Annotated in this window: 29 protein-coding genes, 2 tRNA genes, 4 rRNA genes and 2 pseudogenes (1 of these 37 running past the window's edge); 12 read left to right on the top strand and 25 right to left on the bottom strand. The window is 59.5% G+C overall.

The window, feature by feature from the left end:
- The 3 genes in view from ACA049_RS00750 to ACA049_RS00740 are tightly spaced (each overlapping or abutting the next) and all read right to left on the bottom strand, a layout consistent with a single transcriptional unit that may run on beyond the window.
- On the bottom strand, nt 1-1,044 hold the beginning of the coding sequence (locus tag ACA049_RS00750) for a site-2 protease family protein (RefSeq protein ID WP_497332351.1). Its footprint begins 1,053 nt before the window's first position; only the first 1,044 of its 2,097 coding nucleotides appear in the window; the start codon lies at nt 1,042-1,044; its stop codon lies off the left edge, out of view.
- Nucleotides 1,045-2,364: an efflux RND transporter periplasmic adaptor subunit gene (locus tag ACA049_RS00745; protein WP_497332349.1), complete on the bottom strand. Its 1,320-nt coding sequence runs from the start codon at nt 2,362-2,364 to the stop codon at nt 1,045-1,047.
- Nucleotides 2,361-3,143 (bottom strand): efflux RND transporter periplasmic adaptor subunit, encoded by a 783-nt coding sequence (locus ACA049_RS00740; RefSeq protein ID WP_497332347.1) that lies wholly within the window; start codon nt 3,141-3,143, stop codon nt 2,361-2,363. Before ACA049_RS00740 ends, ACA049_RS00745 begins: the two co-directional genes overlap by 4 nt.
- A 177-nt stretch (nt 3,144-3,320) precedes the next feature.
- Here ACA049_RS00740 and ACA049_RS00735 point away from each other — a divergent pair.
- Nucleotides 3,321-3,686: pseudogene (locus ACA049_RS00735) on the top strand (type II toxin-antitoxin system RelE/ParE family toxin).
- On the top strand, nt 3,679-3,984 hold the full coding sequence (locus tag ACA049_RS00730; RefSeq protein ID WP_083375321.1) for an XRE family transcriptional regulator: 306 nt from the start codon (nt 3,679-3,681) through the stop codon (nt 3,982-3,984). The pseudogene ACA049_RS00735 and the gene ACA049_RS00730 overlap by 8 nt, the downstream one beginning before the upstream one ends.
- Before the next feature lie 428 nt (nt 3,985-4,412).
- Here ACA049_RS00730 and ACA049_RS00725 read toward each other — a convergent pair whose 3' ends face one another.
- From ACA049_RS00725 to ACA049_RS00675, 11 genes are all read right to left on the bottom strand, one after another.
- Nucleotides 4,413-5,990 (bottom strand): efflux transporter outer membrane subunit, encoded by a 1,578-nt coding sequence (locus ACA049_RS00725; RefSeq protein ID WP_497332345.1) that lies wholly within the window; start codon nt 5,988-5,990, stop codon nt 4,413-4,415.
- The gene (locus ACA049_RS00720; protein WP_497332343.1) at nt 5,987-7,054 is read right to left on the bottom strand and encodes an HlyD family secretion protein; all 1,068 of its coding nucleotides are present in this window, start codon (nt 7,052-7,054) and stop codon (nt 5,987-5,989) included. The genes ACA049_RS00725 and ACA049_RS00720 overlap by 4 nt, the downstream gene beginning before the upstream one ends.
- Before the next feature lie 26 nt (nt 7,055-7,080).
- Complete coding sequence (locus tag ACA049_RS00715; protein WP_497332341.1) at nt 7,081-8,616, bottom strand: MFS transporter; 1,536 nt, start codon at nt 8,614-8,616, stop codon at nt 7,081-7,083.
- 218 nt (nt 8,617-8,834) lie between these two features.
- Nucleotides 8,835-9,755, bottom strand: a complete 921-nt coding sequence (locus tag ACA049_RS00710; protein ID WP_497332339.1) for a LysR family transcriptional regulator — start codon at nt 9,753-9,755, stop codon at nt 8,835-8,837.
- 184 nt (nt 9,756-9,939) lie between these two features.
- Nucleotides 9,940-10,806, bottom strand: coding sequence for an ABC transporter permease (locus ACA049_RS00705; RefSeq protein ID WP_497332337.1), 867 nt, complete (start codon nt 10,804-10,806; stop codon nt 9,940-9,942).
- A gap of 20 nt (nt 10,807-10,826) precedes the next feature.
- A complete protein-coding gene (locus ACA049_RS00700) occupies nt 10,827-11,687 on the bottom strand; it encodes an ABC transporter ATP-binding protein (RefSeq protein ID WP_497314824.1) in 861 nt (286 codons plus the stop codon).
- 5 nt (nt 11,688-11,692) lie between these two features.
- On the bottom strand, nt 11,693-12,718 hold the full coding sequence (locus ACA049_RS00695; protein ID WP_253401189.1) for an ABC transporter substrate-binding protein: 1,026 nt from the start codon (nt 12,716-12,718) through the stop codon (nt 11,693-11,695).
- A 17-nt stretch (nt 12,719-12,735) separates the two neighbouring features.
- Entirely contained in the window at nt 12,736-13,623 is an 888-nt protein-coding gene (locus ACA049_RS00690) for a TauD/TfdA dioxygenase family protein (RefSeq protein WP_497332334.1), read from the bottom strand.
- A gap of 303 nt (nt 13,624-13,926) precedes the next feature.
- Complete coding sequence (locus ACA049_RS00685) at nt 13,927-15,294, bottom strand: HlyD family type I secretion periplasmic adaptor subunit (protein WP_497332332.1); 1,368 nt, start codon at nt 15,292-15,294, stop codon at nt 13,927-13,929.
- Nucleotides 15,284-17,440: a type I secretion system permease/ATPase gene (locus ACA049_RS00680; RefSeq protein WP_438658306.1), complete on the bottom strand. Its 2,157-nt coding sequence runs from the start codon at nt 17,438-17,440 to the stop codon at nt 15,284-15,286. Before ACA049_RS00680 ends, ACA049_RS00685 begins: the two co-directional genes overlap by 11 nt.
- A 37-nt stretch (nt 17,441-17,477) precedes the next feature.
- Nucleotides 17,478-18,830 (bottom strand): TolC family outer membrane protein, encoded by a 1,353-nt coding sequence (locus ACA049_RS00675; RefSeq protein WP_497332330.1) that lies wholly within the window; start codon nt 18,828-18,830, stop codon nt 17,478-17,480.
- A 359-nt stretch (nt 18,831-19,189) separates the two neighbouring features.
- Between ACA049_RS00675 and ACA049_RS00670 the strand changes: the two genes are divergently transcribed.
- Together ACA049_RS00670 and ACA049_RS00665 are read left to right on the top strand one after the other, a co-directional pair.
- A complete protein-coding gene (locus ACA049_RS00670) occupies nt 19,190-33,331 on the top strand; it encodes a retention module-containing protein (RefSeq protein ID WP_497332328.1) in 14,142 nt (4,713 codons plus the stop codon).
- A 148-nt stretch (nt 33,332-33,479) separates the two neighbouring features.
- Entirely contained in the window at nt 33,480-33,818 is a 339-nt protein-coding gene (locus ACA049_RS00665; RefSeq protein ID WP_497332326.1) for a tryptophan synthase subunit beta, read from the top strand.
- Between the two features lie 138 nt (nt 33,819-33,956).
- Here the strand turns inward: ACA049_RS00665 and lapD are convergent, their stop codons facing one another.
- Together lapD and lapG are read right to left on the bottom strand one after the other, a co-directional pair.
- Complete coding sequence (gene lapD, locus ACA049_RS00660) at nt 33,957-35,903, bottom strand: cyclic di-GMP receptor LapD (protein ID WP_497332324.1); 1,947 nt, start codon at nt 35,901-35,903, stop codon at nt 33,957-33,959.
- Between the two features lie 14 nt (nt 35,904-35,917).
- A complete protein-coding gene (gene lapG, locus ACA049_RS00655) occupies nt 35,918-36,610 on the bottom strand; it encodes a cysteine protease LapG (protein WP_403108201.1) in 693 nt (230 codons plus the stop codon).
- A 220-nt stretch (nt 36,611-36,830) separates the two neighbouring features.
- Here lapG and ACA049_RS00650 point away from each other — a divergent pair, with 220 nt between their 5' ends.
- The 5 genes from ACA049_RS00650 (at nt 36,831) to ACA049_RS00630 (ending at nt 43,879) form a co-directional block, all read left to right on the top strand.
- Nucleotides 36,831-37,541, top strand: coding sequence for a GntR family transcriptional regulator (locus tag ACA049_RS00650; protein ID WP_497332322.1), 711 nt, complete (start codon nt 36,831-36,833; stop codon nt 37,539-37,541).
- Nucleotides 37,542-38,262: 721 nt separating this feature from the next.
- Nucleotides 38,263-39,039 carry a DUF3050 domain-containing protein gene (locus ACA049_RS00645; RefSeq protein WP_497332320.1) on the top strand — a complete coding sequence of 259 codons (777 nt, stop codon included), beginning with the start codon at nt 38,263-38,265 and terminating at the stop codon, nt 39,037-39,039.
- Nucleotides 39,036-39,965: a diiron oxygenase gene (locus ACA049_RS00640; RefSeq protein WP_497332318.1), complete on the top strand. Its 930-nt coding sequence runs from the start codon at nt 39,036-39,038 to the stop codon at nt 39,963-39,965. Before ACA049_RS00645 ends, ACA049_RS00640 begins: the two co-directional genes overlap by 4 nt.
- 13 nt (nt 39,966-39,978) lie before the next feature.
- A complete protein-coding gene (locus ACA049_RS00635) occupies nt 39,979-43,389 on the top strand; it encodes an amino acid adenylation domain-containing protein (protein ID WP_497332316.1) in 3,411 nt (1,136 codons plus the stop codon).
- Between the two features lie 22 nt (nt 43,390-43,411).
- A complete protein-coding gene (locus tag ACA049_RS00630; protein WP_497332314.1) occupies nt 43,412-43,879 on the top strand; it encodes an SRPBCC family protein in 468 nt (155 codons plus the stop codon).
- A gap of 126 nt (nt 43,880-44,005) precedes the next feature.
- On the opposite strand, the gene ACA049_RS00625 is transcribed toward ACA049_RS00630, so the two are convergent.
- The gene (locus tag ACA049_RS00625) at nt 44,006-45,886 is read right to left on the bottom strand and encodes a methyl-accepting chemotaxis protein (protein ID WP_497332312.1); all 1,881 of its coding nucleotides are present in this window, start codon (nt 45,884-45,886) and stop codon (nt 44,006-44,008) included.
- A gap of 324 nt (nt 45,887-46,210) precedes the next feature.
- Between ACA049_RS00625 and ACA049_RS00620 the strand changes: the two are divergent.
- Together ACA049_RS00620 and ACA049_RS00615 are read left to right on the top strand one after the other, a co-directional pair.
- Nucleotides 46,211-46,342, top strand: a pseudogene (locus tag ACA049_RS00620) (sigma factor-like helix-turn-helix DNA-binding protein); the annotation flags it as partial.
- Between the two features lie 47 nt (nt 46,343-46,389).
- Nucleotides 46,390-47,403 (top strand): FecR domain-containing protein, encoded by a 1,014-nt coding sequence (locus ACA049_RS00615; protein WP_497332310.1) that lies wholly within the window; start codon nt 46,390-46,392, stop codon nt 47,401-47,403.
- Nucleotides 47,404-47,705: 302 nt separating this feature from the next.
- Here ACA049_RS00615 and rrf (ACA049_RS00610) read toward each other — a convergent pair.
- The 8 genes from rrf (ACA049_RS00610) to ACA049_RS00575 all read right to left on the bottom strand — a co-directional run bounded on the left by rrf (ACA049_RS00610) (nt 47,706) and on the right by ACA049_RS00575 (nt 56,218).
- A 5S ribosomal RNA gene (gene rrf, locus ACA049_RS00610) occupies nt 47,706-47,821 on the bottom strand.
- Between the two features lie 107 nt (nt 47,822-47,928).
- Nucleotides 47,929-48,044 (bottom strand): 5S ribosomal RNA (gene rrf, locus ACA049_RS00605).
- Nucleotides 48,045-48,217: 173 nt separating this feature from the next.
- A 23S ribosomal RNA gene (locus ACA049_RS00600) occupies nt 48,218-51,109 on the bottom strand.
- A gap of 249 nt (nt 51,110-51,358) precedes the next feature.
- Nucleotides 51,359-51,434 (bottom strand) — tRNA-Ala (locus tag ACA049_RS00595).
- Nucleotides 51,435-51,462: 28 nt separating this feature from the next.
- Nucleotides 51,463-51,539, bottom strand: a tRNA-Ile gene (locus tag ACA049_RS00590).
- Between the two features lie 82 nt (nt 51,540-51,621).
- A 16S ribosomal RNA gene (locus ACA049_RS00585) occupies nt 51,622-53,160 on the bottom strand.
- The 16S, 23S and 5S rRNA genes sit together here with 2 tRNA genes alongside, the layout of an rRNA operon.
- Nucleotides 53,161-53,802: 642 nt before the next feature.
- On the bottom strand, nt 53,803-55,023 hold the full coding sequence (locus ACA049_RS00580; protein ID WP_497332308.1) for a CaiB/BaiF CoA transferase family protein: 1,221 nt from the start codon (nt 55,021-55,023) through the stop codon (nt 53,803-53,805).
- A 13-nt stretch (nt 55,024-55,036) separates the two neighbouring features.
- Entirely contained in the window at nt 55,037-56,218 is a 1,182-nt protein-coding gene (locus tag ACA049_RS00575) for an acyl-CoA dehydrogenase (RefSeq protein WP_010465741.1), read from the bottom strand.
- A 157-nt stretch (nt 56,219-56,375) separates the two neighbouring features.
- Here ACA049_RS00575 and ACA049_RS00570 point away from each other — a divergent pair, with 157 nt between their 5' ends.
- Entirely contained in the window at nt 56,376-57,275 is a 900-nt protein-coding gene (locus ACA049_RS00570) for a LysR family transcriptional regulator (RefSeq protein ID WP_497332306.1), read from the top strand.
- Nucleotides 57,276-57,671: the final 396 nt, after the last annotated feature.

Here is a 57,671-nt window from a genome sequence, read left to right as displayed (position 1 = left end):
GATCAGCAATCGGCGCTGCATCTTCGGCGACCAGGGCTCCGGTGCCGCCGCGCCATAACCGAACAAAAACTCGCGCAACCGCCAACGGCACAAGGCAAAGGCTCGCCCTTGAAGGTTGTCCACTTCCCAGAAATCGCTGAGCAAAAAGTAACCGTCAAAACGCATGAACGGGTTGAGGTTGATCACCAGCGTGGTGATCCAGGTGGCACTGGCGAGCATGAACGCCGCCGTGCGTCCGGGACCGTCCGGCAGCAGTGACCAGACCAGCAGCGCGATGCTCGCCAGAAGCAATTCCGCCAGCACGCCACCGGCACCAATCAGCAGCCGCGCGCGGCGATCATTGACCCGCCAGGCATCGCTGACGTCGGTGTAAAACATCGGCAGCAACACCATGAACGCCACGCCCATGCTCTGTACCCGACAGCCCGCGCGTTTGGCCATGAAGGCGTGGCCGAACTCGTGACAGAGCTTGGCAAAGAACAACGCCACACCGAACGCCAGCGCGCCGCCGAGGCTGAACAGATGCGGGAAAGTGGCGATAAACCGCTGCCAGTCCCGAGACACCAGAAACACCCCAAGCCCCAACGTCGCGGGCAATCCATAGCGCAGCGCGCGTGGGCCGAAGCGTTCCAGCCACGGCCATGCGCGATTGAGAAACGCGTCCGGACGCCACAACGGAATGCGAAAAAACAGGTATTGGTGCAGCAGAATCTGCCACAGCGTCTGACGCTGGGCGGCCGCCTTCAGGCTGTAGCTGGCGCGCTGTTGCGGATCGAGCGCGCTGATCAGATCGTGGCCACGCAAAAAGCCCAGCAATTGCTCAAGCTCAGCGCCATCCAGTGGCAACCCGGGCTCGCGGTTGGCGGCGCGCAGCACCTGTTCGGGATCACCCAACGACCAATGACGCAGCAAACGCATCGCGGCGGCGCCCAGTTTGAAATAGCGCCCGCGCACCGGGTCAGCCAGGGTCCAGCGCGGCGAACCATCGAGGGCCGGAGCCGCCACGGACAGTTGCAAATCGGCCCGAAGGCTCGGCAGGCTCATCTAAAAACCCACACTCTGGCGCAAACCGGCCAGCGGTCGACGCAACAGGTACAACGCCAGCGGTGCACGGTCGCCGAAAATTTTCGCCGTTCCGCGCAGACCGATGCGCGGCGGTGTGCCCTCGAAATTCGCATCCAGACGATAAGCCAGTTGCCCGGCAGCGGTGGGTTGCGCCTCATAGGCCGAGCGTTCGAGTTTCGCCAGGTGCCGTTGCAACGGATCACTGTCGAGAAACAGCGCGACCTGCGCGTCCGGCTCAAGGGCAATAGCATCGCCGACCGCCAGTTCGATGCGCAACTCGGCCTGCGTCGGGTCAGCAATTTCCATCAGCCGCTCGCCGGTCTGCACCGGTTTACCGGTCCAGCGCTCCGCGTCGGCGAACACCGCGATACCGCCACGCTCGGTGCGGACTTCACTGCGTTTGAGCAGTTCGCGGGCGTAATCCCGTTCGGCGCGTTTTTGCTCGACTCGCGCAGCCAACAGATCGATTTTCGAGCTGGATTCAGCATCAGCGAACGAGCGTTGGGAATTGGCTTTCAACTCAGCTTCGGCCACGCCCAAGGCGCGCTCGGCCACATCGGCCTGGGCCTTGAGCGTGGTGCTTTCAAAGCGCAGCAACAGGTCGCCGGCTTTCACCGTTTGATTGGGTTTGACCAGGAACTCGGCAATCACTCCGTCCAGTGGCGCCGCCACCACGCGGCCACCCAATGGCACCACTTCTGCCGGCGCCAGCACCGATTGGCGCACCGGAATCAGCAGCGCGAGCAACAGCACGGCGACCAGTGCCACCCGACGTTTGCGTGTCCAGCGCAGCCGCCACGGTTTGCGCGGTTGCAGCGCCAGCCAGGCGTGGCTGTAGGTGTCGCCCAGTTGCGACAGCAGCACTTGCTCGGAAGGATTCCACGGCAGGTCCCGCGCCAGCCACAGGCCACCAAACACCTCACCCTGGTGATCGATCAGCGGCAACCAGAACACCTGAGCCGCCGAAAGGCTTTGCCAATCGGCCTGGATCGATTCGCTGAGCCCATTCGCCGGGATCACCCGTGCCTGCTTCAGCACACCGGCCTTGAACAACTGCGCCACCGCCTGCTCGACGAACGCCACGAACGGCGCATTCGGGTCCACGGCACTGACGCCCGTCACCGCCTGCACCTTGCCAGCGATCAACAGCGCCGCGTGACGAAAACCAAACAACGCCTGCCCCTCATTGACCAGGCTGTAGGCCAGTTGCGCAGGCGTGCGCGCAGCGCGGGTCAGGCGTTCGAGATCAAGAAACCTGGCAAAGACCTGTTCGGCAGCGCCGGCAACGGGCGCGTTCATTTAAGCTCCGCGAAACGCGCCGTGCCGCTCATGCCGGCCAGCAAACCGTTGGCATTGGGCAGCGTCGCGACCAGCAACAAGGTCTGGCTGCCTTCGTCAATTCGAGCGCCGAGGCGCTTGACCGTGGCATCCAGCGGCTGACCGGTTTCATCGGGGACAAAGCTGAAGGTCTGACCGGGTTTGAGCCGTGCCATCCAGCGTGACGGCACCAGCAGATGGATTTCCAGGGTGCGGTTGTCGACCACATCCAGCAGCGGCGTACCGGCCGCCACGCTTTCATAGCGTTTGACCTTACGCTCGACCACTTGGCCATCGAACGGCGCCAGCACGCTGCAGCGTTTGACCTGAACCTGATAAACCTGAGACTGCGCCTGCGTTTCGCTGACCTTGGCCTCGGCCCGCGCCACTTCAAAACGCCCGACCGAATTCAACGCCGCCAGCTGTTTGTTGTGGGACAGCTCTTCACCCGCGCCACGGCTGGCGGCCTGCGCCGCATTGAGCTGGGCCTGATAAGCCGAGCAATCAAAACGCGCCAGCGTATCGCCCTTCTTGAACGACTCGCCCTCACTGAACGGCAACTCGACAATGCGCCCGGACAACTCACTGGCAAGCACCGCCTGATCCCGGGCCCGCAACACGCCACGGGCCTCGCTGCTGGCTGGCGCATTGCTGCCAGCGGCGCTGTTTTCCAACAGCGGATCGTCTGGCGCGGGGGTTTGCGCCTCGACGGCGCAGGTAACCAAGGTCAATCCAATAACCCAAACACGAACACGCCGCATAACCGTATCTCCCTGACGGATGAGCGGAGTCTATGACAGGGTGGGTGGGCGTCAAGTGGATAGCCGACACTTGTTGGAAAAGCGAAGTATCGGAAAAGGTCTCGTTGGCTAAAAGGGCCTCAACCTATCGAAAATATAACCTTGATGGAATATTCCACAAGGTGCATATTTCGCCCCATGAATTGGGATATTGAATACACCGACGAGTTCGGTGACTGGTGGACGGATCTGAGCGAAAGCGAGCAGAGCTCTGTGGCTGCAAGCGTCAAGCTGCTCGGTCAATTCGGCCCGGGCTGAGGTTTCCCCACAGCTCAGGCATAAATGGCTCACGCCACGGCCATCTCAGAGAGTTACGGGTTCAGCATGCAGGGCGTCCTTTTCGCATCCTGTATGCATTCGATCCCAGGCGGTGTGCCTTGCTGTTGATTGGCGGTGATAAAACCGGTCAGGATCGATGGTATGAAGTCCAATGTACCGCTGGCCGATCAGCTGTACGATGAGCATCTCGACACATTGCGCAAAGAGGGTCACAACGATGGCTAAGAAATTTGCCGAACTCGAAGCGCGGATGACACCCGAATCCCGGGCACGCGCCGAGTCGATTTATGAACAACATATAAAGGAAATGCCGTTGCACGAATTGCGTCAGGCCAAAGCACTCAGCCAGGCCACGCTTGCAGAAACCCTGCATATCAATCAGGCAGCGATTTCCAAGATGGAACGTCGCACTGATATGTATATCAGCACATTACGTAACTACATCCGCGCGATGGGCGGCGAACTTGAAATCATCGCTACTTTTCCGGATGGTCAGGTAAAGATCGAGAATTTCGCTGGTTGAGCAGCCAACTGTCTGCTTTATCGTAGCCGCTCGTTAGTTTTTCCAGTTTCGATACATGAAGTACAAACCGAAGGTCGCGCCAAACAGGACTGCGAGCTTGCGTTTAGACACGACATAGAAAGCACATAACAGATCGTTGCCCATGGCGCGGTCTGCAGCAGGTGGCGAGTAAGAGTTGGGAAGCATGAGATGACGGCGCTTGTTAGGCATATGGGCCGCAATATTAACGCCGGTTCAGGTAGACCAAATCCCACATAAAAAAATCAGGACATTTCCTACGAGACAGTCCTTTGGTCAATCATTGCTTTCAAAACCATTTGCCCCTAACTTTGGCACACCACTGAACCTTGTACGCAGTGATTAAGTTCGCTGGCGGTTAGGGTGAGAAAACCGGCCTCGGCCGGTTTTTTCGATTTACCCCCACGAAATTAACGCTGTACCGTCTCTGCCAACGGATACACCGACTCCCACCCCCCACCCAACGCCTTATACAAACCCACCATCGCCAGCGACACTCCGGTCGAGCTCTCCACAAGCTGCTCCTGAGTCGCCAACAGCGCGCCTTGCACCGTGAGGACGTTGACGAAATCCACCACCCCTTCCACATATTGCTGCTGCGCGGTGCGCAGGGCGATCTGGTTTTGTCGGACGGCTTCGGCGAGGCTGTCGCGGCGCAGTTGGCTGGCGTTGTAGGCGCTCAGTTGATCGTCGATTTCATGCCATGCGCGCAGTACGGTTTGCTGGTAGGCGATGGCGGCTTCCTGTTGCTGGGCCTCGCGTAAATTCAGGACCCCGCGCAGGCGGCCACCGTCGAAAAGCGGCAGGCTGAATTGCGGGCCGATGCCGAACGCGCGCGAGCCCCAGGAGCCGAAATTGCTCAGCTGCATGGCCTGCGAACCGATGTTGCCCGACAGGGTGATCCGCGGATAGAAGTCACCCTTGGCCACGCCGATGCTCGCGGTGGCGGCATGCAGGCGGGCTTCGGCCTGACGGATGTCCGGACGGCGTTCGGCCAGTTGCGACGGCAGGCCGATGGCGACCTGACGCGGGGTTGGTGGCACGGGGGCGTCTGTGGATAACTCGGCGTGCAGCGCTTGCGGCGGTTCGCCCATCAACAGGCTGAGCGCATTGATCAGTTGCGACTGGCGCTGCTCCAGTGTCGGCAGGCGCGACTCGATGGCCGCGACTTGGGCGGCCGCTTCGGCGACGTCCAGGTCGGTGGCAACGCCGTCAGCCAGGCGCAGTTGCGAGAGTTTCAGGCTGTGTCGGGCGACCTCGAGGTTTTGCTCGGTAACGGCCCGGGTGCTCTGCACGCCGCGCAGTTGGATGTAGTCCTGAGCCGTTTCGGCGAGTACCGAGAGCAGCACGCCACGACGATCGTTTTCCGCCACTTCCAGGGTCGCGTCGGCGGCTTCGGTTTCGCGGCGCACACGGCCCCAGAAATCCAGTTCCCAAGACGCGGAGAAGCCTGCGTCCCAGAGGTTGAACGCCGAGTCGCCGCTGTTGCCTGATGGGTCGTTCAGGCCTTCGCCGCTGTTGCGTTTGCGCCCGTAACTGCCAGTGGCGGCGGTGTTGGGGTAGCGCTCAGCGGTGATCACCTGGCGCGCGGCGCGACTTTGCTGCAAACGGCTGCTGGCGAGTTTCAGGTCGAGGTTATCGGTCAGGGCGCGTTGGGTCAGAGCGGCGAGTTTCGGGTCGTTGAAGACTTCCCACCAGTGTTCGTTCATGTCGGCGGGGACTGCTTCGCTGGCGGCGGATTTGGACGGCTTCGACCATTCGGTGATTTGTTGTGGTTGAGGTTTTTGAAAGTCGGGGCCGACGGTGCAGGCTGAAAGGCTCATGACCAGCAAGGCGCATAAGGTGAGTTGAGGCCACTGGCCTCTTCGCGAGCAAGCCCGCTCCCACAAGGGATCTCCTTTTGCGCACAAAGCTCGGGCATCACCCAGATCCCCTGTGGGAGCGGGCTTGCTCGCGAAGGCGTCAGCCCAGTCAACAAAGCGCTTCATCGCTGAACCACCTCAGCCGCAGTCACCCCACCGGCCGTATCAATCCTCGCCTCCACCGACATCCCCACCCGCAACCGCTCGGCCAATGCCTGACCCGGTTCCAGCACAATCTTCACCGGAATCCGCTGCACCACCTTGGTGAAGTTGCCGGTGGCATTGTCCGGTTTGATCGACGCAAACGTCACACCCGTGGCCGGCGCGATGCTCTCGACACGCCCCGTCAACACTTCGCCACCGAGGCTATCGACACGCACTTGCACGTCCTGCCCCGGCTTCACGTCGGTCAGCTGGGTTTCCTGAAAATTGGCGACCACGTAAGCCTGTGCCAGCGGCACCACCGCCAGAATCTTGCTGCCCGGCGTCACATAAGCGCCGACCCGCACCGCCCGCTCGCCCACCATGCCGTCCTGCGGGGCCACGATGCGCGTGTAAGACAGCTCGTAGCTGGCCATTTCCAGCGCCGCTTGCGCCCGCTTCAATCCGCCTTCGGCCGCGTCGCGCTGAGCCGTGAGGATCTCCACCTGTTTACGCTCCGCCGCCAGCACCGCCGTGACGTTGGCCAACCGCGCCGAAGCCTGATCGATGCGGGTGCGCGCTTGCTGAGCATTCTGCACCGTGCCGGCACCGACCCCGGCCAGGTGGTTGTAGCGGTTCAGTTCATGCTCGGCGAAGGCCATTTCAGCCTTCGCCGACACCACCGTGGCCTGGGCCTGAGCGATCACCGAAGCCTGGCGTTCAAGGGTTGCCCGAGCATTTTGCAATTGCGCCCTGGCCACCAACGTTTCGGCGTCGGCAGCTTGAGCGGCGGCACGCAGGTCGCGGTCATCGATCAAGGCCAGCAACTGCCCGGCCTTGACCTGCTGGTTATCTTCCACCAGCACTTCCTTGATGAACCCCGCCACGCGAGGCACCACCAGGGTGAAGTCTGCCGAGACAAAGGCATCGTTGGTGTTCTGCTGGGTGCGCTTGCCGAAAAGGCCTGGCGCCAACAGGTAAACCAGCACGCCGACCGCCACCACTGCGGCGACGCCGACAGCCACTTTTTGCTTTGTTTGAGTCGTCATAAAAACCTTCTGTTTCAGTGAAGCGTTCATGTCGGTGCGCGCGGTGGGTAAATCCGCGTCGGCAGCCAGAAAATCAGCAGGATCAGCATCAGCGCGACGCCGGCCATGCACAGATAAAGATCCGACGAGGTCAGCACCACGGCCTGCTCATGCAGTCGATGGGCAAGGCCGGTGCTGTCGCTATTGGCCAGAGGAGAGTTGCCGAGGTTGTCCACCAGCATGGTCGAATGGAAATGCAGCCTTGCCGTGGTCAACGCCTCAATCACTCCGGTAGCGATCACCGCTGACAGGCCTTTCACGGTGTTGAACCAGGCCGAGGCGTACGGGCCTTCCATTGGCGTGATGCTGCCGGTGGAAAGCATCAGCAGCGGCAGCACCGCCATGGGCTGACCGAAGATTTGCAACCATTGCAGCGCGTAGAAATCGTCACGAATCCACACCGATGTCAGCTGCGAACCCCCGATGCACGACAGCGCCAACATGCTCAGACCGAGCCCCAGCACCCAGCGGCAATCGACCCAACGCAAGTTGCACAAGGCCGCCACCAACGGCAGCGCGATCAACTGTGGCAAGGCCGCCAGCAGCATGATCGGGGCGGTTTGAACCGGACGATAACCCTGGACCTGCGCCAGGTAACTGGACGGAATAATGATCACCGCCAGCAGCACCACCAACACGCCGGCCAAGGTCAGCAAGGCGAACGACAGGTTGCGGATGCCGAGCATCTGCATCTTGAAAAACGGGATCGGCTGCGACCATTCGTTGATCAAAAACAGCACCAATAGCAGCAACCCACCGCCGAGCAGTCCGCAGATCAGGCTCGACTCGAACCAGTCCAGACGATTGCCCTGCAGAATACCGATCACCAGCATGCAGATCGCCGCAAACCCCAGCAGCAAGCCGCGCCAGTTGAATTGCTTGAAGCGCTCCAGACGCAGCGGATCCTGCGGCAAGCCGTAGGCCACGGCTGCCATGGCAATCAGGCACGGGGCGATGATTTGCCAGAAGGTCCATTGCCAGCCGACATACTCGGTCCACAAACCGGCCAGAGGCGTACCGAGCCCTGGGCCGAAAGTGGCCGTCAGCGCATAACCCGCCAGACCGTACAGCTTCACGTTGGCCGGCAAAAAGCGTAGCGCGACGGTCATCAGCATCGGCGGCAGCGCACCGCCGGCCAGGCCTTGCAAAGTACGCATCAGCAGCAGGCTTTCGTAATTCGGGGCGAACGGGCACAACACGCCCAGCAGGGTGAAGGCGCTGATGGCGCTGAGGGTGAAGCGCCGCAGCGAGAAGGTCACCGCACACCATGGCGCGAAGGCCATGGCGGCTACCGAAGTCGCGGTGTAGCAGGCGACCAGCCAGGTGCCTTCGTCGTAGCCGATGGCCAATGCGCCGCGAATATCGGCCAGGGCAACCTTAGTCACCATCTCGTTGAGACCCGACACCAGCACCGCTAGCAACACGCCCACCAGACCGATGATGATTCGCGGGCCGAAGACGGGTGGCGTAACGGCGGCCGGAGAGGCCGCGGCGAGAGGTGCCGTGACCGTGAGGGAAGTCATTTGCTGCAAGCTCCGGGGTTGAATACCGGAGCATTTTAAGAAGCGTGGGACGTTACGAAAACTGACTTATCGGCAGGTTATAAGTGCGCCCGATGCAGCAATACAAATCCCCTGTGGGAGCGGGCTTGCTCGCGAAAGCGGTGTGTCATTCAAAGCAGATGTTGAAAGTAACGGCCCCTTCGCGAGCAAGCCCGCTCCCACAGGGATGGGGGTGAACTTCAAGATGGTTGTGCGGCCAGCCACGTCTCGTCGCAGCACGCCTTGAGCGTTTCACGCAGCCAGCGATGTGCCGGATCCTTGTCGAAACGCGGGTGCCAGGCCTGGGTCAGCATCAGGGTGGGCAAGGGAATCGGCAGGGTAAACGAGCGTAGCTTCAATCCCAGGCGCCGCACGCTCAACAACGCTTCCTTGGGCACCGGCAGGATCAAGTCAGAATCCGGCAGCGCAAACATCGCGGCGTGGAAACTCGGCGCAATCACCGCCACCCGTCGCTCCAGACCAAGGGCGTTCAATGCGCTATCGATCGGCCCACGAGCAATGCCGCGACGGGACATGCTGATATGCGAAAACCCGGCGAAACGTTCGGCCGTGATCTCTTCGTCGAACAGCGGATGGTCCTCGCGAACCAGGCCAACGAAATGGGTGGAGAACAGGTTCTGAACCTTCACTTCCGGGGTCAGCGGGCGGGTGTTGCTGATGCTCAGATCGATCCGCCCTTCGCGCAGCGCTTCATCATCACCATCGCCTTCGGGAACGAAGCGCAGCTCGCAATGCGGCGCCTGGCGGTCGAGGGTGTCAAACAGCTTGCCGCCGTAGACGCCAACGAAGAAGTCATTGGCGCGGATGCTGAAACGACGACGCAACGAACCCAACTCCACCGCATCGGCCGAGCGAAACAGCAGCGCGGCCTGCTCCACGACGTCGCGCACCTGCTCGCGAAGCTCCAGCGCCTTGGGCGTCGGGACTAAACCTCGACCGGCGCGCACCAGAATCGGGTCGCCGATGGCCTCGCGGATACGCGTGAGCGTTCGGCTCATGGCCGCCGGGCTGAGGTTCATCCGCCGTGCGGCGCCCACCACACTGCCCTCGTCGAGCAAGGCGTCGAGGGCGACCAACAGGTTCATGTCCGGAAGTTGCATGCTGAGCACTCGTGTCTTGGTTGGGCTGATTCAGACGCAATGCTAGCAAACATCCTTTAGTTGGGTGGTGATTGCACTGACGCCTTCGCGAGCAAGCCCGCTCCCACATTGGATTTGTGTCGATCGCAAAACCAATGTGGGAGCGGGCTTGCTCGCGAAGGGGCCAGACCAGACACCGCAAATCTTAGCGTTGCATCCCCCACCGCTTGACGGTCACCCGCTCCAGCGAATCAAACACCAGATTCTCCACCAGCAACCCAATCAAAATCACCACCGCCAACCCGGCAAACACCTTGTCGGTGTACAGCTCATTACGATTCTGAAAGATGTACCAGCCCAGCCCACCCTTGCCGCTGGTCGCGCCAAACACCAATTCCGCCGCGATCAGCGTTCGCCACGCAAACGCCCAGCCAATCTTCAACCCGGCAAGAATCGACGGCAGCGCCGCCGGGATCAGGATGAACAATACGAAGCGCATACCCTTGAGGCCATAGTTGCGCCCGGCCATGCGCAGGGTTTCCGAGACGCCGAGAAACCCGGCATAAGTATTCAGCGCCAGGGCCCAAAGCACCGAATGCACCAGCACGAAAATCAGGCTGTTCTGCCCCAGGCCAAACCACAGCAGCGCCAACGGCAGCAGCGCAATCGCCGGCAGCGGGTTGAACATCGAGGTCAAGGTACTCAGCAAGTCGCGACCGAACTGCGTCGACACCGCCAACGTGGTCAAGGCAAACGCCAAGACGATGCCGATCAGGTAACCCTTGAGCAACACCACCAGCGAAATCCAGACTTTGCCCAGCAGTTCGCCGCTGAGCAAACCGTCATACAGCGCGCTGCCGGTTTGCAGGAAACTTGGCAGCAGCAGGTCGTTGTTCTGAATGCGCGCAACCACTTCCCACAGCACCGCGAGCAAAATCAGGATCAGGCTTTTACGCAGCCAAGCCTGTTGCCAGAGGCGCTGGCCGAGCGGTAATTCTCGCTCAACCGGCACGCTGGTCAATGGCTGCAAAACGGTTTCGAATTCTTCACGCGCAGATGATAAATGGCTCATCGGGCACTCCTCTCAATGGCTCAATAAGCGATGCGAATGTCGGAAAAATCCAGCTCACGCTCGGTTTCCGGTGACTGACCTTCATCGAATAACAACCGATGAATCCGTCGCGCCGACTCCTGAAACGCCACGCCGCCGAGGCTGTGCAAATCGTATTGATGGCTGTGGACTTCCGCCCGCACTCGCCCCGGATGCGGCGACAGCAGCAGGATTCGATTGCCCACCACCAGCGCTTCTTCGATGGAGTGCGTGACGAACAGCAGCGTGAAACGCACCTCTTCCCAGAGCAGCAGCAATTCTTCCTGCATCTTGCGGCGAGTCAGCGCGTCGAGAGCGGCGAAGGGTTCGTCCATCAGAAGGATTTTCGGCTGCATCGCCAGCGCTCGGGCAATCGCTACGCGCGCCTTCATGCCGCCGGACAAGGTGTGCGGATAGGCATCGGCAAACGCCGCCAGACCGACCTTGTCCAGGTAGTGCAGCGCCCGTTCTTCAGCCTCTTTGCGCTTGAGGGTTTTCGAGGCCAGCAGCGGAAACATCACGTTCTGTTTGACGGTTTTCCACGGCGGCAGTTGATCGAATTCCTGGAACACCACAATCCGGTCCGGCCCCGGCGCATGGACGGTTTGCCCTTGCAGCCGAATCTCGCCTTCGCACGGTTGAATGAACCCGGCAACCGCCTTGAGCAGCGTCGATTTACCGCAACCCGACGGCCCCAGTAGCACAAAGCGGTCCGCCGGATCGATTTCAAAACTCACTTGATGCGTCGCTCGAACCACACGTTGCGGTGTGCGGTATTCGAGGCTGACATGGTCGACGGACAGCAGCGCCTGGGCGGCTGCGATCGGGTTGCTGGCCGTGTGGCCTTGCAAAGGGGCGTTCATCTCGATCAGCTCCCTTGCAGCGGTTTGGCGTCCTGGAAGAAGTAATCCTTCCACGAATCCGGTTTGTTTTTGATCGCGCCGACGCGGTACAGGAATTCGGCCAACGGGTAAGTGTTTTTCGGCGTGACACTGAATTCGAACTGCGGGTTGTCGATGATTTTCAGCAACGCGGCACGGTCGATTTTGGCTTTGGTGACACGGATGTAAGTGTCCGCGGCGGCGCCTTTATCGTTTTGTGCAAACTGCGCGGCTTCGGTCAGTGCTTCAACGAAGGCTTTGTAGGTTTTCGGGTTTTCGTTGCGGAATTTCTCGGTAGCGAACAGCACCGTTGGCGAGTTCGGGCCGAGCAGGTCGTAGGTGTTCAGCACCACATGAACGTTGGGATTGGCCAGCGCCTGATCCTGGAACGGCGGGTTGGAGAAGTGCCCGGTCAACTCGGTGCCGCCGGCGATAAGCGCAGCCGTGGCGTCCGGGTGCGGTACAGCAATGGTGTACTTGTCGAGGCGATTGAATTCCTTGTCACCCCACTGCTTGGCGGCCGCGTATTGCAGGAAGCGCGACTGCACCGAAACGCCCACCGCCGGCACCGCGATGCGGTCCTTTTCGGTGAAGTCGGCGATGGTTTTGACCTTGGGATTGTTGCTCACCAGGTAGTACGGGAAGTTGCCGAGGGAGGCCACGGCCTTGACGTTCTGCTTGCCGTGGGTGCGATCCCAGATGGTCAGCAGCGGGCCGACGCCCGCCCCGGCAATATCAATCGAGCCTGAGAGCAACGCATCGTTGACCGCTGCGCCACCGGACAACTGGGTCCAGTCGACTTTGATGTCGATGCCTTCCTGCTTGCCGTACTTCTCGATCAGATTCTGATCGCGCACCACGTTGAGCAACAGATAGACGATGCCGAACTGCTCGGCGATGCGGATTTCACCTTCGGCGTGGGCCACGGTCGGCGCCACCAGGCTGCCGGCGATCAGGCTGAATCCCAAACCGATGGCAGCGGCCAGCGGCGCGAATGGAAGACGTTTGGACATGGGAGTTCTCCGACAAATCAGAAAGGCGCGTCGCCCTGGATGGTGGTGCGATACAGCTTGCGGCGCAGATGGCTTGGGCATCCGGCGGCGAGGTGGATCAGCGAACGGTTGTCCCAGAACACCAGGTCGTGGGCTTGCCATTGATGGCGGTAGATGTTTTGCGGCAGCACGCTGTGGGCATAGAGTTCGTCGAGCAGTTGCCTGCTCTCGTCTTCCGGCAAACCGACGATGCGGGTGGTGAAACCCTCACTGACGAACAACGCCTTGCGGCCGTTTTCCGGATGCGTGCGCACGATCGGGTGGACCACTTCGGCCACTTGGGCCAGTTGCTCCGGGGTCAGGGTCGGGCGCCAGTTGCCTTCGAATTTGGTCTCGCTGTAACGCGCGGTGTAGGAGTGCGCAGCCGAGCGGCCCTCGACGGCTTTGCGCAGTGCCTCGGGCAGGTTGTCCCAGGCTTTGTGCATGTCGGCGAACAAGGTGTCGCCGCCTTCGGACGGCAATTCCTGGGCATGCAGCATTGAGCCCAGGCTTGGCAATTCTTTATAGGAAAGGTCGGAGTGCCAGAACTTGCCGGCATCGCCGAGGCCGATGGATTGGCCGTTTTCGATGATGTTGGAAACGATGAGGATTTCCGGGTGACCGGCCAGCAGGAACTGCTTGAGCACATGGATCTGCAACACACCGAAGCGGCGGCTGAAGGCGATTTGCTGCTCGGGTGTGATGCGCTGGTCGCGGAATACCACGACGTGATGATCGAGATGCGCGCGGTGGATGCGGGCGAAATCCTGATCATTGATCGGGCGGGACAGGTCCAGGCCGATGACTTCGGCACCGACAGCGCCGCTGAACGGGCGAATGTCGAAGGTTTGTGGCGCGATTGCAGGTGACGCAGAGACGGCTGACATAAAATCACTCCCACGCACGGCACGCTCAAGGGCGCGCGCGTCGATCAAGAAACTCACGGAGGTCCCGTGTTGGTTCGTGTCGTGCGGCGCGCCGATTGGTCGGCAGGTACGCAGGAGGGTGACTTTATAGATATAAGAATTGAAATTTAAATACCGTTAGTGAATAACGATATGGCTTTTGATTTTTATCGCTCTTGAGGCCGCCTTCGCGGGCAAGCCTCGCTCCTACAAGGGATGGTGCGTTCACAAAGCCCTGTAGGAGCGAGGCTTGCCCGCGAAGAGGCCATAAGCCGCAAAGAAGATTTACCGTTCGTGCAAAGCCTCTGCCCGAGCCCGGATAATCGGTTTCAGCAGATAGCTGAGAACAGTCTTTTTGCCGGTAATGATATCCACCGAAGCCACCATCCCCGGAATGATCAGCAACGGCTTTTCATCCGTCCCCAGGTGACTGCGATCTGTACGCAGTTTGATGATGTAGTACGTGGTCTTCTTGTCTTCATCGGTAATGGTGTCAGCACCGATCTGCTCAAGTTTGGCCTTCAGCCCACCATAAATGGTGTAGTCATACGCCGTGAACTTCACCGTTGCTTCCTGGCCCGGATGCAGGAAAGCGATGTCTTGCGGGCGGATCTTCGCTTCCACCAGCAAGGTGTCGTCCAGCGGTACGATTTCCACCAGGTCGCTGCCCGGCTGGATCACGCCGCCGATGGTGTTCACCAGCAACTTGTTGACGATACCGCGCACTGGCGATGTCACCAGCGTCCGGCTGACCCGGTCTTCGAGCGCCTTGCCGGTGGCCTGGGCCTTGTTCAGGTCGGTGCGGGCTTCGTTAAGTTGGGTCAGGGCTTCGCTGCGGAACTTGCCGCGGGTCTCGTCGATCTTGCGCTGCACTTCCTTGATCGCCGATTCGGCGCGCGGGATTGCCAGCGTGGTGGCGTCCAGTTGCCCACGGGTTTCGACCTCGGCACGCTTGAGCCGCAACACCTCGACCGGCGACACCGCGCCCTGGGCCACCAGCGGCTCGGACATGTTGATTTCCTGACGCTGCAACGAAAGTCCATTGCGGTACTGCGACTGCTTGGAGGTGAATTCGCGCAGCTCTTGCTGACGCTGGATCAACTGCTCCTGCAACCCACCGATCTCATCGTGCAGCTGCTGACGACGGCTGATGTACAGCGACTCTTCGCTCGCCGCCTGACCGGGAACAGCCTTCAACACATCAGCCGGGAAGTTCAGCGGACGGTCATCGACCTCAGCGCTCAAGCGCTCCACGCGCAGCAGCATCGACAGCCGATCGGCTTCGGTTTCGCCGACGTTGGAGGCAAACCGTGTGTCGTCCAGGCGAATCAGCGGCGCACCGGCGTCGACGATCTGCCCTTCGGTGACGAACAGCTCAGAGACGATGCCGCCCTCAAGGTTCTGGATTTTCTGGATCTTCGACGACGGAATGGCTTTGCCGTCGCCCTTGGTGACTTCGTCGATCACCGCGTAATTGGCCCAGAGCATCAGAAACACGAAGAAGCCGATGATCGCCCAGATCGTCAGCCGCACCACACGCGGGGCGTCTTCGATGAGGGCTTTATTGACCTCGGGAAGTGGCTGGCCATGCAGCGACTCGGAGCCTTTGAAGTAACGGCGGATCGAATCCTTGAAACCCGACTTAAGCAACACTGATCTGCCCCTTTTTCAACGCTTCCATCACGGCGGCTTTCGGGCCATCGGCGAGAATTTGTCCACGGTCGATGACGATCAGGCGATCGACCAGCGACAACAGCGATGCCCGGTGCGTGACCAACACCACGGTTTTGTTTTCGACTACCGCAGCGAGGCGCTGCTTGAGGCGTTCTTCGCCGGTGTTGTCCATGGCGCTGGTCGGTTCGTCGAGCAGCAGGATCGGCGGGTTGAGCAGCAACGCACGGGCCAGGGCCACGTTCTGGCGCTGACCGCCGGACAGGTTCTGCCCGCGCTCACCGACTTGCAGTTCATAACCTTGCGGGTGCAGACGAGCGAACTCGTGCACGCCGGCCAGTTCGGCGGCCTGCAGGACCATTTCGTCTTCTACATAGCGCGCGCCCGAGACCAGGTTGTCGCGCAGGGTGCCGGCCAGCAGCTGGATGTCCTGTGCGACGTAGCCGATGTTGTGGCGCAGTTCGCTGACGTCGATCTGACGGATGTCGACGCCGTCCACCAACAGCGCGCCGTCGTCCGGTTGATAGAGGCCCACCAGCAGTTTGGCCAGGGAGCTTTTGCCCGAGCCGCTGCGACCGATGATGCCGATCTTCTCGCCCGGCTTGATCACCAGATTGATGTTGTTCAGCGCCGCGTTCTGCTGGTTCGGGTAGGTGAAGTTCATCTGCCGGCATTCGATGGCGCCTTGCAGCACTTTGCGGCTCAGCGGGCGCTCTTCGAAGTTGCGTTCTTGCGGCAGTTCCATCATCTGGTCCACCGACACCATGGTCACCCGCGCTTGCTGGTAGCGGGTCAGCAGGCCGGACAACGAAGCCAGCGGGCTGAGCGCGCGGCCACTGAGCATGTAGCAGGCAATCAGACCGCCCATGCTCAGATTGCCGGCGATGATCTGATACACGCCGAAGACGATCATGATCACCCCGGCCAGTTGCTGGATCAGCAAGGTGATGTTCATCGCCAGGCCGGAAAGCATTTTCACCCGCAGCTCGAGGCGGCTTAGGGTGCCGATGGTCTGCTCCCACTGATACTGGCGTTCGCTTTCGGCGTTGTTGACCTTCACCGCATCGAGACCGGCGAGGGTTTCGATCAGGCTCGACTGCCGCTCGGCGCCCAGGGCCATGGTTCGTTCCATGGTCGCCACCAGCGGCTTCTGCAGCGCATAACCGATCAGCAGGGCAATCGGGAACGCCAGCACCGGAATCCACACCAGATGCCCGCCGAGAATGGCGATGACCATGAAGATCAGCAGCGTAAACGGCAGGTCGATCAGGCTGGTCAGGGTCAGCGAGGCAAGGAAGTCACGAAGGCTCTGAAACTCATGGATGTTCTGGGCGAAGCTGCCGACCCGGGCCGGGCGGTATTTCATGGCCATGCCGACGATGCGCTCAAACAGCGTCGCCGAGATAATCAGGTCGGTTTTCTTCCCGGCCAGGTCCAGGCACAAGCTGCGCAAGCTCTTGAGGATCAGGTCGAACAGGTAGGCGCCGGTGATGCCGATGGCCAGCACCCACAGCGTCGATTCCGCCTGGTTCGGCACCACCCGGTCGTAGACGTTCATCACGAACAGCGGCGCGGCCATGGCGATGATGTTGATCAGGAAACTGGCGGCGATGGCGTCGGCGTACAGCCAGCGCGAACGCTTGAGGGTGTCGCGGAACCACGAGCGCGCGCGCGGGATCAGCGTGCCGTGATTGACGTCGAATTTGTGCTGGGGTTGAGCGAAGAACACTTTGCCAATGTAGTCGTCGGCCAACAGCTCGCGACTGACGAGGCTTTCGCCACCGTCGCTTTCGCTGATCAGCAGGCGGGCCTGGTCTTCACCGTGCCAGCCGAGCAGGACGGCGCTGCGACCGTCCTTGAGCAGCAACAGCGCTGGCATCGCAATCGCAGGGATCTGCTCCAGCTTGCGCACCAGAACCCGCCCTTGCAGACCGGCGCGAGCGGCGGCGCGAGGCAGCAGTTCAACGCTCAGACGCTGCTTGGGCAACGGCAGGCCGGTGGTCAGCATCGCGGCGCTGGCCGGCTTCTGATGCAGGGTGCACAGGGCTAGCAGACCATCCAGTAACGGATCGTCGTGCAGCGCGCGTGGATCATGAATGAGTTGAACTCGACTGACTTCTGATTCCACGCTCGGCACTCTTGGCTAACAGTAAAAAAGGGAAGACTCAATTCATCCCGGGTAGCTGGACCCTGGGCTTCACGTCGTTCTGCACAACGGATGCCAACGGTGCGACCACTCCCTGGCTCCTGAGCAACTCGCCCATGGTCGCCTTGATTCGGTATTGAGTAAATAACTGAATGTTTTTGATCTCCGCCAGGCGACGGGAAGCGGTGAACAGCTCGTTTTCACTGTCGAGCAAGTCGAGCAAAGTGCGCTCGCCAAGGCTGAACTGCTTCTGATACGCGGTGCGCACGCTGGTGCTGTGATCGACATATTGCTGAGCGATCGGCACCTGGGCATTGGCGTTGTTCAAGGCATTCCAGGCCAAGCCCAGTTCTTCATTCAAAACGCGCAGGGCGTTATTGCGGATATCCAGCGCCTGGTTGGACAGGTAGGACTTGGATTCCAGATCCGCCTTGTTGCTGCCGCCGGCATACAGATTGAAGCGCATGCGCAACATGGCCTGCCATTCGTTGCTGTGCCCGTTCTGACCGTCGAGATCGTTGTCGGCGGAGCGACCCAGTTCGGCATCGAAGCGCGGGTAGAAGGACGATTTGGCCGCGTCGTACTGTTTCTCCGCCGCGGCGATGTCGGATTCAGCCGAACGCAGGATCGGGCTGTTTTCCAGCATCTGCGCGCGGGCTTCATTCAGGTTGGCCGGCAACAGCGCGAGGAAATCAGCAGGACGCTCCAGTTGATCGGGCATCTGGCCCACGGCGCTGAGGAAGTTGGTCTCGGCGTCCGCCAGGTTGGTCTGTTCGGTAATCAGGTTGTTGCGGGCCTGGGCCATACGCGCTTCGGCCTGATCGAGGTCGGCGCCGCTACCGACGCCGCGCTGGGTGCGCAATTTGATCTGGTCAAAAATGCGTTCGTGGCTTTTCAGGTTGTCCGTGGCCAGTCGCACGAATTCGCGGCGGGTCAGTACGTCCAGATACACCTGGGCGACGGTCAGCGCGGTGCGCTCGGACGTGCCCAGCAAAGAATAAGCACGGGAATTAACGGTGGCTTGTTGACGCCCCACTTCACTGGACGTCGCAAAACCGTCAAAAACCATTTGCGACAGACGCAAACTTGATTCGCTGCGGTTCAGGGTTTCCCAGTGATTGTCGTTGCCGGCAGCACGCGTGGTGACGCTGTCAGTGCCTTCTCGACCATAACCGCCCAGCAGATCGACCCGCGGAAGGTATCCACCTTTTGCTGCCTTTAACTGATAATCCGCGGCCAATCGACTATTAACGCCTGCCTGGATTTCCGGATGGACATCCAACGCCTGTTGCATGGCCTCCGGAAGTGACTGCGCCTGAACAAAACTGGCGGCAAGGGCGAACGGTAAAGCCTTGAACAGGTGCAAACGCATGGTTGGAATTTCCCGGAATTACTTGTCTTGAATCACTGCAGAACGTGCCGCTGCATCGGATGATGACCATCGGAATGACCGTGTGTCGGAAAGTTGGAATTTGGAACTGAGTCACACTCTGTGGGGCGGGTAGTTGCCGAAATATCAATGTGACATTACGGGGGCGAGTGTTTAGGATGACAATTCTAAGGTCAATAGTTTGGCATATAGTTTATAGCGAAATAGTATAGCCAATTAGTTGACGATTAACCGCGTCAAGTTTGTGCCTCTTATATCTTGAAAGTACGTCCAGACTGATTTGGCGAACACGCCATCAGGTTTATGGAAGTCAACTGAACGTGACACCCGGAGAGTCTTCAATGAGCAGTGTTGTTGCCATCGTCAAAAGCATTGTCGGTCAGGTTTTCGCGGTGTCCCCAGAGGGCGTTCGCCGCGTACTCGTTGAAGGCGACCGGTTGTTTGTCGGCGATCAGGTAGACACTGGCGCGGCGGGCGCCGTAACGCTCGAACTGGCTGACGGCCGGACCCTGGACCTAGGCCGCGACACTCAATGGAGCGCCAGCGATCCGGATTCCAGCGCCGCCCTGTCGGAAGCCACTGCACAAGCCGCGCCATCGGTTGAAGAACTGCAGCAAGCCATCGCTGCCGGTGCCGACCCGACCACCGAACTCGAAGCCACCGCCGCCGGCCCTACGGCTGCGGGCACGGGCGGTGCAGCCGGTGGCGGTCACAGCTTCGTGATGCTGGACGCCACCGCTGGCCGGGTCGACCCGACCATTGGTTTCCCGACTGCGGGCCTCAGCTCGGCGGCACAAGCTGCACAACTCACCACTGGCGGCCTGACGGCTGACACCAGCGCCAATGTGCAGCGCGAATCGACCCTGAGCCTGAGCGCCACGCCGACCATCACCGAGGCCGGTGGCGTACTGGTTTACACCGCGACCCTGACCCAGGCACCGCTGACCGACCTGACCATCACCCTGTCCAATGGCTCGGTGATCGTGATTCCGGCTGGCCAGTTGACCGGCACCGTCAACGTCCCGCTCGCGCCAAACGACACTGTTTATAACGACTCGACCCAGATCAACGTGAGCGTCACCGGAACCACGGGCGGCAACGGCATTATCGTCACTGCGCCGACGACTCCGGCCGTGACCCAGGTCACCGACACCGTCGACACCACCACGGTCACGCTGAGCGCTGGCGCCAGCGTTACTGAAGGCGGCCAGATTACCTACACCGCCACTCTGACCAACCCGGCGCAGACACCGGTCACCATCACCCTGTCCAACGGTTCGACCATCACCATCGAGGCTGGCAAAACCACCGGCAGCGTTGACGTGTCGACACCGGCTAACGACGTCTATAACAACGGCAGCACGGTCACCACCACCATTACCGGTGCCACCGGCGGCAATTTCGAGAATCTGGCGCCAAACCCGGCCCCGGCCGTGACCACCATTACCGACTCGCCGGACACCACCACCGTCACACTGACAGCGGGTTCGACGGTTACCGAAGGCGGCCAGATCACTTACACCGCCACCCTGAACAACCCGGCTCAGACGCCGGTCACTGTCACCCTGTCCAACGGCTCGACCATCACCATCGACGCCGGCAAAACCACCGGTTTCGTGAACGTCGACACCGCGGCCAATGACGTTTATCAGAACGGCAGCACCGTCAGCACCACGATCACTGGCGCCACCGGCGGCAACTTCGAAAACCTGGTGCCGAGTACCACGCCTGCGGTCACCACCATTACCGACTCGGTCGACAACACCGGCCTGAGCCTCAGCGCCACCGGTACCATCGTCGAAGGCGGCCAGATCACCTACACCGCAACACTGACCAACCCGGCCGGCACGCCGATGACCGTGACCTTGAGCAATGGCTCGGTCATCACCATCGAAGCGGGCAAGACCACCGGCAGCGTGACCGTCGATACGGCGGCCAATGACGTCTACAACAATGGCAGCACCGTCAGCACCACCATCACCGGGACTACCGGCGGTAATTTCGAGCAACTGACGCCGAGCACCACGCCTGCGGTCACCACCATTACCGACTCGGTCGACAACACCGGCCTGAGCCTCAGCGCCACCGGCACCGTCGTCGAAGGCGGCCAGATCACCTACACCGCAACACTGACCAACCCGGCCGGCACGCCGATGACCGTGACCTTGAGCAATGGCTCGGTCATCACCATCGAAGCGGGCAAGACCACCGGCAGCGTGACCGTCGATACGGCGGCCAATGACGTCTACAACAATGGCAGCACCGTCAGCACCACCATCACCGGGACTACCGGCGGTAATTTCGAGCAACTGACGCCGAGTACCGAGCCGGCGCTGACCACTATTACCGACTCGAAGGACGACACCGGCCTGAGCCTGTCGGCGTCCACCGAAGTGGCCGAGGGCGGTCAGATTCTGTACACCGCGACCCTGACCAATCCGGCTGGCACACCGGTCACCGTCACCCTTTCGAACGGTGCGGTGATCACCATCGCGGCCGGCGCCACCACTGGCAGCGTGAGCGTCCCGGCTCCGTCCGATGACGTCTATAAAGATGCCGGCAAGGTCGAAGCGACCATCAAGGGCGCGACTGGCGGCAACTTCGAAAACCTGGTGCCGAGCACTGTTCCGGCAGTCACCGACATTACCGATACCCTCGATACCTCGACCGTCAGCTTGACCGCTACGTCCACTGTGGCCGAAGGCGGCACCGTGGTTTACACCGCGTCCGTCACGGCTCCGGTTACGGGTTCGCCAGTGGTTGTGAGCCTCTCGAATGGCCAGACCATCACCATTCCGGTCGGCTCGAGCAGCGCCAGCGTGAACTACGTTGCGCCGAACGATGCCCAGGCCGGCGGCAGTTCGCTGAGCGTGAAAATCGACGATGCCAAGGGCGGCAACTACGAGAAGCTGGACGTCGACGGCAAGTCGGCGGACACCTCAGTCACTGACTCGGCTGACACCACCACCCTTAGCCTCACAGCGACCGATTCGGTCGCTGAAGGTGGCTCCATCGTCTACACCGCGAACCTGACCAACGCTGCCGGCACTCCGGTCACCGTCACCCTGAGCAACGGCGCCGTAATCACCATCGCCGTCGGCGCCACCAGCGGTTCCGTCACCGTCAAGGCACCTGCCGATGACGTTTATAAAGACGCTGGCAAAGTTGAAGTCACTGTTAAAGACGCGACTGGCGGCAACTTCGAAAACTTGGTCAAAGACCCGGCTGCTGCAGTTACCGATGTGACTGACACCGTCGACACTTCAACTGTCAGCTTGACGGCAACTTCCTCTGTCGCCGAAGGCGGCACCGTGGTTTACACCGCGTCCGTCACGGCTCCGGTTACGGGTTCGCCAGTGGTTGTGAGCCTCTCGAATGGCCAAACCATCACCATCCCGGTCGGTTCGAGTAGCGCCAGCGTGAACTTCGTTGCGCCGAACGATGCGCAGGCCGGTGGCGGTTCCCTGAGCGTCAAAATCGACGACGCCAAGGGCGGCAACTACGAGAAGCTGGACGTCGACGGCAAGTCGGCTGACACCTCAGTCACTGACTCGGCTGACACCACTACGCTTAGCCTCACAGCAACCGATTCGGTCGCTGAAGGCGGCTCCATCGTCTACACCGCGAATTTGACCAACGCCGCCGGCACTCCGGTCACCGTCACCCTGAGCAACGGTGCGGTCATTACCATCGCCGCCGGCGCCACCAGTGGCTCCGTAACCGTCAAAGCCCCGGCCGATGACGTCTACAAAGACGCCGGCAAAGTCGAAGCGACCATCAAGGACGCCACTGGCGGCAACTTCGAGAACCTGGTCAAAGACCCGGCAGCCGCCGTGACCAGCGTCACCGACACCATCGATACGTCGACCGTCACCCTGACCGCCACAAGCACTGTGGCTGAAGGCGGCACCGTGGTTTACACCGCTTCGGTCGGCGCACCTGTCACCGGTTCGCCTGTGATCGTCACGCTGGCCAATGGTCAGACCATCACCATCGCGGTCGGCGCCAGCAGCGGCACCGTTAACGCCGTGGTTTCGAACGATGTGCTGAGTGGCCACGCGCAGGTGACCAATTCGATCACCAACGTCAGCGGCGGTAACTACGAAAACCTGGTTGCCAATAAAACCCCGGTCAGCACCAGCGTGACCGACACCGTCGATACCACCACCCTGTCGCTGACCGCCACTGGCAACGTCAACGAGGGTGGCTCGATCGTCTACACCGCGACCCTGACCAATCCGGCCGGCACTCCGGTCACCGTGACCCTGAGCAACGGCGCAGTGATCACCATTGCAGCCGGTAAAACCACCGGCACCGTGACCGTCGACGCACCGAAAGACGACGTCTACAAAGACGCCGGCAAAGTCGAAGTCACCATCAAGGACGCCGCTGGCGGCAACTTTGAACAACTGGTCACCAGCGCGAATCCGGCCGTGACCAACGTTGCCGACACCACAAACACCACGCAGCTGACCCTCAGCGCTGACAAGTCTGTACTTGAAGGTTCGCAAATCACCTACACCGCGACCCTGAGCAACGCCGCGCAAACCCCGGTGACCGTCAAGCTGAGCAACGGCGAGACCATCACCATCGCGGCCGGCAAGACCAGCGGTTCGGTCACCATCGCGGCGCCAAGCGACGACGTCTACAAAGATGCCGGCAAGCTCACCGTCAAGATGACTGACGCCAGCGGTGGCAACTTCGAAAAACTCGACGTCAGCAAGACGGCCGTGAGCACCACCGTCAAAGACACTGTGGACACGACGTCCCTGTCCCTGTCGGCCAGCAACACCGTGAGCGAAGGTGGCCAGATCACCTACACCGCCACCCTGAGCAACCCGACGGACACGGCGATGACCGTGAAGTTGAGCAACGGTGCAGTGATCAACATCGCCGCCGGCGCCAGCAGCGGTTCGGTCAACTTCGCCGCACCGGCCAACACGCCGTACATCGACGGCGGCAAAGTCCAGGCGACAATCGCCAACCAGAGCGGCGGCAACTTCGAAAAAGTCGTCACCGACCATTCGCCAGCGGTCACCACCGTCACCGATTCCGCCGACACCACCGGCCTGAGCCTGAGTGCCACCGGTTCGGTCGCCGAGGGCGGTTCGATCGTCTACACCGCGACGCTGACCAATGCCGCCGGCACCGCCATGACCGTGACGCTGAGCAACGGTGCGGTCATCAACATCGCCAAGGGCGCCACCTCCGGTTCGGTGAACTTCGCCGCGCCCAAGGATGACGTCTACAAAGACGCCGGCAAAGTCGACGCCAGCATCACCAAGACCACCGGTGGCAACTTCGAAAACCTGGTAGCCGACAAGACGCCAGCCGTCACCGACGTGACCGACACCATCAATAACAGCACCGTCTCCCTGACTGCCACGGCCAGTACGGTCGAAGGCGGCACGGTGGTTTACACCGCTTCGGTCAATGCGCCCGTGACCGGTTCTCCGGTGGTGGTGGCGTTGTCCAACGGCCAGTTCATCACCATCCCGGTCGGTGCGAGTTCGGCTAGCGTGAACTTCGTTGCGCCGAACGATGCCTTGGCGGGCGGCGGCTCGCTGAGCGTGAAAATCGACGGCACCACCGGCGGCAACTACGAAAACCTGGTGGCGAATCAAACCCCGGCGGTCACTTCGGTAAGCGACGTCAAAGACACCACCACCCTGAGCCTGAGCGCTTCGGATTCGGTGGCGGAAGGCGGTTCCATCGTCTACACCGCGACGCTGACCAATGCGGCCGGCACGCCGGTGACCGTGAACCTGTCGAACGGCGCCGTGATCACCATCGCGGCGGGCGCCACCAGCGGTTCCGTGACCGTCAAGGCGCCTGCCGATGACGTCTACAAAGATGCCGGCAAAGTCGAGGCGACCATCAAGGACGCCACTGGCGGCAACTTCGAGAACCTGGTGCCGAGCACTGTTCCGGCAGTGACTGACGTTACCGACACCGTCGATACCTCAACCGTCAGCCTGACCGCGACTTCGTCCGTAGCTGAAGGCGGCACCGTGGTTTACACCGCGTCCGTGACCGCTCCGGTGACCGGCTCGCCGGTTGTCGTGAGTTTGTCCAACGGCCAGACCATCACCATTCCGGTTGGCGCCAGCAGCGCCAGCGTGAATTTCGTTGCGCCGAACGACGCCTTGGCGGGCGGTGGTTCGCTGAGCGTGAAAATCGACGACGCCAAGGGCGGCAACTACGAGAAGCTGGACGTCGACGGCAAGTCGGCGGACACCTCGGTCACCGACTCGGCTGACACCACCACGCTTAGCCTGACCGCGACAGATTCCGTCGCCGAAGGTGGCTCGATTGTCTACACCGCAAACCTGACCAACGCGGCTGGCACGCCAGTCACTGTAAACCTGTCGAACGGCGCGGTGATCACCATCGCCGCCGGCGCCACCAGCGGCTCCGTCACCGTCAAGGCGCCTGCCGATGACGTCTACAAAGACGCCGGTAAAGTCGAGACGACCATCAAGGACGCCACTGGCGGCAACTTCGAAAACCTGGTTAAAGACCCGGCAGCCGCCGTGACCAGCGTCACCGACACCATCGACACGTCGACCGTCAGCCTAACCGCGACCTCTTCCGTGGCCGAAGGCGGAAACGTGGTGTACACCGCCTCCGTCACCGCTCCGGTCACAGGCAAAGACGTGATCGTCACGTTGGCCAATGGTGAAAAAATCACCATCGCAGTCGGTGAAAGCACTGCCTCGATCACCGTTAAAGCGCCGAACGATGCAGTGGTCGGCCACGAACCGCTGACCAATGCCATCAAGGAAGTCACGGGCGGCAACTACGAGAACCTGGTTGCCGACAAAACCCCGACCTCGACCGCCATCAGCGACACCCTGGACACTACAAAAGTGACTATGACCGCCAGCGACTACGTGGTCGAAGGCGGCACCATCACTTACACCGTCAACCTCAGCAATGCCGCCGGCACTGACATGACGGTCAAACTGAGCAACGGCGAGAGCGTCCTGATTAAGGCCGGCGACAAGTCCGGCTTCATCACCATCCCGGCGCCGGCCGATGACGTCTACAAGGACGGCAGCAAAATCACCGTCGGCATCACCAGCACCGACGGCGGCAACTTCGAAAAACTCGACGTCAGTAAAACCACGCACACCACCACCGTCAACGACACCGTCGACACCACCACGCTGAAACTCAGCGCCGATGTGAGCACCGTCGGCGAAGGCGGCCAGATCACCTACACCGCCACGCTGAACCATCCGGCCGGCACGGCCATGACCGTGACCCTGAACAACGGCCTGGTGATCAACATCAAGGCCGGCGAGTCCAGCGGTTCGGCGCCGTACACCGTGCCGAATGACGTCTACACCGGCGCCTCGCCTGTCCGGGCAGCGATCGCAGATAGCACCGGCGGCAACTTCGAAAAACTCGACACCGACCGCTCGGCCGTCGTCACCAAAGTGACCGACAGCGCGGATGCCGCCACGCTGAGCTTGAGCGCGACTGATTCGGTGGCTGAAGGTGGGTCGATCGTTTACACGGCGAACCTGAGCAACGCGGCTGGCACGCCCGTGACCGTGACCCTGAGCAACGGCGCCGTAATCACCATCGCCGCCGGCGCCACCAGCGGCGCCGTGACCGTCAAAGCCCCGGCCGATGACGTCTACAAAGACGCCGGCAAAGTCGAAGCGACCATCAAGGACGCAACTGGCGGCAACTTCGAAAACCTGGTGAAAGACCCGGCTGCTGCGGTGACTGAAGTGACCGACACCGTCGACACCTCGACCGTCAGCCTGACCGCGACTTCCTCCGTGGCCGAAGGCAGCACCGTGGTTTACACCGCGTCCGTCACTGCGCCAGTGAACGGTTCGCCGGTTGTCGTGAGCTTGTCCAACGGTCAGACCATTACCATTCCGGTTGGCGCCAGCTCTGCCAGCGTGAACTTCGTTGCACCGAACGATGCCCAAGCCGGCGGCGGTTCCCTGAGCGTGAAAATCGACGATGCCAAGGGCGGCAACTACGAGAAGCTGGACGTCGACGGCAAGTCGGCTGACACCTCGGTGACCGACTCGGCTGACACCACTACTCTTAGCCTGACAGCAACCGACTCGGTCGCTGAAGGCGGCTCGATCGTTTACACCGCGAACCTGACCAACGCTGCCGGCACTCCGGTCACTGTCACCCTGAACAACGGCGCCGTGATTACCATCGCCGCCGGCGCTACCAGCGGTTCCGTGACCGTCAAAGCACCTGCCGATGACGTCTACAAAGACGCTGGCAAAGTCGAAGCGACCATCAAGGACGCTACCGGCGGCAACTTCGAAAACCTGGTCAAAGACACGGCTGCTGCGGTTACCGATGTGACTGACACCGTCGACACTTCGACCGTCAGCCTGACCGCTACTTCGTCCGTAGCCGAAGGCGGCACCGTGGTGTACACCGCATCCGTCACGGCTCCGGTTACGGGTTCTCCAGTGGTTGTGAGCCTGTCCAACGGCCAAACCATCACCATTCCGGTTGGCGCCAGCTCTGCCAGCGTCAACTTCGTTGCACCGAACGATGCCCAAGCCGGCGGCAGTTCCCTGAGCGTGAAAATCGACGACGCCAAGGGCGGCAACTACGAGAAGCTGGACGTTGACGGCAAGTCAGCGGACACCTCGGTCACTGATACTGCTGACGCCACAACTCTGAGCCTCACAGCAACCGATTCGGTCGCTGAAGGCGGCTCGATCGTCTACACCGCGAACCTGACCCATGCGGCTGGCACGCCAGTCACCGTAAACCTGTCGAACGGCGCCGTAATCACCATCGCCGCCGGCGCCACCAGCGGATCCGTGACCGTCAAAGCGCCTGCCGATGACGTCTACAAAGACGCCGGCAAAGTCGAAGCGACCATCAAGGACGCGACTGGCGGCAACTTCGAAAACCTGGTCAAAGACCCGGCCGCAGCCGTAACCAGCGTCACCGACACCATCGACACCTCGACCGTCAGCCTCACCGCGACTTCATCCGTGGCCGAAGGCGGCACCGTGGTATACACCGCGTCCGTCACGGCTCCGGTTACAGGTTCGCCAGTGGTTGTGAGCCTCTCGAATGGCCAGACCATCACCATTCCGGTCGGTTCGAGCAGCGCCAGCGTCAACTTCGTTGCGCCGAACGATGCCTTGGCCGGTGGCAGTTCCCTGAGCGTCAAAATCGACGACGCAAAGGGCGGCAACTACGAGAAGCTGGACGTCGACGGCAAGTCAGCGGACACCTCGGTCACTGATACTGCTGACGCCACAACTCTGAGCCTCACAGCAACCGATTCGGTCGCTGAAGGCGGCTCGATCGTCTACACCGCGAACCTGACCCATGCGACTGGCACGCCAGTCACCGTAAACCTGTCGAACGGCGCCGTAATCACCATCGCCGCCGGCGCCACCAGTGGCTCCGTAACCGTCAAAGCCCCAGCCGATGACGTCTACAAAGACGCCGGTAAAGTCGAAACGACCATCAAAGACGCGACTGGCGGCAACTTCGAAAACCTGGTCAAAGACCCGGCAGCCGCCGTGACCAGCGTCACCGACACCATCGACACCTCGACGGTCAGCCTCACCGCGACTTCGTCCGTGGCCGAAGGCGGCACCGTGGTATACACCGCGTCCGTAACCGCTCCGGTCACCGGCTCGCCAGTGGTTGTGAGCCTCTCGAATGGCCAAACCATCACCATTCCGGTTGGCGCCAGCTCTGCCAGCGTCAACTTCGTTGCGCCGAACGATGCCTTGGCCGGTGGCAGTTCCCTGAGCGTCAAAATTGACGACGCCAAGGGCGGCAATTACGAGAAGCTGGACGTCGATGGCAAGTCGGCGGACACCTCGGTCACTGACTCGGCTGACACCACCACCCTTAGCCTGACCGCGACGGATTCCGTGGCCGAAGGCGGCTCGATCGTTTACACCGCCAACCTGACCAACGCTGCCGGCACTCCGGTCACTGTCACCCTGAACAACGGCGCCGTGATTACCATCGCCGCCGGCGCTACCAGCGGTTCCGTGACCGTCAAAGCACCTGCCGATGACGTCTACAAAGACGCTGGCAAAGTCGAAGCGACCATCAAGGACGCTACCGGCGGCAACTTCGAAAACCTGGTCAAAGACACGGCTGCTGCGGTTACCGATGTGACTGACACCGTCGACACTTCGACCGTCAGCCTGACCGCTACTTCGTCCGTAGCCGAAGGCGGCACCGTGGTGTACACCGCGTCCGTCACGGCTCCGGTTACGGGTTCTCCAGTGGTTGTGAGCCTCTCGAATGGCCAAACCATCACCATTCCGGTCGGTTCGAGCAGCGCCAGCGTCAACTTCGTCGCGCCGAACGATGCCCTCGCTGGAGGCGGTTCCCTGAGCGTCAAGATCGACGACGCCAAGGGCGGCAATTACGAGAAGCTGGACGTCGACGGCAAGTCGGCAACCACCTCGGTTTCGGATACCGCAGACACCACCACCGTCAGTCTGAGCGCGACCAACTCGGTCGCGGAAGGCGGCTCAATCATCTACACCGCGAATCTGACCCATGCGGCCGGCACTCCTGTGACCGTGACCCTGAGCAACGGTGCGACCATCACCATCGACGCCGGCAAAACCACCGGCACCGTGAGCGTTGATGCGCCGAAAGACGACGTTTACAAAGACGCGGGCACGGTCCAGGCGACCATCAGCAACGCCACCGGTGGCAACTTCGAGAACCTGGTCAAAAGCCCGGCCGCAGCCGTCACCAACGTCACCGACACTCAAGACAGAACTGAAGTCAGCATCACCGGCAGCACGTCGGTGACCGAAGGCCAGACCGCCAGTTACACCGTCAGCCTGACGAGCCCGGCGCAGACCGAAGTCACCCTGAAGATCACCTACAGCGGCACCGCCGCCGACGGTTCGGACTTCACCGGTGTGTACACCGTGAAAATTCCGGCGGGTGCCAGCACGGCGAATTTCAACGTCGCGACCCTGGACGACCGGATCACCGAAGGCACTGAAAACTTCGTGGTCAAGATCGACTCGGCCACCGGCGGCAACTTCGAGAACCTGGCGATCAGCGCGACCAACGGCAGCATCAGCACCGCGATCGTCGACAACGATGCGCCACCCGTACTCGACCTGGACGCCAACAACTCCAGTGGCGCCACCGGTGCCAACTACAACGTGACCTTCACCGAAGGCACCACGGGCCAAGGCGTATCGATCGGCGACACCGACCTGAAAATCACCGACCCGGACAGCACGATGCTGACCGGCGCGACCATCGTGCTGACCAACCGTCAGCCGGGCGATGCGCTGAACCTGGGCAACAGCGTCAACGGCATCAGCATCAATGCCAACAGCAAGGACGGCACCGTCACGCTGACGTTGTCCGGCAATGCGACGCTGGCCGACTACATGCAACAGATCAAGAACATCAGCTTCACCAACAGCAGTGAAGACCCGAGCACCGTGCCGCGGATCATTACCGTGACCGTGACCGATGGCAGCAACTACTCGAACACCGCGACCACCACCGTCAACGTCGTGGCCGTGAACGATGCACCGACCGCCGCACCGCTCAACGTCACCGGCACCGAAGACACCCCGCTGATCCTCGGCTGGTCGACCTTCGGCGTCAGCGATGTCGACAGCCCGGCCGCCAACCTCGGCGTGAAAATCACCGGCCTGCCGGGCGAAGGCAAATTGCAGTACCTGAACGGTTCGACCTGGACCGACGTGACGAACAATCAGACCCTGTCCAAGGCTGACATCGACGCGGGTAAAGTGCGCTTCCTGCCGGATGCCAACGAGTCCGGTACCAATGGTTACGGCGGCACCGGTGTGGGCAACAATCTGGCGGACTACGCGCAGATCAAGTTCCAGCCAACCGACGGTTCTCTGCTGGGCAACACCGGCACGATCAAAATCGACATCACGCCAGTTGCCGACGCGCCGTCCCTGAGCGTTGCGGACAACAGCGTCAAATCCACGGGCCTGACCAAGGAAGTCTGGACCGGCCTGTCGGGCCTCGGCTCCGACGGCACTGGCGCGGCTTCGAACACGCTGAAGTCGGTGATCGACGCCGCCGGGAAACCGAACAGCAGCACTACCGTGACCAACGTGCAGTCCGACGGCAGCGTGACCGCGGGCACCGCGTCGAAAACGTCCGGCCTGATCTACCTCGAAGCCGGCAAGACCTACACCTTCAGCGGCACCGGCGATGACAGCCTGCTCGTGACCATCGGCGGCAAAAACGTGGCCAGCGCACTCTGGGGCGCGGGTGGCAACCTGAGCGGTTCGTTCACCCCGACCGCCAGCGGCTACTACACCCTGGACATCTACCACCACAACCAGAGCGGCCCGGGCAGCTATGACGTCAACCTGTCGGTCAACGGCGCTGCAGCGGTCGACCTGAGCAGCGCTGGCGTGCCGCTGTACACCGGCATTGCAGACCTGGCCGCTTCCGGCGTGACAGTTTCCGATTTGCACGGCACCAATGGCGAAGGCTACTACGACGGCTACAAGCTCAACGAAGCGGCCGAAGGCACCAGCGTTCACCTGTCTGCGATCAAGACTGCGCTCACGGACACCGACGGCTCCGAAAGCCTGGTCGTGAAAATCAGCGGCATCCCGGCGGGCTCCGTGCTCACCGATGGCGCCGGCCACACCTTCACCGCCAGCACCTCGTCGGGTGAAGCCAACGTCACCGGCTGGAACCTCGGCTCCCTGACCGTGACCCCACCGCCGTACTACAACGGCCAGTTCAACCTGACCGTAACCTCGACCTCCACCGAGGTACTCGGCGGTTCGGCGGTCAGCACCGCGACGATCCCGGTCACCGTTTACCCGGCGGTCTACAACGCCGTCACCGCTACCGCGGCCGATGACACCATCACCGGCACTGACGGCAACGACATCATGGTCGCCGACATCTGCGGGCTGACCGTGGTGCCAGGCACCAACTACAACATCGCGTTCATGGTCGACAGTTCGGGCAGCATGAGCGCGTCGTCGATCAGCGCCGCCAAAGACTCGCTGACCGCGGTGTTCAACACGCTCAAGCAGAGCATGGGCGGCAACTCCGGCACCGTGAACATCTTCCTCGCGGACTTCGATAACCAGGTCAACAAGTCTGTCTCGGTGAACCTGAACGATCCGAATGCGCTGATCCTGCTCAAAGCGGTACTGGATTCCATGGCGTCCGGCGGCGGCACCAACTACGAAGACGTGTTCAAAACCACGGCGAACTGGTTCCAGAGCGCCGACGCCATCGCCAATACCGGGGCGAAGAACCTCACGTACTTCATCACCGACGGCAAGCCGACCTACTACCAGAGCGGTGAGCAGACCAACCCGACTTTGTTCGGCAACGTGAAGCTCGATGACGTCATTACCACCACCAATTACAAGTTGGGGCAGACCTACTCCGGTTATCTGGACAGCACTCATTACCTGACCATCGATAACTCCGGCACCGTCACGCTGCAGACGTACAAGAGCTCGTGGGGCGGTTACTGGAGCAGTTCCGAACTGGGCACTATTCACGCCGAAGGCAACGGCACGTACGAGCTGTCCTATCGCGACGGTAACGGCAGCAGCACCGGCTCCAGCGCCATCGACAACTCCACCAGCGGTTTCGCGCTGCTGGACAAGGTGTCGACGGTCGAAGCCATCGGCCTGAACAAAGACGTCACCCTCAGCGACCTCAAACCGTACGATTCGGACAAGACGCCGCAAACCAACATCGATCCGAAAGACCTGGCCAACTCGATCATCGGTCACACCGAAGCGACCCTGCCGGGCTCCGACACGGTCAATGGCGGTAACGGTAATGACATCCTGTTCGGCGACCTGGTGAGCTTCAACGGCATTGCCGGCGAGGGTTATCAGGCGATGCAGGCGTTCGTCGCCAAAGAAACCGGCGTGGACGTCAGCAAAGTCACCACCAGCAACGTGCACCAGTTCATCACCGAGCACTACAACGCGTTCGACGTGTCCGGTGCCCATGACGGCAACGACTCGCTGTTGGGCGGTGCGGGCAATGACATTCTCTTCGGCCAGGGCGGCAATGACCTGCTCGACGGCGGCAAGGGCAATGACATTCTGCTCGGCGGCTCGGGTAACGACTCGTTGATGGGCGGTCAGGGCAACGACATCCTGATTGGCGGTTCGGGCGCCGACACCTTCGTCTGGAAGGCTGGCGACACCGGCAGCGACGTGATCAAGGACTTCAAGGCCAGCGAAGGTGACCGCATCGACCTGCGCGATCTGCTGCAAGGCGAAACCGGCAGCACCATCGACAACTTCCTGAAGATCAGCACCGTGGATGGTGTGTCGTCGCTGCAAGTCAGCTCCGGCGGCAAGTTCAACTCGGGCGACGCGGCCGCCGCAACGCCGGATGTGACGATCAAACTGGAAGGCAACAACTGGTCCAGCGCCAACATTCACACGTTGATTGCCGGCAGTGACCCGACCATCAAAGTCGACCACAACAACAGCTGATCCAACGAAAAACGGCCGCCCTTATGGGGCGGCCGTCACGTTAGCATCTATCCCCCCGGTGACGATTTCGTCGCCGCACCGCATACTCGCGTCCAGTTGGCCTATGCTGCTGACAGCATGACGCTGGTTCATTTCTGAGGGATGCTCAATGTTCTACGTGCAACGCGATGCGCAAGGTCAGTTAGTGCGCGTGGAAGCCGCGGCCTACGCCGAGGCCACGGAAACGCTGCCGGCCGACCACCATGAAATCCAGGCTTGGTACGCCAATGAGGCCGTGGAAAACAGCCTCAAGCAGCTCAAGCAGAGCGACCTGGAAATGATCCGGGTACTCGACGACTTGATCCAGGTGCTGACCAGCAAAGGCGTGATCCGCGTCACCGACCTGCCGGCCGCCGCCCAGGCCAAGCTGATGGACCGGACCCAGGCCCGTGAGGCGTTGGGTGGGTTGAGTCATTTGATTGATGATGATGAGACGGGGTTGATCTGAGGCTTCGGCCTTTGATGTTGTCTGTGCTGACGCCTTCGCGGGCAAGCCTCGCTCCTACAGGTTTACGCCAACGCACGACCTTGTAGGAGCGAGGCTTGCCCGCGAAGACGGACTCCCAGACGACCAAATCCTAAAGCCTCACCGCCAAGGCTTCGGCTCACCAAACAACTGCCCCTGAACCCCATACAACCCCATTTCCCGAATCACCAGCAACTCCCCTTCGGTCTCGACCCGCTCGGCAATCAACGGCAGATCAATGCTATGTGCCGCCCGCTGGATCGCCTCGATGAACAGGCGCTTGTCGCTTTCCTGATCAATCGCGCGGATGTAACTGCCGTCGATTTTCAGATACGCCAAGCCCAGCCGTGCCAGGTTGCCGATCATGCTGAAGCGTCCGCCAAACCGTTGCAGGCTCAACGAGAACCCAAGCTCACGCAGACGCCGCGTCAGTTCTTCCAGCATCGCTTGCTCGGGCAGTTGCTCCTCGCCGATTTCCAGCGTCAGCCGTGGTCCGAGATCGGAGTGAACACGCAAGATCTCGAAGATTTTATTCAGCGCCTGCGGATCGGCCAACGTCGCCGAAGACAGGTTCAGCGCCAGCGACTCTTCATGCTCGGCCATCTGCTCCAGCACCAGTTCCAACATCAGCCGATCCAGGCGCGCGGTCCAGCCAAAGCGTTCCAGCCACGGCAGGAAACGTCCGGCGGGAATGGTCTGGCCCTGGTCGTCGATCAACCGCGACAGCACCTTGTAATGCAGCACCAGTTGCGTGTCCTGGCTGGCCACCACCGGTTGGAAATACAACTGGAAACGGTGCTGATTCAGCGCCTGATCCAGCAAGTTGTTCCAGGCGTGATGGTCATCCCCGACGCTGGCCGAGGCGCTGTGGTCGAGGCACGCCCAGCTCTGTTCACCTTGCCCTTCAGCCTGGGCCAGTGCCTGATCGGCCAAGCCCAACACGGCCTGCGGTGAGTCGCCATGAATAAACGGTGCCAGCCCGATCGACGCTACCGAGGCCACGTCAGTGGCGCCGGTCGCATGCAGGCTCGACAAGGCACTGTCGAGGTTTTGCGCCAGTTGCAGCGCTTCTTCACGCACCAGCCCCGGCGCCAGCACGGCGAACTCACCGCCACGGATGCGCGTGACGAGATTTTGCGTTTCCGGGTACTTGGCGCACTCGCGGGACAGTTGCTCGCCCACCGCTTGCAGCAGTTGGTCGGTGCGTTGACCGCCCAGACGCTGGTTCAAACCGGCCAGGTCCTTGACCCGCAACAGCAGCAGATAGCCCGAACTGGCTTGCTCCGGATTGCTCACCCGAGCGTTCAATTGCATCTCGAAGTAGCGCCGGTTGGCCAGGCCCGTCAGGTTGTCCTGATAGGACTCGACCCGCAATTTTTCACTGCGTTCGGCCTGTTCCTGAAACAGCGCCTTGAGCTTTTCAACCATCTGATTCATCGCCTGCACCACACGGCGCAGTTCCGGCGTGCGCGGCAGTTCCGGCAGGCTGAGGAATTCGCGGCGAGCGATGGCGTGGGATTGCTTGACCATGTAATCCAGCGGCTTCAGTTGTCGACGCAGCAACAGCGCACCCAACACCGCGCTCACCGCACCGCAGATCAGCAACCAGCCGAGGCTGCCCAGCGCGCTCTGCCACAGCTTGGCCAACGCGAACATCGGATGGCTGACCACTTCGACCCGCGCGGCCTGCTCCCAGCCACGGCTGACCAGTGCATCGCCGCCGGCCGGTTCCAGGCCGATCATTTTGACGAACCAGTCCGGCACATTGTTCACCGCTGGAATGCCGCTGCGCTCGACGATGGTCTGGTCGGTCTTGAGGTCGACCACGCGGATGCTCGCGTAATAACCGCTGTCGAAGATCGAACTGACCAGCAACTCGACCATCGCCGGGTCGTCGATGTTCGGCGTCAGGGACAGCGCCAATGCCGTCGCGGCGTCCTGGGCGTGGGAGCGCAACTGGTTGACGTACTGAGTGCGCGAGCTTTCCAGGCTGACCATGAAGCTGCCGGTGAAGGCGACCACCAGGAACAGACAGATAGCGATCAACAGCTGTTTGAACAAAGACATCTGAGCGCGTGCTCCTAGTTAGTCGTCTCGACCGGGAAACCTTCGGCCTGCATTTTCTTCAACACGTCCTGCCAGCGAGACAGGCGCTTGGTATCACCGACCTTCTTGTTGCCCTTGGCGCCCGGCAACCACAACCCTTCAGCATTGAAAGAGTAGACCGGCAGCAGATCAGTTCGTTGGCTGGCCGGTTTTATTGCATCGATCAGGCTGTCGAGCACCAGCGGCATCGCCTCGGGGCTCGAGTAGTAAGTCAGCACCATGTGCGCCCGATTCAGCCGCAAAGCCTTGACGTAGGTGATGCGCAGCTTGTCACTGGAAACGCCGAGATGGCGCAGGCTGAAATACTTGGCGATCGCGTAGTCTTCGCAATCGCCGGCACCCTTCCACAGGGCTTCGATGGGTGTTTCCCAATAATCGACCTCGTGCCACAGGTCGATGTCCTCAACGTAACGCACCTGTTTGTTGAAAAACTGGTTAACCACATTGAGCTGTTCCAGCTCGCTGACTTGTTTTTGCGTGGCCAGTAACTGCTGCCAGGCATCGATGCGCGGTTTCCCGTCGCCCAACGGCCCGTATAAGGCCTGCGCCTTGCGGCTGATCAGCGAAAAATCCCAATCGGCATGCAGCCCGCCCAGCATGACGCCGGCCAGCAGCAACGCGCAGCACAGCCAGCGCAAAGTCCGAGGGATCGCGAAACGTACCGCCAATGCGAGGCATCCAGATCAGGCAGGTGGAATTCGGTTGATGGTGCAGGTTAGCCCGTTAAAAGACAATGGCACGGTGCAATCACCGGCGACCCGCTAGACTTTGAATGGTGAATGACATGAAAAGTCGCAGGCTGCGATCTTTTGTCCGTTTGACAAGCTGCATGGCAGTCACTAGTGTCCATTTGGATCCAAATATTTCAGCCAGACAGGGTGCGTAGTCGTGACACAGAAGCCCAACCCGCTCAGCAGTATCAAGGTCAACGGGCCGATTCCCGCTCACCTGGCACGTTCGGTGATCGAAGAAACCCTGCGTTCGGCCATTCTCGATGGACGCATTCCCTGCGGCACCGCGTTGCGCCAGCAAGATCTGGCCGACCTGTTCGGCGTCAGCCGCATGCCGGTGCGCGAAGCGTTGCGCCAGCTTGAAGCCCAGGCGCTGCTCAACGTCATCGCCCATAAAGGCGCGGTGGTTGCACCGCTGGTTCAGGGCGATGCCGTCGAAACCTATGCGCTGCGGATTCTGCTGGAGTCCGAAGCCCTGCGCCTGTCGATTCCCTTGCTTGATGCGAAGGATTTCGAAGACGCTGCCCGCTATATCGATAACCTGGAAACAGAACACGACTACGCCGAGATCGGACGGCTCAATCGTCTCTTCCACATGTCGCTTTACAGCAAGGCGCCTAACCGTCGGCTCTTGAGACTGATTGAAGACGGCCTGAACGAAGAGGAGCGCTTCCTGCGCTTCAACCTGGAAGCCATGGGCCTGGGCAAACTGTCCCAGGATGATCACCGGGCGCTGTTGCTGGCCACCGAAGACCGCGACATCGAAAGCGCGGTGAAGCTGCTCGAACACCACCTCAACCGCGGTGTCGAGGTCATCACGCGCTACCTCGACAGCCCTGAGGCGCAAAGCAAGAAAACCTCCCGGTAGAACAACCCGGCGCCAAACCTGGGCGCGCAGTTCGAACTGTGCGCCTGGCTTGCCGTGAATAATCTCCTTACACACCCCTCCGCTCACACCGACTCACTCAGTGCCCGCACGTCCTTCCCTAACGCCTTGCCATCGATCGACCTCCCTTCCTCAAGCTCCATCAATACGCCAGCAAAGATGACATCCGGGCGATAGCGGCGGCCGTGATTTACGCTCACTCTTGGGCTGCCAACGAATAATGAACGGGCGACGCACCGCATTGGCGGTGCAGTCCTCGCACCAAGAACCTACGGAAGGAGTCTTGTCACGGGAAAGGAAGCACCGGCGTCAATCCCAGCCAACTTCCACCCCCTTTAAGCATTCAACGGAACAACTTTGAAAGTTGCTTTGAGTGAGGCATTCACTCTTTATTTGAATTTTGACGATACTTCGTCGAAAGGAGCAACTACGCCCAAATAAAACTGAGATCTATAGTTTTATTGGAACTTGTCGCGCACAAGAAAGTTGAACTTGTAAATAATATAAATATCACTTGCCCGACACTTTGTTCATGTATTAATTTTTCTCCGCCGCCAATAAACACGGCACCGAAACGACTTTATCGCACTGAATGGCATCAATTTAATTGAGGCATCCGCACGCCAACAAAAAACGTTAAACGACCGTCACTTATTGATCACAACTTCCTTAACGGCAATCCCGATCACTTATAGGCTCGCTCATGAAAACGAATAAAGACCGCCTCATCCAGAAGAAAGCAGAGCTTAGTGCGCACCCGATCTTCTCTGAAATACATTCACTCTCGGTACTTCAACGCTTCATGGAAAGCCATGTCTTTGCGGTGTGGGATTTCATGTCGCTGACCAAACGCCTGCAACAGGAATTGACCTGCGTTCAACTGCCCTGGCTGCCGCCGCGAGATCCGCAGGCCGCGCGCCTTATCAATGAAATCGTGCTGGGTGAAGAGTCCGATGATCGTCCGGCCCAGGGTCATTACAGTCACTTCGAGTTGTACCTCGATGCGATGCGCGAAGTCGGCGCCAGCACGGTCGCCGTGGAACGCTTCGTGGCGTTGCAGCAAGAAGGCGTGAGTTACGACGTGGCGCTGCAAAGCGTTGACGTCGATCCGGCGGCCGCGCAGTTCGTGCGCAACACGTTGCACACCGCGTTGCATGCGCCGGGGCACAGCGTTGCGGCGGCATTTCTGCATGGTCGCGAGAGCGTCATCCCGCAGATGTTCCAGCGAATTCTCGATGACTGGGGCATCGGCATCGAACAGGCGCCGACCTTCCGTTACTACCTCGAGCGGCACATCGAAGTCGATTCCGAAGACCACGGCCCCGCCGCTGAAAAACTCCTTGCACGCCTGGTCAATGGCGATTCGCAACGCGAAGAAGACGTCTACGCCAGCGCCATCGCCGCCGTGGAAAGCCGCATCGCTTTGTGGGATGGCCTGCGCCTGAGCATGAGCGAACCGGTTGCCGAGGTGAACGCATGAACGCCGCCGACTACCAATCCTTCGCCGACGCCTGGGAGAGCCGCGCGACCATCCGCACACGGCCCCGGCGGGTGCTGGAGAACGACGACAAGCTGATCTACCCGTTGAGCCGCCAGCCATTGGTGCTGAGTGAAACCTTCCTGCGCGAATGCCCGGAACAACGGGACTTCGCGCTGGTGCAGACGCTCTACAAATTCATCAACGACGTGGTGATTTTCGAAACCGAGATTGTCGACAAGACCGCCCGCAGCATCGCCAAGAATCGCTTCGCCGTGGCGTTCCCGTTCGCCTGTCGTTATGACGCCATGACCGTGGTGGTGGACGAGGATTACCACGCGCTGGTCGCCATGGATTTCATGCAGCAGACCGTCGCCATGACCGGCATCACGCCCATCCAGCTGCCGGATGAAATCGAACTAAGCCGGGCGATCCCGGCGGCCGTGGCCCTCGCACCGGAACACTTGCGCAGCGCCGTGGAACTGATCTGCGTGGCCATCGCCGAGAACACCGTGACCGGCGATGTGGCGGCGTTCGCCAAAGACGACACGGTCAAGCAATCGATCAAGGGCCTGATGGCCGACCACTTGCTCGACGAGGGCCGCCACTCCGGGTTCTGGTCGCGGATGGTGCGCATCTATTGGCACACCGCGAGCGAAGCCGACCGTCAGCTCATCGCACAAATCCTGCCGGTGTTCATCGGCCATTACCTGACCAACGACATCCAGAAGTCCTTCGACTTCCGCCTGATCGAAGCCTTGCAGATCAGCGACGCGACGCGCCAGGCACTCAAGAACGAAATATCGGGCATGGCCTTCCCGATCAATCGTCATCACCCGCTGGTCGCCAACATCGTGCGGTTTTTCCGCAGCAGTTCGCTGCTCGATTCGCCGTGCGTGCAAGACGCCCTCAGCGACTACCTGGTTTAACGAGGAGAACATCATGAGACGTCTCGACATTCTGCTCATTGGGCACAGCCAGGCCTTGACCGACCTGGCGCTGGAACTTGAACAACAGGGTCATTCGCTGGTGCGGCTCGAGGCATTCGACGAGCCGCCGTCGTTTGATCTGCTGATCGACGATGCGAGCCAGGGGTTTTCAGTCCTGAGCGATGCGCCGCGACTGACACTGCAACTGGGCGTCGGCGCGCCAGGCGTCTGCGGGTTGCCGTCGATGGACCTGCTGTGCATGCTTGGATCGAAGCTGTTCACCCGCGTGCCGATTGCCGATGAACCTTCTGGAAATGGCCAGGCGTTGCGCCTGCGGGCGGTGGCGGAACTGGTGGACCATGTCGCGCTGCTGGTCAGCCGATTCTCCCGGGATGCCGAGTACTTTCTCCAAGCCGAACCGGCATCGACTACCCATTTTGACCAGGTTGAAAACCTGCAGTTTTTAGAACGCCTGGCATTCGTTCATCAACTCAACAACACCGCTCAACCGTGGCTGCAAGCACTCGCCCGGATCCCGATGATCGAGCGCCTCGAACAGCGCTTCATCAAATCCGCCGAACGACCCGCGCTGAACATCGACGGCACCTCGCTGAGCTATCGGCAATTGCATGCCCACAGCCGCGCGATCCAGCAGCGCTTGCTGCCATTGCTCGCTCAGCATCAAGGGCCATTGGTGGTCGGGATCTGCCTGCCGAAATGCAGCGCGTTGTATGCGGGGATCCTGGCGATTCTAGGCAGCGGCGCGGTGTACTTGCCGCTGGAGCCGAGCCATCCACTGCAACGTCAGCAATACATCCTTTCGAACGCCGGAGCTGTGTTGTTGCTGCATGACGGCCAGCATCCACTCGCCGACGAAATGCCGGCGCTGGACATCAGCCGCATCGACTTCGACGATGTGGACCTCAGCCAATCCTTGATGCGCCAGCGCCCCGACCTTGATGCGCCGTGCATGGCACTCTACACCTCGGGCACCACCGGCCATCCCAAAGGCGTATTGCTCAGCCAGGCCAACCTCGCGCACTTCACCGCCTGGTACGCCGACTATGTGCAGCTGACCGAACACAGTCAGGCCTTGCAGTTTTCGTCGTTGAGTTTCGACTCGTCGCTGATCGACATTTTCCCAACCTTGCTGCAGGGCGCCGAGCTGATCGTGCCGAACGACGACCAGCGCCGCGACCCGTTGCAACTGGTTGAGCTGATCCGTCATCAACGCCTCAGTCATGCATTTTTGCCGCCGGCACTGTTGAGCATTTTGCCGCTGGAACAGCTGCAGGTTCTGGATCATGTGATGACCGGTGGCGATGTCTGCGAGCCCTATGTCATCGAGCAGCTCACCCGTCAGGGCAACCTCTACAACCTCTATGGCCCGACCGAAGCCACGGTGCTGATCACCGCGCGCCAGCTGCGCGCTGGCGACAGCAACCGCACCCTCGGGGCGCCGATTGCCAACAGCCAGGTGCTGATTCTCGATGAGGGGTTTAAACCGGTGGCCGAGCAGACCGTCGGTGAGTTGTACATCGTCGGGCCGGGGGTGTGCCTGGGTTATCTGAACAACCCGCAGCAGACCGCCGAGCGCTATCTGGACTTGAATCTGCCGGATGGCCAGCGTCTGCGCGCCTACCGGACCGGCGACATGGCGAAGTGGACCGGTGACGGCATCGAGTTGTGCGGGCGGCGAGACAATCAGGTGAAAATCCGTGGCTTTCGGGTCGAGCCGGAAGAGATCGAACGCTGCCTGCGCGACAGTCAGTTGTACCGTCAGGTGGCGGTGGTCATCGACAGTCAGCGACGGATCCTGGCCTTTCTCGCGCAACCTCAGGAGGAACAACCGGGCGTCGCTCGCGAGGGGTTGAAGGCTCATGCGATGCAGTTCTTGCCGGACTACATGCAACCCATCGCCTGGACCGAACTGCCGAGCATGCCGTTCGCCAGCAACGGCAAGGTCGACCGCAAAGCCTTACTGGCGATGCCAGTGAATGTGGCTGAAAACACGGCGCGGCGCTTGCCCGTCAGCGCCGATGAAGCGCTGTTGCTGGAGATCTGGGCCGAGCTGCTGGAACTGCCGGCCAGCGATATTTCGACCGACGAAAGCTTCTTCAATCTGGGCGGCCATTCGATTCTGCTGTCACGGATGTTGCTGCGATTGCGCGAGGAATTCGGCCGCAGCATTTCGATCAATCGCTTCATTGAATTGCCGACCATTGCGAAGCTGGCGACGCTGGTGCGGGGCTCCGGTACCGAGGAAGTCCTGAGTGCGCAGGCGCTGGCGGATGCCTTCCGCGAGCTGGATATTGAGCCGCTGCCCATCAGCCGCATGGGCGATGAGCACAAGGTGATCGTCACAGGCGCCAACAGTTTTGTCGGTGTCCACATCGTCGAGGCGTTGCTGGCATGGGGCGTCAGCGAAGTCGCCTGCCTGGTACGCGATGGCGGCGGGCAATCGGCAACCGAGCGCTTCGCTCACGCGCTGCGTGAAAATCGCCTTGAGCATCTGGACCTGAGCCGGGTGCAGGTTTACGCGGCGGACATTACGCGCCCGGCATTGGGGCTCGATGCGGACGTTTACGAACGCCTCGATCGAGAGTTCGGCGCGTTGGTGCACAACGCCGCCAACGTCAATCACGTGCTTGATTACGAGTCATTGGCGCGGGACAACGTCGAGCCGATTTTCGAATGCCTTCGGTTGTGCGAAGGGCGCAGCAAGAAGATCTTCAATTTTGTCTCCACGCTCTCTGCGTCCAGCACCATTGCCGACGATGGCCGGGTGCTGGAGTTGCCCGCCGCGCAAACCCCGCCGATCTACATCAAGAACGGCTACAACCTGTCGAAATGGGTTGGCGAACGGATCCTCGAACGGGCACGCGAGCGTGGGGTGCGGGTCAATCTATATCGCCCCGGCAACATCAGTTTCAACAGCCTGACCGGCGTCTGCCAGCCGCATAAAAATCGCTTGATGCTGATGCTCAAGGGCTCGATCCAGCTCGGCCAGGTGCCGGAATTCGCGCTGAACTTCGACCTGATGCCGGTGGACTTTCTCGCCCGCTTTATCGCCTTCCATGCCAGCCGTTATTCGCCTGAAAAAGCGGTGTTCAACCTGCACAACCCCGAGCCCCTGAGTTGGGACGATTACGTCGCGTCATTCCGTGAGGCTGGCCGGGAATTCTCCATGGTCAGCGTCGCCGACTGGCAGCAGCAATTGGGCCGGGTTGACACTGACAACGCGCTGTTCGGCGTGCTTGGTTTCTACCTCAACGGCTTCGAGGAAGACATCGGCGACATCTCGATGATCGGCCACGCCAACGCCCAGGCCGGCGTGCGGCAGATGGGCGCGCACTACCCGGAAAAATCCCCGGCGCTGCTGCGTCGTGGCTGCGACTACCTCAAAGAAATCAATTTCATCTGATTCACTCAACCGGAGCAAAACCATGAAAAACCTGCAACCCGATACCCTGATCAAAAACCCGCAAGGCTGCCACGTCGTGTCTTCGGTGGAAGTGCCGGCGGATGCCGTGCAGGTCTGGGCAGTGGTCGGTAATTTTGCCGGCTTCGATCAATTCATTCCGGCGCTGTCGCACATCGAGATGACGGGCGAAGGCGTGTCGTCGCTGCGCAAGAAATTCTTCAAGGACGGCAACCTGGTGGTCGAGCAACTCAATTCGCGGGATGACCAGGCGTTGAGCATGACGTGGACCACAATTTACAACACGCTGGGCGTCGCCAATTTGTGGGCGGCGATGAGTGTTGAACCGCTGGGTGTGGGCAAGTCGCGGGCGACCTGGACCATCATTGCCGAACCGGCGCAGGGAGGGGTTGAGGCGTTGCCGGGGTTCAAGGATTTTGTGCAGGGGTTTGCGGATGATGCGATGAATAATGTGTTGAAGCTGTTTGTGTAGGGCTTTGGTTCAGCGGTGACTTTCCTACCGCTTTCGCGGGCAAGTCTCGCTCCTACAAGGGCATCGAAACCCTGTAGGAGCGAGGCTTGCCTGCGAAGAACGATAACGCGGTCTGTTAGAACTCCATCAGATCTTGAAGCTATCCACCAACTGCTTCAACCGGTTCGCCTGCAACGACAACGCATCGCAATCCTTCAACGTTTCATTGAGGTTCGCCACGCTCTGCTGGTTCAGCAAGTTGATCTGGTTAACGTCGACGTTGAGGGTTTCCACCACCGCCGTCTGCTCTTCGGTCGCCGCGGCCACCGACTGGTTCATGCCGTCGATTTCGCCGATGCGCTGGGTCACGCTGACCAGTCGCAGGCCCGCCTGGTTCGCCACTTCGACGGTCTCTTCGCTGGAGACCTGACTCGCGTTCATGGTGGTCACCGCTTCGCGAGAACCGATCTGCAGCGAGGTGATCATCTTATGGATCTCTTCCGCCGACTCCTGCGTGCGATGCGCCAGGTTGCGCACTTCGTCCGCCACCACCGCAAACCCACGACCGGCTTCACCGGCACGCGCCGCTTCGATGGCGGCGTTAAGCGCGAGCAAGTTGGTCTGCTGGGAGATGCCTTTGATCACATCGAGAATGTGCCCGATGTTATCGGTGCTCGCGTTCAGGGTTTCGATCTGGGTGCAGGACAGGCTGATTTTCTGCGACAGCTCGGTCATGGCCAGGATGGTTTTTTCCACCACCTGACGACCGTCGTCCGCCTGCTCGCTCGCACCGCTGGCGTGCTGCGAAGCATCGGCGGCATTGCGGGCGATTTCCTGAGTAGCGGCGCCCAGTTGATTTATCGCCGCCGCCACACTGTTGGTGCGCGCGCTTTGTTCGTCGGAGCCGACGATCGAGGCGTTGGATGATGCCATCACCCGTTGCGACAAATCGTGGACCTGACGGGTCGCCGAGGACACTTCGGAAATCGAGGCGTGAATCCGCTCCACGAACTGGTTGAACGAACCGCCCAACTCACCGAATTCGTCTTTGCTTTCCACGGCCAGACGACGGGTCAGGTCGCCCTCGCCCTGGGCGATGTCCTGCATCGCGCGGCCCATGGTGGTCAGTGGACGCATCAACACATTGATCAGCAGGCTCAGCAGCACCGCAATAACGCTCACGGCGATAAACATTGCGATCAGCGCCGAGGTACGGAATTGGCTCAGAGGCGCGTAGGCCTTGTCCTTGTCGATCGACAGACCGATGTACCACTCGGCATTCGGCAAACCACTCACCGGGGTGAACGAAAGGATGCGGTCCTGCTTGTTCAGAGTGACGTCCTGATTACCCTTCTCGATGCGCACGCCAGAGTTCGGGTAGATGTCCTTCAGGTTTTTCATCACCTGGTCTTTGTCCGGACTGACGATCACCTGACCGTCGGCGCTGACCAGGAACGCGTGGCCTATGCCACCGAAGTCCACCGAGTTGATGATCTTCACCAGGGTTTCCAGGCTCAGGTCACCACCGACGACACCGAGCAATTCGCCGTTCTTTTTCACCGGCATGGCGATGGTCACCACCAAGCCACCGACCGCGGCCATATACGGCGGCGTCAGCATGGTTTTGTCGGCGGCCACGGCTTGTTTGTACCAGGGACGCTGACGCGGATCATAACCGTCCGGCATCTTCGCGTCGGGGCGTTGGGTGAACACCCCATTGGCCTGGCCAACATAGGTGAACTGGAAGTTAGAGGTGAAGGCCGGTTGATCAACCAGGCCTGGAAGGTCCGCGCTGGCGCCTTGATGAGCGACGTTCTGTGCGAGGTTTTCCAGGACCAGTACACGGCCGCTCATCCAGTTCTGCACACTGCTGGCGGTCAGGTCGCCGGCTTGCTGGACGGAGGACTCGAGGTTTTGCCGGATGGTGTTTCGCTGCAGATAGTCGTTGTACAAAGTGAACAACGCAAAAGCCAGCACCACGACGCCAGAGGCGGCCAGAAGGATTTTATGGCTGAATTTGAGATTCATTTCATGGGACTTCTTATGCAAAAAGTGGGGATGCGTTCCAGGTGCAACATTCCATGTAACAGCGCAGGCGGCTTTCTCCGGCCGCTCTACTTTGGTGCACGCATGTCTCCCCAGTCTGTCGGCACCAGTCGGAGAAATCTTAGGGCTTTGTAGGATTTGCCCGGTATTCCCGCCGAACGGTGTGCCAGAGCGGTTGAATAGCTTTTTGTGATGACAGTTGTTCGACCGGCAGTTGCAAATTCCGTAACCCTTGATGACAATGCGACCAATTATCATTTGTGACGTTCAGGCTGTCGCGTTCATGTCCTCTCCTGAGTTTGCAGCACAGTCATCCGCATGCTTGCAGGACTTAAGCCGAAAGTGCATCAGGCTTTTGTGCTGGCGCTTTGCGATGGACTTACCCACAAGCAGGTTGCCGAGCAGATGGGTTTGTCCCTGCGTTCGATGGAACGTTAATTCGCTGATGCGCTGTATCACTTCTATGTCTTGCGGTATGAAGCGTGATGCCTGTGGATAACTCGTTACTGCACCGAAGCGGTGAACTTCATCAGCAGGTGGTCAAACAGGCCATCAATTGGCTGCTGCGACTGCGCAACAACGCAGCTAATCCGAGGCTGCGCCAGCAATGCGATGTCTGGCGCGCGGAGCATTTCGAACACGAATTAGCCTGGCAGCGGGTGCAGTCCCTGCAAGCCGAGTTGAGCAGTAATCTGCGCGCCGTGCCCGGCGCTCAAGTCGCCTTCAACACGTTGGAAAACAGTGCCCAGGGATTGGGACGACGACAGGCTCTGAAGCTGCTGTCCGGTGCATTGTTGATGGGTTCGGCGGCGTGGCTGGGAAAGGATGCGGTGGGTTGGCAACAGTGGACCGCCGACTTCGCCACCGCCACGGGCGAGCGCCGCGGCTTCCAATTGCCCGACGGCACCCGCCTGGAACTCAACACCGCCAGTGCGGTGGATCTCGATTACACCGCGCAACAACGGCTGATCAAACTGACGCGCGGCGAAATCATCGTGACCTGCGGCGGGATCGACGAGGCGTCTTCATTTGATCGACCGTTGCGGGTGCAAAGTCGTCACGGCGTGTACGAAGGTGTGGCCGCGCGATTCATCCTACGTCAGGACGATGACTGCACACGGCTCAGCGTCACCAGCGGCTTGGTCGCGATTCATTCGCCGCGGGCCGCTGGCGGAGAGCCGATACGGGTGCAGGCCGGACAGAGTTACTTGATCGATCACAAACAGGCGAAGCCGGCTCCACCGCTGGATATGGATGCCGGCGCGTGGGTCGATGGCCTGATCGTTACCCGCAACATTCGCCTGGGTGACTTTCTCAATGAAGTCGCACGCTACCGACACGGTTATCTGACGTGTTCAGCGGACATTGCCGACTTGCGGCTGTCCGGAGTCTTCCGTCTGGAGAACACCGATAAGCTACTGGCGATCCTGCCGCAAACCCTGCCGGTGCAGTTGCGCTACCGTACTCGCTGGTGGGTGATACTGGAGCGGCACGTCTGAATTTTTTTGGCGGGCTTTCCGTGCACGCCCGGCTTAGTCAGTAAGCGATTTAACTCTGACTTCAGCGACTTCCTACGGAAACCTACAATGACTGTGCGCGTCATCGGTAAGAATCTTCCTTGTTTCACTGCGGCCACTGCATTTTGCGCCACGCCGTTCGCGCGGCGCTGTTCTCGACCGCCCTGGGTGTCGCTCAGTGGTTTGGGCCTGGACACCGTGAGCCAGTCTGGGGTAATGCTTTTAGGGTTCCCAGAAAGACAAAACCCCTGTCTGCGTTAGCAGACAGGGGTTTCGGAATTCAATCTTGACGATGACCTACTCTCACATGGGGAAACCCCACACTACCATCGGCGATGCATCGTTTCACTGCTGAGTTCGGGATGGGATCAGGTGGTTCCAATGCTCTATGGTCGTCAAGAAATTCTGTGACCAGCCCGTTACGGTCGTAACGTGCCAGCAAAATTGGTGACTTCTACTAAAACAAAACCCCTACCTGCATACGCAGATAGGGGTTTCGGAATTTAATCTTGACGATGACCTACTCTCACATGGGGAAACCCCACACTACCATCGGCGATGCATCGTTTCACTGCTGAGTTCGGGATGGGATCAGGTGGTTCCAATGCTCTATGGTCGTCAAGAAATTCGGTAGCCAGGTCGTGGGCCCTTACGGGTTCACGCTCCAGCGAATGGGTATGTGATAGATCGGGTGTTTTGTGAGTTCTCGAACTTTCGGTTCGTTTCGTCTTCACACACCGCAATCTGGTGCTCTTTCGCTTTTGGGCTCGAAGCAAGCAAATTGCTTGGGTGTTATATGGTCAAGCCTCACGGGCAATTAGTATTGGTTAGCTCAACGCCTCACAGCGCTTACACACCCAACCTATCAACGTCGTAGTCTTCGACGGCCCTTCAGGGGACTCAAGGTCCCAGTGAGATCTCATCTTGAGGCTAGTTTCCCGCTTAGATGCTTTCAGCGGTTATCTATTCCGAACATAGCTACCCGGCAATGCCACTGGCGTGACAACCGGAACACCAGAGGTTCGTCCACTCCGGTCCTCTCGTACTAGGAGCAGCCCCTCTCAAATCTCAAACGTCCACGGCAGATAGGGACCGAACTGTCTCACGACGTTCTAAACCCAGCTCGCGTACCACTTTAAATGGCGAACAGCCATACCCTTGGGACCGGCTTCAGCCCCAGGATGTGATGAGCCGACATCGAGGTGCCAAACACCGCCGTCGATATGAACTCTTGGGCGGTATCAGCCTGTTATCCCCGGAGTACCTTTTATCCGTTGAGCGATGGCCCTTCCATACAGAACCACCGGATCACTAAGACCTACTTTCGTACCTGCTCGACGTGTCTGTCTCGCAGTCAAGCGCGCTTTTGCCTTTATACTCTACGACCGATTTCCGACCGGTCTGAGCGCACCTTCGTACTCCTCCGTTACTCTTTAGGAGGAGACCGCCCCAGTCAAACTACCCACCATACACTGTCCTCGATCCGGATAACGGACCTGAGTTAGAACCTCAAAGTTGCCAGGGTGGTATTTCAAGGTTGGCTCCACGCGAACTGGCGTCCACGCTTCAAAGCCTCCCACCTATCCTACACAAGCAAATTCAAAGTCCAGTGCAAAGCTATAGTAAAGGTTCACGGGGTCTTTCCGTCTAGCCGCGGATACACTGCATCTTCACAGCGATTTCAATTTCACTGAGTCTCGGGTGGAGACAGCGCCGCCATCGTTACGCCATTCGTGCAGGTCGGAACTTACCCGACAAGGAATTTCGCTACCTTAGGACCGTTATAGTTACGGCCGCCGTTTACCGGGGCTTCGATCAAGAGCTTCGCGTTAGCTAACCCCATCAATTAACCTTCCGGCACCGGGCAGGCGTCACACCCTATACGTCCACTTTCGTGTTTGCAGAGTGCTGTGTTTTTAATAAACAGTCGCAGCGGCCTGGTATCTTCGACCGGCATGGGCTTACGCAGTAAATGCTTCACCCTCACCGGCGCACCTTCTCCCGAAGTTACGGTGCCATTTTGCCTAGTTCCTTCACCCGAGTTCTCTCAAGCGCCTTGGTATTCTCTACCCAACCACCTGTGTCGGTTTGGGGTACGGTTCCTGGTTACCTGAAGCTTAGAAGCTTTTCTTGGAAGCATGGCATCAACCACTTCGTGTTCTAAAAGAACACTCGTCATCAGCTCTCGGCCTTAGAATCCCGGATTTACCTAAGATTCCAGCCTACCACCTTAAACTTGGACAACCAACGCCAAGCTGGCCTAGCCTTCTCCGTCCCTCCATCGCAATAACCAGAAGTACAGGAATATTAACCTGTTTTCCATCGACTACGCTTTTCAGCCTCGCCTTAGGGACCGACTAACCCTGCGTCGATTAACGTTGCGCAGGAAACCTTGGTCTTTCGGCGTGGGTGTTTTTCACACCCATTGTCGTTACTCATGTCAGCATTCGCACTTCTGATACCTCCAGCAAGCTTCTCAACTCACCTTCACAGGCTTACAGAACGCTCCTCTACCGCATCACCTAAGTGATACCCGTAGCTTCGGTGTATGGTTTGAGCCCCGTTACATCTTCCGCGCAGGCCGACTCGACTAGTGAGCTATTACGCTTTCTTTAAAGGGTGGCTGCTTCTAAGCCAACCTCCTAGCTGTCTAAGCCTTCCCACATCGTTTCCCACTTAACCATAACTTTGGGACCTTAGCTGACGGTCTGGGTTGTTTCCCTTTTCACGACGGACGTTAGCACCCGCCGTGTGTCTCCCATGCTCGGCACTTGTAGGTATTCGGAGTTTGCATCGGTTTGGTAAGTCGGGATGACCCCCTAGCCGAAACAGTGCTCTACCCCCTACAGTGATACATGAGGCGCTACCTAAATAGCTTTCGAGGAGAACCAGCTATCTCCGAGCTTGATTAGCCTTTCACTCCGATCCACAGGTCATCCGCTAACTTTTCAACGGTAGTCGGTTCGGTCCTCCAGTTAGTGTTACCCAACCTTCAACCTGCCCATGGATAGATCGCCCGGTTTCGGGTCTATTCCCAGCGACTAGACGCCCTATTAAGACTCGCTTTCGCTACGCCTCCCCTATTCGGTTAAGCTCGCCACTGAAAATAAGTCGCTGACCCATTATACAAAAGGTACGCAGTCACCCAACAAAGTGGGCTCCCACTGCTTGTACGCATACGGTTTCAGGATCTATTTCACTCCCCTCTCCGGGGTTCTTTTCGCCTTTCCCTCACGGTACTAGTTCACTATCGGTCAGTCAGTAGTATTTAGCCTTGGAGGATGGTCCCCCCATATTCAGACAAAGTTTCTCGTGCTCCGTCCTACTCGATTTCATGACTAAGAGATTTTCGCGTACAGGGCTATCACCCACTATGGCCGCACTTTCCAGAGCGTTCCGCTAATCTCAAAGCCACTTAAGGGCTAGTCCCCGTTCGCTCGCCACTACTAAGGGAATCTCGGTTGATTTCTTTTCCTCAGGGTACTTAGATGTTTCAGTTCCCCTGGTTCGCCTCTTAAGCCTATGTATTCAGCTTAAGATAACCATCTTATGATGGCTGGGTTCCCCCATTCAGACATCTCCGGATCAAAGTCTGTTTGCCGACTCCCCGAAGCTTTTCGCAGGCTACCACGTCTTTCATCGCCTCTGACTGCCAAGGCATCCACCGTATGCGCTTCTTCACTTGACCATATAACCCCAAGCAATCTGGTTATACTGTGAAGACGACATTCGCCGAAAATTCGATCACGCTCAATTAAGAGCCACTCACAAATTTTACCTTAGCCTGATCCGTTACCAGTGAAAGTAACGTTCAGTCTATCTTTCTATCACATACCCAAATTTTTAAAGAACGATCTAGCCAAAGACTAGAAATCAACATTCACCATCATCACGATGGAATGCTCATTTCTAAGCTTTCAACAAACAGAAGCAGTAGTGGTGGAGCCAAACGGGATCGAACCGTTGACCTCCTGCGTGCAAGGCAGGCGCTCTCCCAGCTGAGCTATGGCCCCGTATTGCTACAGGTTCCCACACAAAAATTGGTGGGTCTGGGCAGATTCGAACTGCCGACCTCACCCTTATCAGGGGTGCGCTCTAACCAACTGAGCTACAGACCCAATTTCGGGCTGCTTCTTATCGTCTTCTTCAATGAATCAAGCAATTCGTGTGGGAACTTATGGAGCAGCTGATGTCGTCGATTAAGGAGGTGATCCAGCCGCAGGTTCCCCTACGGCTACCTTGTTACGACTTCACCCCAGTCATGAATCACACCGTGGTAACCGTCCTCCCGAAGGTTAGACTAGCTACTTCTGGTGCAACCCACTCCCATGGTGTGACGGGCGGTGTGTACAAGGCCCGGGAACGTATTCACCGCGACATTCTGATTCGCGATTACTAGCGATTCCGACTTCACGCAGTCGAGTTGCAGACTGCGATCCGGACTACGATCGGTTTTCTGGGATTAGCTCCACCTCGCGGCTTGGCAACCCTCTGTACCGACCATTGTAGCACGTGTGTAGCCCAGGCCGTAAGGGCCATGATGACTTGACGTCATCCCCACCTTCCTCCGGTTTGTCACCGGCAGTCTCCTTAGAGTGCCCACCATAACGTGCTGGTAACTAAGGACAAGGGTTGCGCTCGTTACGGGACTTAACCCAACATCTCACGACACGAGCTGACGACAGCCATGCAGCACCTGTCTCAATGTTCCCGAAGGCACCAATCCATCTCTGGAAAGTTCATTGGATGTCAAGGCCTGGTAAGGTTCTTCGCGTTGCTTCGAATTAAACCACATGCTCCACCGCTTGTGCGGGCCCCCGTCAATTCATTTGAGTTTTAACCTTGCGGCCGTACTCCCCAGGCGGTCAACTTAATGCGTTAGCTGCGCCACTAAGAGCTCAAGGCTCCCAACGGCTAGTTGACATCGTTTACGGCGTGGACTACCAGGGTATCTAATCCTGTTTGCTCCCCACGCTTTCGCACCTCAGTGTCAGTATCAGTCCAGGTGGTCGCCTTCGCCACTGGTGTTCCTTCCTATATCTACGCATTTCACCGCTACACAGGAAATTCCACCACCCTCTACCATACTCTAGCTTGTCAGTTTTGAATGCAGTTCCCAGGTTGAGCCCGGGGATTTCACATCCAACTTAACAAACCACCTACGCGCGCTTTACGCCCAGTAATTCCGATTAACGCTTGCACCCTCTGTATTACCGCGGCTGCTGGCACAGAGTTAGCCGGTGCTTATTCTGTCGGTAACGTCAAAACACTTACGTATTAGGTAAATGCCCTTCCTCCCAACTTAAAGTGCTTTACAATCCGAAGACCTTCTTCACACACGCGGCATGGCTGGATCAGGCTTTCGCCCATTGTCCAATATTCCCCACTGCTGCCTCCCGTAGGAGTCTGGACCGTGTCTCAGTTCCAGTGTGACTGATCATCCTCTCAGACCAGTTACGGATCGTCGCCTTGGTGAGCCATTACCTCACCAACTAGCTAATCCGACCTAGGCTCATCTGATAGCGCAAGGCCCGAAGGTCCCCTGCTTTCTCCCGTAGGACGTATGCGGTATTAGCGTCCGTTTCCGAGCGTTATCCCCCACTACCAGGCAGATTCCTAGGCATTACTCACCCGTCCGCCGCTCGCCACCAGGTACAAGTACCCGTGCTGCCGCTCGACTTGCATGTGTTAGGCCTGCCGCCAGCGTTCAATCTGAGCCATGATCAAACTCTTCAGTTCAAACATCTTTGGGTTTTTAAGAAACCCTAAACTTGGCTCAGCAATCGTTGGTTACATCTTTGATTTCTCGCGGAGTAACTTGTGATGCTGATAATCTTGTTGACTATCAGTCTGACTCCACAAGCACCCACACGAATTGCTTGATTCAGTTGTTAAAGAGCGGTTGGTTAAGATCTTTCATCTCAACCGAGGCGCGCATTCTACAGCAGCCTCTGTTGCTGTCAAGTGGTTATTTTCAGAAGTTTTCAAAGTTTCCTTTGCAACTTCAACCACTTGCGCTTCCGATCTCTCGTTAGCGGGAGGCGAATTCTACAGCGTTACTCGCTGCTGTCAACACCTCTTTTTCTCCGCTTTCGACCGAGAAGATCGAAACGTCTATAAGGCCAAACCAACCTGCCTTACCGACTCCTTCTGGGCTTCGATGAACTGAAGCAACTCGCTGTCGAAAACTGCGTAACTCTTTGTTTACCAAGGAGTTTTCCGTTTCGACTGCGCCGGAAGTGGGGCGAATTATAGACTTCCAGAATCTGCCGTCAACCCCTAATTTTGCTTTTCTATCAATAACTTGGAGAAACGCGGAAAACAGGCTGATTTCCTTCTATATAAGAGAGCAAAACCACTCCTTCTATATAGAAGGGATCTTCAAAGTACCCCAGCCACTTTGAAAGCGGCGACCGCACCAGCGTCCAGACCCAACACCCGCTGCAGAACCTCCAGCGTGTGCTCGCCTAACAAGGGTGGCGCATTCCGATATTCCACCGGCGTCTTCGACAGGCGAATCGGGCTGGCGACCTGGGGCACCATCCCTGCCAGCACATGGGGCAGCTCAATCGCCAACCCACGCGCCTTGACCTGAGGATCAGCAAACATCTGAGCCAGGTCGTTGATAGGACCGCATGGCACACCCGCCTGCTCCAACTGCAGCACCCACTCAGCCGTGGTCTTGAAAACCGTCGCCTGGCGGATCAGCGGAATCAACACCGCACGATTCGCCACCCGCAGCTTGTTAGTCGCGAAGCGTGGATCATCCGCCCACTGAGGTTGCCCAGCCACCTCCGCAAACTTGCGGAACTGCCCGTCATTACCCACGGTGAGGATGAAGTCACCGTCCGCCGTAGGAAAGTCCTGATAAGGCACGATGTTCGGATGAGCATTACCCAGGCGCTTGGGCGCATTGCCCGTCGTCAGATAGTTCATCGCCTGGTTGGCCAGGCACGCGACCTGAACATCCAGCAACGCCATGTCGATATGCTGACCGCCACCGTCATGATCCCTGTGAGCCAACGCAGCAAGGATCGCCACCGTCGAATAGAGCCCGGTCAGGATGTCGGTCAGCGCCACACCGACTTTCACCGGCCCCGCACCCTCATCTCCCTCAGGTCGACCTGTCAGGCTCATCAGCCCACCCAAGCCCTGGATCATGAAGTCATAACCCGCACGCTTGGCGTAAGGCCCGGTCTGACCAAACCCGGTAATCGAGCAATAAATCAGATTTGGATTGATGGCCTTAAGCGACTCATAGTCCAACCCATAAGCCGCCAGGCCACCGACCTTGAAGTTCTCGATCAGGATGTCCGACTTGGCCGCCAGGTCACGCACCAGCTTTTGACCTTCTGGACGCGTGAAGTCGATAGTCACCGATTGCTTGTTGCGATTGGCCGACAAGTAATAGGCGGCCTCGCTGGTGTTCTCGCCATAGGCGTCTTTCAGGAAGGGAGGCCCCCAGGCGCGTGTGTCATCGCCATTACCCGGGCGCTCGACCTTGATCACTTCGGCGCCAAGGTCCGCAAGGATCTGCCCGGACCAAGGCCCGGCCAGCACCCGCGATAAATCCAGTACCCGTAGATGCGAAAGCGCGCCCATGGACGTTCTCCTATTAATAGAACGCCTGGATGCCGGTCTGCGCGCGCCCGAGGATCAGCGCGTGGACGTCATGCGTACCTTCATAGGTATTCACCACTTCCAGGTTGACCAGATGGCGAGCGACGCCAAACTCATCGGATATGCCGTTGCCGCCCAACATGTCTCGCGCCATGCGCGCGATGTCCAGGGACTTGCCGCAGGAGTTGCGCTTCATCATCGAGGTGATCTCGACTGCCGCAGTCCCTTCGTCTTTCATACGACCCAGGCGCAGGCAGCCTTGCAGTGCCAGGGTGATTTCGGTCTGCATGTCGGCCAGTTTCTTCTGGATCAGCTGAGTGGCGGCCAATGGGCGACCGAACTGCTGACGATCCAGGGTGTATTGGCGAGCGGTGTGCCAGCAGAACTCGGCAGCGCCCAAAGCGCCCCAGGAAATGCCGTAGCGTGCGGAGTTGAGGCAAGTAAAAGGGCCTTTCAAACCGCGGACATCAGGGAAAATGTTCTCTTCAGGGACAAACACGTTGTCCATGACGATCTCACCGGTAATGGATGCACGCAGGCCCACCTTGCCATGGATCGCCGGAGCGCTCAGGCCTTTCCAGCCCTTCTCCAGAACGAAGCCACGAATGTCGCCCGCATCATCCTTACCCCAAACCACGAACACATCGGCGATCGGGCTGTTGGTGATCCACATCTTGCTGCCGGTCAGGCTGTAGCCGCCTTCCACTTTACGTGCACGAGTAATCATCGCACCCGGGTCAGAACCGTGGTTAGGCTCGGTCAGACCGAAGCAACCAATCCACTCGCCCGAGGCCAGTTTCGGCAGGTACTTCTGCTTCTGGGCTTCAGTGCCGAATTCATTGATCGGCACCATGACCAGCGAGGACTGCACACTCATCATCGAGCGATAGCCAGAGTCGACACGCTCGACTTCACGAGCGATCAAGCCGTAGCTGACGTAGTTCAGGCCGCTGCCACCGTACTGCTCGGGGATGGTCGCACCCAACAGGCCCACTTCGCCCATCTCGCGGAAGATCGCCGGATCAGTCTTTTCATGACGGAAAGCTTCAAGAACACGCGGTGCAAGCTTCTGCTGAGCGAACTGCTCGGCAGTGTCGCGGATCATGCGTTCTTCTTCGGTGAGCTGTTGATCCAGCAGCAGGGGATCGATCCAGTTGAAGCTAGCTTTACCGCCCATGAGTGTGTCCTCTCGAATCGGGTCAAATAACGTGGACTGATCCTAGGCCCGGTTCGGCATTACGGCAAACGAGGATTTTGCATACTGTTGTGCTAATTTCTCACTCCGTAACGTCGCAAAATAGCCTTTATGCGATGCATTAGTGAGGTTGGAGTACATGCGCCGGAAAATCCCTAGCACCACCGCCCTGATTAGCTTTGAAGCGGCAGCGCGCCACGAGAGCTTTACCAAAGCCGCGCTGGAGCTTTCACTCACCCAGGGCGCCATTTGCCGACAGATCGCCAGCCTGGAAGAGTTCCTGAGCGTCGAACTCTTCCGACGCTCACGGCGCGGAGTGAAGCTGACAGAAGCCGGACTTTCCTACAGCCGCCGCGTAGCTACCCAACTCGACGCAGTTGAGCGAGACACCTTGTCAGTGATGGGGCAACAAGGCGCAAACGTGATCGAACTGGCCGTGGTCCCGACCTTCGGCACTCAATGGCTGCTGCCACGGCTCAAGGATTTCCAGCACAAACATCCCGAAGTGACGGTCAACCTCACCAACCGCACGCGCCCCTTCCTGTTTGCCGATACCGATTTTGACGCCGCGATCTATTTCGGTGATGCGGATTGGTCGGGTACCGAATCCCACAGGCTGATGGGCGAGAATCCGATGCCGGTGTGCAGCCCGACGCTACTGGGCAAAAAAACCAGTCTGACGCCCGGTGAAATCGCCGAATTGCCCTTGCTGCAACAGACCACGCGCCCTTATGCCTGGCGCCAGTGGTTCAACTCACAACACCTTAATGTCCCGCGCGACATGACAGGACCGCGCTACGAGCTATTCTCCATGCTGGCCCAAGCGGCCATGCACGACATGGGTATCGCGCTGATTCCGCCATTCCTGATTCAACGCGAACTGACGGAGAAACGGTTGGTAATAGCCAACGCTCAGGCACTGTCGAGCATCAAGGCCTATTACCTGATGATTCCAGAGCGAAAGGTCGAATCGGCCTCTTTACGGGCATTTCGCGATTGGCTGGTCACGCAGGCACAAAGCTACAGCCTAGAAGGATAGAGGCTTCCACCAATTAACTGACCCCGTAGTCAGCAAAAACAAAGCCCTACAGATATAAGTATTTGTCGCATATTCGCAGACTGTACCGACAAGCAGTACAAACGTCCCACAAGCGCCTGCCGACGTGGCTTTGAGCCTCTATTCATCGGCAATGACACCTCATTCACCGTGCCGATGTGTAAATTCTTGAAATTCGGCCAGAATCCTTACAAGGCACGGCCTGCAAGGGATTGAGGCGGTCGGTTGCGACATTCGGTCACGGGGTGACTTGTAGTTAATTTTCCGTCACCCGTCATAATCCCTTGAAGGGCACAAAGTTCGCCTGCAAAATGCCGCGCCCCGCCCAGATTTGGCGGGATCGTGCTGATCGGCCGCCCCAGCCGCACCATCCGAAGT

It is taken from the genome of Pseudomonas sp. LBUM1662 (genome assembly GCF_059695915.1).
The sequence above is the reverse complement of the archived record's forward strand: the minus strand, read 5'-3'. Positions and strand labels throughout refer to the sequence as shown.

Bases quoted from the DNA above. Each gene is read 5' to 3' on its own strand.
- ACA049_RS00700 (WP_497314824.1), bottom strand. From the start codon at position 11,687: ATGAACGCCCCTTTGCAAGGCCACACGGCCAGCAACCCGATCGCAGCC.
- ACA049_RS00675 (WP_497332330.1), bottom strand. From the start codon at position 18,830: ATGCGTTTGCACCTGTTCAAGGCTTTACCGTTCGCCCTTGCCGCCAGT.
- lapD (WP_497332324.1), bottom strand. From the start codon at position 35,903: ATGTCTTTGTTCAAACAGCTGTTGATCGCTATCTGTCTGTTCCTGGTG.
- ACA049_RS00715 (WP_497332341.1), bottom strand. From the start codon at position 8,616: ATGACTTCCCTCACGGTCACGGCACCTCTCGCCGCGGCCTCTCCGGCC.
- ACA049_RS00720 (WP_497332343.1), bottom strand. From the start codon at position 7,054: ATGACGACTCAAACAAAGCAAAAAGTGGCTGTCGGCGTCGCCGCAGTG.
- ACA049_RS00645 (WP_497332320.1), top strand. From the start codon at position 38,263: ATGAAAACGAATAAAGACCGCCTCATCCAGAAGAAAGCAGAGCTTAGT.
- ACA049_RS00575 (WP_010465741.1), bottom strand. From the start codon at position 56,218: ATGGGCGGTAAAGCTAGCTTCAACTGGATCGATCCCCTGCTGCTGGAT.
- ACA049_RS00625 (WP_497332312.1), bottom strand. From the start codon at position 45,886: ATGAATCTCAAATTCAGCCATAAAATCCTTCTGGCCGCCTCTGGCGTC.
- ACA049_RS00730 (WP_083375321.1), top strand. From the start codon at position 3,679: ATGGCTAAGAAATTTGCCGAACTCGAAGCGCGGATGACACCCGAATCC.
- ACA049_RS00580 (WP_497332308.1), bottom strand. From the start codon at position 55,023: ATGGGCGCGCTTTCGCATCTACGGGTACTGGATTTATCGCGGGTGCTG.
- ACA049_RS00705 (WP_497332337.1), bottom strand. From the start codon at position 10,806: ATGAGCCATTTATCATCTGCGCGTGAAGAATTCGAAACCGTTTTGCAG.
- ACA049_RS00725 (WP_497332345.1), bottom strand. From the start codon at position 5,990: ATGAAGCGCTTTGTTGACTGGGCTGACGCCTTCGCGAGCAAGCCCGCT.
- ACA049_RS00670 (WP_497332328.1), top strand. From the start codon at position 19,190: ATGAGCAGTGTTGTTGCCATCGTCAAAAGCATTGTCGGTCAGGTTTTC.
- ACA049_RS00710 (WP_497332339.1), bottom strand. From the start codon at position 9,755: ATGCAACTTCCGGACATGAACCTGTTGGTCGCCCTCGACGCCTTGCTC.
- ACA049_RS00615 (WP_497332310.1), top strand. From the start codon at position 46,390: ATGCCTGTGGATAACTCGTTACTGCACCGAAGCGGTGAACTTCATCAG.
- ACA049_RS00665 (WP_497332326.1), top strand. From the start codon at position 33,480: ATGTTCTACGTGCAACGCGATGCGCAAGGTCAGTTAGTGCGCGTGGAA.
- ACA049_RS00740 (WP_497332347.1), bottom strand. From the start codon at position 3,143: ATGCGGCGTGTTCGTGTTTGGGTTATTGGATTGACCTTGGTTACCTGC.
- ACA049_RS00570 (WP_497332306.1), top strand. From the start codon at position 56,376: ATGCGCCGGAAAATCCCTAGCACCACCGCCCTGATTAGCTTTGAAGCG.
- ACA049_RS00635 (WP_497332316.1), top strand. From the start codon at position 39,979: ATGAGACGTCTCGACATTCTGCTCATTGGGCACAGCCAGGCCTTGACC.
- ACA049_RS00630 (WP_497332314.1), top strand. From the start codon at position 43,412: ATGAAAAACCTGCAACCCGATACCCTGATCAAAAACCCGCAAGGCTGC.
- ACA049_RS00695 (WP_253401189.1), bottom strand. From the start codon at position 12,718: ATGTCCAAACGTCTTCCATTCGCGCCGCTGGCCGCTGCCATCGGTTTG.
- ACA049_RS00690 (WP_497332334.1), bottom strand. From the start codon at position 13,623: ATGTCAGCCGTCTCTGCGTCACCTGCAATCGCGCCACAAACCTTCGAC.
- ACA049_RS00640 (WP_497332318.1), top strand. From the start codon at position 39,036: ATGAACGCCGCCGACTACCAATCCTTCGCCGACGCCTGGGAGAGCCGC.
- ACA049_RS00745 (WP_497332349.1), bottom strand. From the start codon at position 2,364: ATGAACGCGCCCGTTGCCGGCGCTGCCGAACAGGTCTTTGCCAGGTTT.